A 57671-nucleotide genomic window follows, 5' to 3' on the forward strand; every position below is an offset into this window, starting at 1 on the left:
GAGTTAGCGACAGCAGCGGTTATAAACCAAAGTTTGCGCGTTGCGGGCTGTGATTTTGGCGAGCGACCAACGGAAGCTACGCCAAAACGCTAGCGCACAAGAAGCAAACGAGGTTTATTTGAGCGAATGGCGCGGCGCGCGATGCATTTCCACCGAACGTGTGCGCGCAACTTCCAAAAAATAAACATTACGACTAAAAATCTGCTACTTTTACAAAAATTGATTTTATATGGTTTTAAGCAGGTTTTGGCTCAGCATATTTATCGCCTCGATCGTTTTTATCGGTATTGCGCTCGTTACAGGAAATTTCTACACCGTTGATTTTCTGATAAATGGCAAAAAAGACGACAAAATTTTAATTGCTGAGAAATTTCCGAACGAAATTCCTGCCTTTATTGCCGATAGCCTCAGTAAAACCGACGATAAGACCTTTGTTTTAAACCGAAATACCACAGATGCCGACACCACTTTTGTGCAAGAAACCAAAACCGTAAAAATGTACAGCGGCATACAAAAAGCCGACGGTTTGCTGCCTACTTGCAAAAACACACTGCTCGATTTAATACTGCCACTCGTTGCTTACTTGGCGTTTTTTTGCGGCTTGATGCAACTGCTAATCGACTCGGGCGCAGCCGAAAAACTAGCCAAACTGCTGAGTCCGATTTTCGTAAAAGTATTTCCCGATATTCCTAAAAATCACGATTCGATTTCGTACATGACCTTGAATTTTGCCGCGAATTTTCTCGGATTAGACTCGGCCGCAACGCCTTTTGGTTTAAAAGCCATGCAAAGCTTGCAAGAATTAAACCCAGATAAAGACAAAGCCAGCAACGCCCAAATTATGTTTATGTGTTTGCATGCCGCTGGTTTAACGCTCATACCGACATCGATAATTGGTTACCGCGCCGCTGAAAACGCAGCAAATCCGGCCGACGTGATGCTTCCGTGTATCATCACCTCGTTTGTGGGAACCATTGCGGCTTTCGTTATTGTTGGCATTCGCCAGCGCATTAACTTTTGGAGTGTTACGCTACTTTCGGGCATTTTCGCGGTCATTGGCGGAATTATCGGCTTGCTTTTTTACATCAACGGATTGAATTTAGTGGAGAAAAACTTCTTTACTGCGAATTTGTCAGGTATTATGCTGCTGGTAATCATTGGTTTTACCTTGATTTTCTCATTCGTAAACGAAAAGAAATTTGCCGCTTTAGAAACCACCGTTTTCGACTCGTTTGTAGCGGGCGCCCGAAACGGATTGCAAACCGGCGTTCAGATTTTCCCATACGTTTTGGGTATGCTCGTGGCTATTTCGCTTTTCAGAAACAGCGGTTTGTTTGAACTCATTAGCAACGGAATTGCCTTTGTTTTTGCGCAAATGGGCGTGGCTAAAGAAATTACCGATTCGTTGCCTGTGGCTATATTGCGTCCGTTTTCGTCGGGCGGCTCACGCGGATTTATGATTGATGCCATGCGAAACGCCGGCCCCGATTCGTTTACGGGTCGGTTGGTATGTATTTTCCAATGCAGCGCCGAAACGACTTTTTATGTGATTGCGGTTTATTTTGGTTCGGTAAACATCAAAAACACGCGATATACTTTGGGTACCATGCTTTTGGTAGACTTAATTTGCGTACTAACCGCCATTTTTGTGGCGAGTTGGTTTTTCTAAGATGGCGTTTTTGAAATCGATAACTGCATAAGCAACTTTCGTTTCTTTTTCTACCTTTGCGGTCTTCTATTCTTAAATTGTTTATAGCATGCAACTGTACAACACCTTAAGCGCAGAAGAACGATCCAAAATGATAGACGAAGCTGGAAAGCAGCGTCTAACCATATCGTTCTATGCGTATGCCCAAATTGAAAACCCTCATGATTTTCGCGATGCACTTTTCCTAACGTGGAATCCGCTCGATGTGCTCGGACGAATTTACGTCGCCAACGAAGGGATTAATGCCCAACTTTCGGTTCCGGCCGATAACTTCTACGAGTTTAAAGACAGTATCGAAGTATATCCGTTTATGCAGAATATTCGTTTGAATATAGCTGTTGAACACGACGATCATTCGTTTTTGAAACTCACGATAAAAGTGCGCGACAAAATTGTTGCCGACGGAATTAACGATCCGGAATTTAATGCTTCGAACATTGGCGTGCATTTAAAAGCAGCCGAATTCAATAAATTGTTGGAAGACCCAAACACCATTGTGGTCGATATGCGCAATCACTACGAAAGTGAAATTGGTCATTTTGTGGGCGCCATTACACCCGATGTAGATACGTTTCGCGAATCGCTTCCAATAATCGAACAAGAACTTTCCGAACACAAACAAGATAAAAATTTACTGATGTACTGCACCGGCGGCATTCGTTGCGAAAAAGCAAGCGCGTACATGAAGTACAAAGGTTTTAAAAATGTGTACCAGCTTGAAGGCGGCATCATCGAATACACGCGCCAGGTAAAAGCCGAAGGTTTGGAAAGCAAGTTTATTGGAAAGAACTTTGTTTTCGATCATCGTTTAGGCGAACGCATTACCGACGACATCATTGCGCAATGCCACCAATGTGGTGCACCTTGCGACAATCATACCAATTGCGCCAACGAAGGCTGCCATTTGCTGTTTATACAATGCGACAGCTGTAAGGAGAAAATGCAAAACACCTGCTCCGACGAGTGTCTGGAAATCATTCAATTGCCGGAAGCCGAACAGCGAAAACTCCGCAGCGGTATTATGAACGGAAATAAGATTTTCAAAAAAGGAAAATCGGATAAATTGGTGTACAAAGCCCCGGCAAAAACACAGGTTTTAGCTAAGGCACCTATCGACGAAGGGAAAAAAGTAGCCATTCCGAAAGTGCGTCGGGTGAAAATCGGAAAAGCAACGCATTATTTCCCAAAAGCTACCATTGGGCGTTTTAAATTGGCACAAGGCGTTGTGAATGTAGGCGACACTCTTTTGATTTCCGGACCAACAACCGGCGAACAAGAAGTTAAAATTGCCGAACTTTACGTAAACGATCAACCCGCAACTGCAGCAACAGCACCAGCGGAAATCAGCGTAAAAACCGGATTCCGAATTCGCTTGTCCGACAAGTTATATAAGCTCGAAAACGTCGTTTAACACATGAATGTCTACCAATTACTACGCTTAAACAGCCGAATTAAGAGTCACCGTCTGAAATTTCTGGGATTGTGGCTGTTGTCGGTTTCGGGCAAACGACATTTGTCGATACAGCTCGACCCGGTTTTAGCTTGTAATTTGCGTTGTACCATGTGCTATTTCACCGATGCCGAATTTGTTCGCAAGAAGATGAAAGGCATTATGAAGAAAGACGATTTGGCGCGGATTTCTGAAGTGATTTTTAAATATGCATTGAAATTGCAAATTGGCTGTGCGGCCGAACCGACGCTCTTTAAAGATAATGTACGACTCGTTGAACTCGCAAAGGAAAAAAAAGTGCCCTTTATCAGCATGGTTACAAACGGAAATTTGTTAGACAAAAAGCAAATTTTTGATTTGGTTTCGGCGGGTTTAGATGAATTTATTTTATCGATGCACGGCGTTCATAAAGAAACCTACGAGAAATTCATGGGTTTGGCGCAGTTCGAAAAATTTCACGAAACACTGAGCGAGATTACCGCCGTAAAACAGCAATTTCCTCAGGTGAAACTTCGTATAAACTATACGTTTAATTCCGACAATTTTGGTGAGTTGCGTTCGTTTTTCGAGCGCTGCGGCAAGTATAAAATCGACGTAATTCAACTCCGACCTGTAGATAAAATTGGCGAGTCTGCTTACCAGAATTTTAGTTTGAAAAGCATCGAGGATCAGTATCCGGATCTGGTGGCGAACTTTCAAGAAGAAGCGATAAAACGAAACATTACTTTGTTGTTTCCGGCCTCGGTAAAACGAAACGAAAACCAAAGTTTAAAGGTAGCGGGCAATAACGACAGTTCGTACTTAATGCCGTACACCTACTGTTACGTTGGTCCCGATTTCTTTTGGAAAGACGACTTCGATTGGCGCAACGAAGGTTTTGCAAAGTGGCAAGAAAGAAACCGCTGGAACTGGCGTTTATTTAAAAACATTTTTGTTTCGAAATCGACATTAGCGTCTTTAAATCGCAACATGCTCAACTACGACGTCGAAATTCACCAAACCTAATTACCGACTCTATTTCCCGGATGTAAAACTCTCGCAGTAAAAAATCGAACCGAGTTTCAGTTTTTGTTTTTTTTGGGCGCGCCGGCAAACGAGTCGTCGCTACGCAAAAGAGGTGCCAGCCGTCACGTGTTCCGCTGTATCTTTTGGGCGAGACTGTATTGGAAAATCCATAACGCCCAAAAGTATGCCGCTGCACCCGTTCGCGCGGGAAAGCTACGCAAGGGAAAAAGCGAATTCCGATAGCTATCGGAAGAGAAAAAATAGAAAAAATAGAAAGAAGGGAAAGAAGGGAATTCCGATAGCTATCGGAAGGGAAAGGTTGGCCTTCGACAGGTTTAGGCAGCGAGGGAGCACAATGTTTCCCAAAGTTTTTCACAACGGGCACGATGTCTCACATTCGACACGCCGCCTTCAACACGCTCAAGTTCCAACAAATTGTGGGTTAGGTTGGGCAAAACGATACGTGAAGTGGTGAATTCATCAAAGTCTTAATAATTAATACTCCAATCTCAATACTTAATATTTCAAAAATTCCGCTTTGCGAACTTTGCGTAAATCTTCGCGTCCTTTGCGGTTAAGTCTTCGAGAAGCTCAGGCACCAGCTTTTATAACGCACAGAAAACACCGAAGTTCACAGATTATTTCGAAATATAGAACTGTTGCGGAAAACACAGAACGTGTCGTGCCAACAAAAAATGCACTAGCCTTCGACAAGCTCAGGCTCCGACAATCCCTGGGTCAGGTTGGGCAAAACGATACGTGAAGTGGTGAATTCATCAAATTCGGCACTCATTTTAAAGGTAACGCTTTTCGCAGCCCGGATAGAGGCGATATCCTTTTTATGGAGCTTCGCGGAATAAAAAGATAAAGCCGAAAGCCGGAAATGCTGCCCAAAAAAAAAGAAATTCAGCCTTCGACAGGCTCAGGCACCGACGAATTGTGGTTTAGTTGGCTACAACGACACGTTAAGTGGTGAATTCATCGATTCCGATAGCTATCGGAACTAGCTTCTAGTGTCTATCCCGATAGCTATCGGGACTAGCTTACGACTTTTAAAATAGAACTACAATATTTTCAAAATCATTCGTTTAAACACATAAATATCCAAAACTTTCACGTTGGTTACTTTAAGATTAATTTGACAGCACCAACACTTGTCGGATTTTGCCGATATATAGTATCTTTACCGATTGAATTATTAACGATTTCAAGTTGTTCTCGCAACAACATCTCTATAAAATATGGCTTGTGGAAATTGCTCTACCGGAGGCTCAGCGCCGGCGGGCTGCAACAATAAAGGCACATGCGGAACCGATAGTTGTAACAAACTAACGGTTTTTGACTGGCTTTCAAACATGAGTTTGCCTGCCGGACAGGAAAAATTTGATTGTGTAGAAGTGCGTTTTAAAAACGGACGCAAAGACTTTTTCAGAAATGTCGACAATCTAAGCTTAAGTATCGGCGACGTTGTTGCTACCGAAGCTTCCCCCGGACACGATATCGGAATTGTGACTCTTACGGGCGAGTTGGTTCGCGTTCAAATGAAGAAAAAAGGCGTAAAAGATCGTGCCGATGTCCCAAAAATTTACCGAAAAGCAAGTCAGCGCGACATCGACATTTGGAAAAGTGTTCGCGATCGGGAAGAAAGCATGAAAGTAAAGGCCCGCGAATTAGCTATCGCACTAAAATTGCAAATGAAAATTTCGGACATCGAATTTCAAGGCGACGGTTCAAAGGCTACTTTCTATTATACCGCAGAAGATCGTATCGATTTTAGACAACTCATCAAAGAATTTGCGAAAGAATTTAGTACGCGAATCGAAATGAAACAGGTTGGTTTCCGACAAGAAGCGGCTCGTTTAGGCGGTATTGGTTCCTGCGGAAGAGAATTATGTTGCTCTACTTGGCTTACCGATTTTCGTTCGGTAAATACTTCGGCAGCGCGGTACCAACAGCTATCGCTTAATCCACAAAAGTTGGCCGGACAGTGCGGAAAACTAAAATGCTGTTTGAATTACGAGCTCGATACATACATGGATGCTTTAAAAGGATTCCCGGATTTCGACACTAAATTGCAAACAGAGAAAGGCGTTGCTATCTGCCAAAAGCAAGATATTTTCAAAGGCTTAATGTGGTTTGCCTATCCGGATAACTTTGCCAATTGGCATACCTTACGTATCGAACAGGTCAAAGAAATCATCGAAGAAAACAAGCAAAAACGCTTGGTTTCAGCACTAGAAGACTATGCGATCGAACCGGTTGAAAGCAAAGAGAAAGACTTTACAAATGCCATGGGTCAAGAAAGTCTGACTCGTTTCGACCAACCAAAACGCCGCCGAAACAACAAGAAAAACAAACCAAAAGGCGAAAAAGTTGGTGTGGCCATAAAACCGAAAGAAAAGCAAGCGGTTGCCGCACCGCAACAAGCAAAGGAAGGTGTCGCTCCAGCTGCTGCAAAGAAGCCAAACAAGAACAAAAAGCGCTTCAACGATCGCAAAAAAGGAAATCCAAAAAACGGTCCGAACAATGAGAAAACTTCTTAATTGCCTGCTGATTTTTTGCGTTTTACTGTTAGCTTCTTGCGACAAACTTCGCGTATACGACGAATACGTACATGTGGGGTCACAATGGCATAAAGATTCGATTGCAAGCTTTGAATTAAAAGACATCGAACTTCAAAAACCGTATAACTTGTTCATCAACGTTCGTAACAACAACGACTATGAATTTAGCAATTTGTACCTAGTTGTAAAAATGGAAGAACCTAACGGATTAACCAAAGTAGACACCTTGCAATACTTGATGGCTAATCCGGACGGAACGCTCATGGGCGATGGATTTAGCGACGTGAAAGACAACAAATTAGTTTACAAATTAAATTACCGCTTCGATAAAAAAGGTCCATACAAAGTAAACATCGGACAAGCCGTTCGAAAGACGGGCAATATCGAAGGCGAAGAATATTTAAAAGGCGTAACCGACATTGGATTTAGAATCGAATCAATACCCTAATTATGTCAATTAAGGAACAATTTAATATCAATAGAGACCTTTCTTTTTACAAAAAGAAGTTTTGGCGCTACTATTTTTACCTCATGGGCGGCATTTTCGCAACTTTTTTGTTTGCATCGTGGGGATTACTGGGTTCTATGCCGTCGTTTGAAGAGCTCGAAAACCCAAATTCAAACTTGGCTACGGAAATTATTTCATCAGACGGAGTCGTTATCGGAAAGTTCTATAACGAAAACCGCACTGCAATTAAGTACAAAGATTTGCCCAAAAATCTGGTAAACGCACTCATTGCTACCGAAGACGAACGTTTCTACGAGCATTCTGGTATCGATGGTCGTCGAACACTAGGTGCTGTAATTAAAGTCGGAACCGATGGCGGTGCTTCTACCCTAACCCAACAATTAGCTAAGCAACTTTTCCACGGCGAAGGCTCGCACTTCATCTTGTTTCGGATGATCCAAAAAGTAAAAGAATGGATTATCGCCGTTCGCCTTGAGCGCCAGTATACCAAAGACGAAATCATTGCAATGTACTTCAACGTATACGATTTCAATAACTACGCTATCGGAATACGTTCTGCGGCAAAAACATATTTCGGAAAAGAACCGAAAGAACTTACCACAGACGAATCGGCGATTTTAGTTGGTATGTTTAAAAATTCAGCACTCTACAATCCGGTTCGAAATCCGCAAGGTGTAAAAAATAGACGCAACGTAGTTTTAGCACAAATGGCTAAAGCCAAGATCATTAGCCAAAACGAAAAAGAGCGTTTACAAAAATTGCCTATCAAACTGAAATTCGAGTTGCAAACACATAAATCCGGAATTGCTACGTACTTCCGCGAATACCTGCGCGAATTCATGAAACAGTGGGTTAAAGACAATAAAAAACCCGACGGCAGTGACTATGATATTTACCGCGACGGACTAAAAATTTACACTACGATCGATTCGCGCATGCAAACCTATGCTGAAGAGGCGGTACAAATGCACTTGAAAAATCTGCAAGAAGAGTTCAATACCGAGCAATCTAAAAATGAAAACGCTCCTTTCATAAAACTCACCGAAGCCGAAACGGAAAAGTTGATGATGAAAGCGCGCAAAAATTCGGAAAGATGGCGCATTCTTAAAGAAAACGGTAAATCGGATTCGGAAATTCTCGCTTCCTTTAATAAGAAAACAAAAATGAGCGTGTTTACGTGGGACGGAGAGCGCGACACGGTAATGACGCCAAACGATTCTATTCGCTACTACAAAAGCTTCTTGCAAACCGGGATGATGGCTATGGAACCGCAATCCGGACACGTAAAAGCATGGGTTGGCGGAATCAATTACAAGCACTTTCAGTACGATCACGTGGCTCAAGGCGCAAGACAAGTTGGTTCAACATTCAAGCCGTTTGTTTATGCAACTGCAATCGAACAGCTTAACATGTCGCCTTGCGATTCTATTATCGACTCGCCATTTACCATTCCAAAAGGGCGCCACAACGTTACTGAAACCTGGACGCCAAGCAACTCCAACGGCGAATACCGCGGCATGGTAACCTTAAAGAAAGCATTAGCCTTGTCGATTAACACCGTTTCTGCAAAACTAATCGACAAAGTGGGTCCGGATGCCGTAATCGAACTCACCAAAAAATTAGGTGTAAACAGCGATATTCCCTCGCAGCCATCAATTGCTTTAGGTGCCGTTGAAATCACTGTTCAAGATATGGTTGCGGCTTACAGTACTTTCGCTAATCAAGGCGTTTACGTTAAGCCACAAGTTATCGACCGTATTGAAGATAAAAACGGCGTTCTGCTGTACAAACCAGTAACCGAACAGCACGACGTTTTAAATAAAGACATTGCTTATGCAGTGATTAAACTTTTGGAAGGCGTTACGGAATCGGGTTCTGGAGCGCGATTACGTACAGAAGGTGGCGGCCACGGATACAATCGGGTAACGGGTTATCCCTACGCATTCCGAAATCCAATTGCAGGGAAAACAGGAACTACTCAGAATCAATCTGATGGTTGGTTTGTAGGCATGGTTCCCAACTTAGCCGCTGGAGTTTGGGTAGGAAATGAAGATCGTTCCGCACACTTTAAAGGAATAACCTATGGTCAAGGTGCAACGGCCGCGCTCCCCATTTGGGCCATCTTTATGAAAAAATGCTACGGCGATGAAACGCTTGAAGTATCTCGAGAACCCTTTGAAAGACCCGCGAATTTGCAAATAAAAGTTGATTGTTATCAGGCGGTTCGCGACACCACTTCTACAGACGAAAACGAGAATGTACCTGTTGAAGAAGAACAGAATACAGACGAATTTGAGATTTAAAAATCAAAAAAATCAGCATAAATGATTGTAAAGAAAGTAAACTCTGTCGCTGAAGCTCTTGCAGGTATTCAAGACGGAATGACAATTATGCTTGGCGGTTTTGGCCTTTGTGGCATTCCCGAAAACGCTATTGCGGAATTAGTTCGGTTGAACGTCACGCAACTAACTTGCATTTCCAACAACGCCGGTGTGGATGATTTTGGACTGGGACTTCTCCTCCAAAAACGACAAATTAAAAAAATGATTAGTTCGTATGTGGGAGAAAATGCCGAATTTGAACGTCAGATGCTTTCGGGCGAATTGGAAGTAGAATTAACTCCACAAGGAACCTTGGCGGAAAAATGTCGCGCGGCTCAAGCTGGAATTCCCGCCTTTTACACGCCTGCCGGTTACGGAACCGAAGTGGCTGAAGGTAAAGAAGTAAAGGAATTTAATGGCAAAATGCACATTTTAGAACACGCTTACAAAGCCGACTATTCGATAGTGAAAGCGTGGAAGGGCGATGAAGCAGGTAACTTAATTTTCAAAGGAACTGCACGCAACTTTAACGCACCTATGGCAGGCGCGGCAAAAATTACCATAGCCGAAGTTGAAGAATTAGTGCCAGCCGGAACACTCGATCCGAATGAAATTCATATTCCTGGAATTATGGTACAGCGCATTTTCCAAGGAGAAACATTCGAAAAGAGAATTGAGCAAAGAACAGTAAGACCGAAAAACAGCTAAAGATGCTAACCAAAGAACAAATCGCAAAACGAATCGCTAAAGAAGTAAAAGACGGCTTTTATGTGAATCTGGGAATTGGTATTCCGACTTTGGTAGCCAATTATGTACGCACCGATATTTCGGTCGAATTTCAAAGTGAAAACGGCGTCTTGGGCATGGGGCCTTTTCCCTTCGAAGGCGAAGAAGACGCAGATATCATAAACGCAGGAAAGCAAACCATTACTACTTTACCCGGAGCCAGCTTTTTCGACTCGGCTTTTAGTTTTGGAATGATCCGCAGCCAGAAAGTTGATTTAACCATTTTAGGAGCGATGGAAGTTGCCGAAAATGGCGACATTGCCAACTGGAAAATTCCCGGAAAAATGGTGAAAGGTATGGGCGGAGCAATGGATTTAGTTGCTTCCGCAGAAAATATTATCGTAGCCATGATGCACGTCAATAAAGCGGGAGAATCAAAAATACTTAAGCGCTGTACGCTACCACTTACAGGCGTAGGCTGTGTTAAAAAAGTAGTAACCGAATTGGCAGTTCTAGAAATAACGCCTAACGGATTTAAACTTCTCGAAAGAGCACCCGGCGTAACGGTAGAAGAAATTGTAAAAGCTACCGAAGCAAATCTGATTATTGAAGGATTTATCCCAGAAATGGCTATTTCTTAATGAATCAATCCGAACAAATGTTAAATTAATTCATACAATTCTTAAAAAGTTACGAATTAACATTTATAGTCGTCAATACCGCGCAGTTAATCGATAAAATAGCGCTACTCGTCTATAGCACAATACTTTTGCACCGAAAAAGATTTTGCTATGAGACTATTATATATCCTTGTTGTATTTCTGCAACTTACATTTACGGCTTTTGGCCAGGTTCCCGGTGGAACTTATGTAATACAGACTTCAAATGCTGACCCAAATTTTCGCACACTTACTGCTGCAATTACTCGAATAAATAATGTCGGTGTTTCCGGCCCCGTTGTCCTAGCGCTTGCGCAGAATCAAACCTTGACCAATCCTATTGTAATCAATGCATTCACAGGAGCAAGCGCTACAAACACCTTAACCATCCGACCTAACGCGGGACAAAACAACATCGTTATCTCTGGTGCATTTACCAATCGAGGCGTCATAGAATTCAATGGTGCGGATTTCGTAACCATCGACGGAAATAATACAAGCACAAATCAAACACTTACCATCTTCAACAACTTTAACGATAACAGCAATTCGTACAACAATCGAGCTGCGATTCGAATGTACGGCGGAGCCACAAATAACCGCATCCGTAACGCCATCATTCAAACAAACATTGTAGGTATTACAAATGGAACAAACTCCATCGGAATTTATGCAGGAGGTAATGCCAATTTTATTGCAAACGGCGACAATGCTACCAATACCATCGAAAACAACCAATTTGTCAATGTAAAACAAAGCATTTGGGTCACTGGAAATTCAACAGCAAATTCAGGTTGGGAAATTCGTAACAACACCATCGGAAATTCCAATAACAACGCAAAACCCTATTACGGAATTTACCTTAACAACACCACCAACGCTACAGTTACAGGCAACGTTTTAGATGGTATCCGACGACCAAACGGCTTAGGTGGAAGCCCGACTTTCGGAGGCATTTATATTTTTGGCGCCAACGCCGTAGTTTCTTCAAACACCGTAAAAAACTTAGAAAACGCCACCGGAAACGACACGAATATTGTGATATACGTGGAAGGAAACACCGCAGTTATATCAGACAACAACATTGAATCGGCACTTACAAATTCTACAACAATAGGATTAAACGCCATTCATATCAAGGGAAATAACGGAACGGTCAACGGAAACGAAATTTATACCATTGGCGCTTCCGATTCAAAACTAGCTACAGGAATTTATGTCGAAGGAAATTCGAACACCTTGTACAACAACATGATAAGCAATGTTTCGTCGGCCGGTGGTGGCGATCCAAGTAGCCAAGGTGGATACGGAATTTACCTAAAATCGGGAACCGGAAATCGTTTGTACTACAATTCTGTACTCTTGAAAACAAATCAATCCACTGGAGCCTCAGCTTGTTTGTATATCGATGCCGGTACACAATTCGACATTCGCAACAACGTCTTCGTTAACCAACAAACCAGCGGTTCTATTCGATTTGCGGTTTATTCCAACGTTACCAACCAAAGTAGCTTTACACAAATCGATTACAACGATTACGTTTCTTCGCAGCACATCGGAAGCTGGGGAAGTTATTATACGACCACAAACCGCAGAACGACTTTAGCAAATTGGCAAACCTCAAGTGGGAAAGATCAAAACTCCATTTCTGTGACGCCAGATTTTGTTTCAGACACCGATTTACGTCTAGAATCAGAAGTAACAAACTTTGATAATGAAGGCGTGGTACTTTCAGGGTTTAGTTCAGATATCGACGGACAAGAGCGCAGCACTACTACACCAGACATGGGTGCCGACGAGTTTTCGCGTTGCAGCAGCACCACAGCTTGGAGCGGTACCGCATGGTCTAATGGAACACCATCCGCAACCACTTCAGTCGTGCTGAACGGAAACTACAACACCGCCACAAACGGATCGTTCGTTTGCTGTGAATTACGTGTGAAAAACAATCGCACGCTTACCATTGCGCCAAACACCGTTGTTCAAGTTGAAAACGGCATTGATGTTGAAGGCGCCTTGGATATTGCCGACGGCGGTAGTTTAGTACAAATAAGCGATACCGCAACACACAACGGCAACATTACCGTAAAACGAAAAACAACTCCGCTTAAGCAATACGATTACATCTATTGGAGCTCACCACTCAAAAATCAGCCTGCGCACGTTTTGGTAAATAATGCGCCAACTTGGACCTTTAAGTACGATCCGATGCAGAGCGGAAACTCCGATTATGGTTGGGTATTTGTAAATGAAAACGACATCTTGGTTCCGGGCTTAGGCTATTCGGCACGAGCACCCGAAAATCTGACGTATAACCCAACTAATTCATACGAAGTTACGTTTACGGGAGTTCCAAATACGGGAGTTGTCACGATCCCAGCGGCTAAAAACGGAACTGCTACATTTAACTTAATTGGAAACCCCTACCCTTCTGCACTCGATGCCGATTTATTCCTGTCTAACGCAAACAATTTAGGCATCCTTACCGGAACCATTTATATATGGACACACAACAGCGCGATTAGTACTGCTTTTCCAGGTAATTACGCATACAACTATTCTGCAGACGACTATGCCGTTTACAATTTGACGGGCTCTGTAAAAGGCTTGCCTGCGACTTCCGGCGGTGTGGCTCCAAACGGTAAAATCGCATCCGGACAAGGCTTTTTTGTCGAAGTACAAAACAACTTATCTAATGGTGTCAGAGACCTGATCGTTAATAACAGCATGCGCGTTAAAACACCAAACAGCAATAACCAGTTTTTCCGACCAGCTTCGCAGGTGCAAGCAGCCACTTTTTCCGAACCAAACAACTCCGATAAAAGTCGCGTTTGGTTAAATTTGACGAATCCAGACGGTGCTTATACCGAAACTTTAATCGGTTACGTACCTGGCGCAACAAATGAAATCGACTATGGTTTCGACGGCGACGTCAACAACGGCGGAAACTACTTTTCATTCTACTCCCTTCTAAACGATAAAAAACTCGTAATACAAGGAAGAGACTTCAATTTTAACGACAACGATGTTATTCCGTTAGGATATACGTCTACACTGGAAACACCTGCGTCTATAGGTATCGAAAATCTAGACGGCTTTTTCGAAAACCAAGATGTGTTTTTATTGGATAAAGATTTAGATATTTTAACCAACATCAAAGAAACGCGCTACCATTTCACTACAACCGTTGGAACTTTCGATGAGCGTTTTGAATTGCGCTTTACCTCTGCGCCGCTTTCTGTCGACAATCCAGACGCTAGTTCCGACCTTCAAGTTATAAAAACCGGAAATAAGCTTGGCTTTAGAAGCAATGGCTCGAAAATAACCGCTATCGCCGTATTTGATGTAAGCGGTAAGAAAATAGGAAATTACGACACAGAAAGCGTCGATACGTTTTACGTCGACAACTTAGCTGCGCAAAACCGTCTAATAATTGCACAAATACGTTTAGAAAATGGTACAGTAGTGAGTCGTAAAATTATTCACTAAATAACGTGAGTTCGATGTAAAAATTAAAGTTAGAAATCAGTTAAATAGTTGACTACAAGGCGTATTTTCTTTGGGATACCGAGGTATCTCAAAAAAATACAACGATGTAAGCGACTGTTTAAATGATTAGCTTTTGAAATAGCTCAGCAAAAATTCCCGTAAAGTATTAAATGACTCAATTTAAGCGTTCTAACGTAGATTTTTATGTCGAACTCACGTTTAATATTATTTCTCGCTAAGAAAACGAGCAGAGACACGGTTCGACGCTAACATCGAAGCTAAAAATCCCAACGTCGTTATGGTTACAAAAACTATAACGACATTTTTTATTTCAAAAACAATCGGGTACGCTAAAGTTGGAGTAATCATCACCAAACTAAACTGCTGCTGTAAATACACCAAAACAGCACCAATTCCGATACCCATTATACCACCAACAACGCACAACAAACTGCCTTGTAACAAAAAAATACGACGCAACTGTTTTACCGACATACCCATGTTTAACAACGTTTGCAGATTGCTTTTCTTCTCGATAATCATCATAATCAATGCGCCAATGAGGTTAAACATCACGATGATTAAAACTAAAGTAAAAAACAAATACACCACTAAATTCTCGGTATTGAGCATTTTGTACAACGCATCGTTAAGCTGCGCCCGATTTTTCACTTCAACCTTCGTTCCCAAAATTTGTCCGATTGCTTGTTGGGTTTGGTCAATTTCATCCGAACTGCTCACTGCAAATTCAAGAGCGCTGTATTCGTCGGGTTGGTATTCCAACAGCTGCTGCGCCAGTCGGATGTCGCAAAAAACGTAATTGGCATCTAACTCTTCCGAAACCGAAAAAAAGCCCGAAGGATACAAAACGGTTTGGTGAAAGGCATCCGATACGGCATTCACCTCAGCGCCACCGGCACGCGGCATCAAAACTTCGAATACGTTGTTGTAATCCAGCAAACCTATCGATAAATTCTGCGCCAAGCCCGAACCCACAACTACTTGTCCGCTGTTCTGCAAAAACCATTCGCCGGCGTAAATCGATTTCTGCAAACCCGTTACCGCCGTAAAATTTCCATCAACGCCTTTCAAAACAGCCACTTGTTCTTTGCCGTTGTACGTAAATAAAGCGCGCTCTTCAACCACGCCCGACCATTTGTAAACGTTCGGAAGTTGCGTTAAGCTACGCTTTTGTTCGGGCGTAATTCGAATCGATTTTCCTTGTACAACTACCGCTTTCAAATCCGGATCGGCAGCATTAGAAAACGAAAGTGAAAAATTAATCAGACCACTAAAAACCGACAAAGCCACAAACAAAGCGGCTCCTCCGGCAACAATTCCCACGGCGGCAATCCGGTTAATGACGTTAATAGCAGTGCTTTTGCTGGCACTGCGCAAATATCTACGAGCAATGTAAAAAGAAACGTTCACTACGATTTCTTTCTGCGTGGTAATAATTCAGGGTTCTCAATCGGATTTTCTGCGCCCGACAACGCCTTGTCGATTTGTTCGATGTATTCCAACGAATCGTCGATATAGAAATTTAGCGACGGTACGCGACGCAATTGCATTTTCACGCGCTGTGCCAAATCGTGTTTAATTAACGGAGCGTTGGTTTTAATGGCGGCCAACATTTCTGCGGCACGTTCCGGTGGAAAAATGCTTAGGTGCACAGCGGCAACCGATAAATCTGTGGTAACAGAAACTTTACTCACAGAAATCACCAAATTAGCAATGTGGTTTTTACGGATTTCGCCTTGCAAAATATCAACCAAATCTTTTTGCAACAAAGCGCCTATTTTTTTCTGTCTGTTTGTTTCCATGCTGCAAATTTAGGCGAATCGTGCAAAATGTAAGGCACTAAAGCGCAGAACATCGGTGCGAAAGTTTATTTTTGAAAAAAAACGATATGCTTAAAATAGAACATATAGGAATTGCGGTCCGCGATTTGGCAGCAGCTAACGGTTTATACGAAAAATTGCTAGGAGCGGCGCCGTACAAGGAAGAAACCGTTGAAAGTGAGGGCGTAAAAACCTCTTTTTTCGAAAACGGACCCAATAAAATCGAGTTGTTAGAAGCAACCACAACCGATTCGGCTATTGCCAAGTTTATAGAGAAAAAAGGCGAAGGCATTCATCATATTGCGTTTGCTGTAGCCGATATTCACGCAGAAATGACGCGCTTGCGCGAAGCCGGATTTACCCTGCTAAACGAAACGCCTAAGCGCGGCGCCGACAATAAGTGGGTTTGTTTTGTGCACCCCAAGTCGGCAAACGGCGTTTTAGTCGAGTTGTGTCAGGATATAGTTGCAGAAAACACAAATAGTTAGTAATATTGCAGCCCTAAACGGTCCTATAGCTCATTCGGTTAGAGCAACTGACTCATAATCAGTAGGTGCTTGGTTCGATTCCAAGTGGGACCACCCGAAAGCCTTGCCACGCGCAGGGCTTTTTCGTTTTTAGGATGTTTATTTGGGCACAACCTGCCGCAAAAAGTAGTGGAAATAAGTGCCGCGGCAGGTCGGGCCATACGCTACAAGGCGCACTTCAAAAGTCGTTTCAACCAAATTTTGCGTCGGCTTCTGGGGTCGCCCCCGCAAAACTGGTTTCAACCGTCTTTTTTCAGCACGGCTTTCCGCTGCTGTCCCTTGTGCGAAATAGTGCACAACCAAACGTGTCGTTAGAATGTACTAGCACTAATTAGATAGCGCAGATGTGCAATCTGTGCCCACAAAAAAGATAAAAGCCTACGTGATAACGCTTTCGTTTTGTTAGATTTGTTGTAGCAGTGAGTGCAATCGAGGCTTTAGCGGAACAGACGAAGTAAATCCGCAATATCGAGGTTTCACAGATGTCGAAAAGGCCAATGCGGTGCAAACATTAAACCGATTAGGCATCAATGAAGTGAAAAGTATTTAAGCAAGACTTATTCACAAATAAGCAAGGTTGTCAACAGCAATGTAAAGACTTTAAAATCAATGGTTTTGTAAAAATAAGCAAGTTTTTTTCATAATTAAGCAAGGTGGATATGAGTAACGAGCAATTAAAAAAACTGATAGATGATTTAGTTAAACAGCCCAACGAAAGTGAGTGGGTTGAATTCAAATTAAATTTTCATTCTGAAGATGAAATAGGCCAACGTATCTCAGCATTGTCCAACGGAGCTTGTATCAATAATCAAGATTTTGGTTATTTGGTTTTTGGGATTGAAGATAAAACACATTTGGTTAAAGGAACAACATTCGAACCCAGACTTCACAAAAAAGGGAATGAGGAATTGGAAAACTGGTTGGCTCAACGACTTGACCCAAGAATTGATTTTAGAATTTACGAGTTTGATTATGATGCGACTCGTAAAATAGCTCTATTTGTTATTCCAGCAACACAGCATAGACCAGTTGATTTTTTCCATAAAGCCTACATTAGAATTGGTAGTATTACCAGACTGTTGAATGAATTTCCAGAGAAAGAAGCTAAAATATGGAGAAAGCAAGCAAAGCCATTCGAATCTGAATTGGCCAAAGAAAATTTATCTTCGACTGAAGTCATAAGTTTATTGAGTACAGAGACGTATTTCGATTTACTAAAACTACCATATCCCCAAACTCAAGATGCTGTTGTTCAAAAGTTAGTTGATGAGAAATTGGTTGTAAAGGCAAAAGGGCTATTAGCAATAACAAATTTAGGGGCAATCCTTTTGGCTAAAAACTTAGGTGATTTTGAAAATGTACAAAGAAAATCAGTTAGAGTAATTGTTTATAAAGGAACTAATAAAGTTGAAACGGAAAGAGAACAAGTTGGTGGGAAAGGATATGCTGTTGGATTTGAAAGATTAGTCGATTGGATAAATAGTCAGTTGCCAGCGAATGAAGAGATTGGTAAGGCATTGCGAAAAGAAACAAGGATGTATCCCGAAATAGCAATTCGGGAGCTAGTTGCCAATGCATTGATTCACCAAGATTTTATGGTTAAAGGATTTCCAATGATTGAAATATTCAAAGACAGAATTGAGATTTCAAATCCAGGAAATCCATTAATTACACCAGAACGATTTATTGATTCTTATATTTCAAGAAATGAAAAGCTAGCTGACCTGATGAGGAGAATGGGATTTTGTGAAGAAAAGGGAAGTGGACTTGATAAAGTAATATTTCACAATGAGCTATATCAATTACCTCCCATCAATGTAATTACGGATGAAACGAGAACCAGAGTCACGATCTATGCTTATAAATCATTAAACGACCTTGATAAAAAAGAAAAAATTAGAGCATGTTATCAACATGCCTGTTTGAAATGGGTTTCTAATGATAAAATGACTAACCAAAGTTTAAGAGTTCGCTTTTCGATAGATGATAAAAATTATTCTATTGCTTCACGTATAATAAGAGATGCTCTTGAGGCTGGTGTAATAAAAGAAATTGACCCTGAAAATAAATCAAGAAAATATGCTGGCTATCTACCTTTCTGGGCATAATGTTTATGTGATGGTCATGTGACAGAATAAAGAGATGTTGAAATAAAGCCTTTGATTTTCAAGGTTTTTTCATGTGACGGTCATGTGATGAAAGAATAAAAATCAAAATTAGTAAATATCAACATGTGTTGATTGAATATAAAAAAGTAACTATGAAAATACAATTTGATGGAGCATTAAACTACCAACAAGAAGCTATTGATCTCGTGCTCCACAACAGTCTCCCGACTTTGCGGTAAAATTCGATCTCACGAATTTGATAGCACGGATTTGTAATTCGTGCCGACAAAAAATATAAAAGCCTACGTGATAACGTTTTCGTTTTATTAGATTTGTTGTAGCACAGGGCAAATAAGAGGCTTTAGCTGAACAGACGAGGTAAATCGGTGCTGTCGAATCTACAAGTATTCAAATTTAAAAAAAATAAAAATGGAGAAATAATGACTGATAATGATAAGGTATGGCAGAGTAATATATATAATTCTATTCGAGATTTAGCAGACATAAACAGTCAACGTTTAAGTTGGACAGGGAAAGACAAAGAAAATATTTCATCGTTTACTGAAACATTAGGAATGCTATATGATTCTTTTGCTTTCGAAGATTACATTAGTTTTTACAGAGAAAAAAGTGGAGAAAACATTTTATATAAGTTGTTTGTTGAACTAGACTGTATGATATCTGAATACCAAATAATTGGTTATGAATTAGAACGTAAAACTGGTGTAGCAGAGCAGATTTTGAATGATGTTCGATGGATTAAGATAACCATAAAAGGACAGCAAATCATAGAAAATTGGGCGAATTAATCTGTTAAACAGACCTCGTGCTTCACACCAACTCCCGACTTTACGGCAAGTTTGAAAATTCATCGAAGACACGTCTCTCCAAACGCACTCTCTTCTAGCCCCGATTGCAGCGGCAGCCCGGAGAAAAAACAGCTCGACGGAAGCGCGGCTGTGGTGGCGACCATAGAAGCCCGCCGCAGCGCGACTGAAGCCAGCTGCTTTTTTGAGGACTACAGCGGAAAGCGGGAATAGCTACAAAATATTAATCAGCTATTCCTAAAATCTCCCAATCTCCCAATCTTGAAATTTCGAAATCTTTCAATCTTTCAATCTTTCAATTTTGAAATTTCGAAATCTTCATCGTAATATTGCGATATACAAATATAGCGATGGGAATTACTAAAGCAGCCTACTTCACCGAAACTCAAAACGAACTCGCCGATATCGCAAAAGCACTCGGAAACCCCGCAAGAATTGCCATTCTAGACCATCTTGCCAAAGTTAATAGCTGTATCTGTGGCGAACTTGTAACCGAGCTTCCGTTAGCGCAAGCCACCATTTCGCAACACCTGAAAGAGCTTAAAAACGCCAAACTTATTAAAGGAAAAATCGACGGAAATGCCGTTTGCTATTGCATAAATCACGAGGTGTTCGACAAGTTTAAGGCGTACCTAAACATACTTTCTAACGCAAACGACAGCTCAACTACCTGCTGTACTTAATTAAATTTCGTTGCCATGACTATTCAAAATTTCAAAGAAATCTTAACTCACTTACCCGAACTCGGTTTTAAAACCCCAAACGGTAACGCCATTCCCGAGCACTTTCACATCACAGAACTCGGAATAACTACAAAACATTTTATCGACTGCGGCGGAACGGTTCGCACCGAGTCGCACGCCAACTTTCAACTTTGGGTTGCTAACGATACCGAGCACCGACTCACGCCCGAAAAATTGTTGCACATAATTAACCAATCGGAGAAGCACTTTGAGCTTGCTGCGCTCGACATTGAGGTAGAATATCAAGGTGAAACGATTGGGAAATACGGAATCGATTTCACAGGAAGCGGATTTACTTTAACTCCGAAACAAACCAATTGCCTTGCGCCCGACAATTGCGGCATTCCCAAACAAAAAGTGTCTTTAAGCACTCTAAAATCGAACGAACCTTGTTGAACGCCCGACGGCAACTGTTGTATTTAAATCTTTTATTATGAAAAAAATGCTAGTTCTTTGTACCGGAAACAGCTGTAGGAGTCAGATTGCTCACGGCTATTTAAATCATTTTGCTAACGGAAACGCAATAGTGTATAGCGCTGGTGTTGAAACGCACGGCGTAAATCCGAAAGCTATTGCCATCATGGCCGAAGACGGAATCGACATTTCGCAACACACCTCGAATCACATCGATGAATACGCACAAATCGACTTTGACTTGGTTATTACTGTTTGCGATAGTGCCAAGGAACGTTGTCCGTTTTTCCCGTCGCGTGCACAAAAATTTCACCACAACTTCCCCGATCCGGCAAAAGCTACGGGCACCGACGAAGAAATTATGCAGGAGTTTCGAAGTGTTCGCGATCAGATAAAAGACTACTGTCGGAATTTTGTTACCGCACATGTCAGCCACTAATTGCACTCCAGCAGCAGCACGTAAGCGTTTAAGCTTCTTGGATCGCTATCTAACTCTTTGGATTTTTCTGGCGATGCTTATTGGAGTTGTACTCGGAAAGTTTGCGCCAGAAATCCCGCAACTCGTCGAATCGTATAGTGTGGGAACTACAAACATTCCGTTGGCAATCGGTCTGATTTTAATGATGTATCCGCCACTGGCCAAGGTTGAATACGCGAAAATGAAGAGCGTTTTCAGCAATGTTAAGGTGCTGAGTATTTCGCTATTTCTAAACTGGATCGTTGGTCCGTTATTGATGTTTACACTCGCCTATTTCTTTTTACGGGACGAACCCGAATACATGAACGGACTGATACTTATTGGTTTAGCGCGTTGTATTGCGATGGTTGTGGTTTGGAATGATTTGGCAGAAGGAAATCGGGAGTACGGCGCCGGACTAATTGCCTTAAACAGTTTGTTCCAAATATTTACGTACAGCTTTTACGCATACTTTTTCTTGACCATTTTTCCGAGTTGGCTCGGACTGCCCACAGTTTCTGTGAATATCTCGGTTGCCGAAATTGCCGAAAGTATTGGTATTTATTTGGGAATTCCGTTTGTGCTTGGCGTTGTTTCGCAAAAAGTGCTGCAACAAGTTAAAGGTCGCGACTGGTTTTTTGGAAAATTCATTCCGGCAGTTTCTCCAATCACGTTAATTGCTTTACTTTTCACCATTGTTTTAATGTTTAGCCTTAAAGGCGAAACGATAGTTGCTATTCCGTTTGATGTGCTGAAAATTGCCGTTCCGTTAGTTGTATACTTCGCACTGATGTTCTTGCTGAGCTTTATTGTTGGTTTGCTGATGAAAGTTGATTATTCGCGCAATACAGCTATAGCCTTTACCGCAACAGGAAATAATTTTGAATTAGCGATAGCGGTAGCGGTGGCTATTTTTGGCATCGGAAGTAAACAAGCGTTTGCCGGCGTTATTGGTCCGCTGGTTGAAGTACCCGCCTTAATTGCATTGGTTAACGTAGCGTTTTTCTTTAGGAAGAAATACTACTCGAAGGAAATTACGGCTTGAGAATTTTCTCCTGAGCATCAAATTTGCAATTTCGACACTCGAAAGCGAGGTGAGCAAACATTTGCGGAGCAGGTGGCGTTTCAATTTCTAGCAAATTTGAAAACTATTGGTTTAAACTGTCTATTAATCTCATACCTTTGATTCTTAACTTAAATCAATAATTATGAAATTACAAAGAGGTGTATTTTTGGTTGTATTTTGTCTGCTGTTCTGCTGCGCTTTTTCGCAAAAAAAGAAGGTGGCTGTTGTAACCTTTTATGCCAACAAAATGGTTGGTATTGAAGAGTTGGGTATTGGAAGTGAGGAATTGCTTAAGAATGTACTTGATTTAAGAAATAATCCCAATTTTAATCTGGCACCTATTTTAGAGCAGTATCACTCAAAATTTTTTAATGAGTATGCCAAATCTTTTCCGTTTGATTTACTGCCAGAGTCGGCCGTTGTTGATTCTGAGAAATACCAAAAATTTGAAGCAAGGTTTGAAAAGAATAAATACGATGCTAATAACTATTTAAACTACGGAAAATATCGAAATATCTACGAAGGCTTTTTAGGAAAAACAAACGAAGAAGGCATGGCCAAGCTTTTTGCTAATGAAGCTGATGGTGTTCTTTTTGTAAGTATTGATTTTGGCTTTGAGAAAGGTTTTGGAATTGGGAAAACGATGTCAATTAAAATGAGAGCTTTTACGCGTATTGTGCTTTACAATAAGAAAGGTGAAAAAGTTTGGGCAATAAATGAAAGTGAGCGTTCTAAAAAAACAGGCGTTATGGTGGGTGGTATTCCGGTAATAAATCCGGAGAAAATTTTGCCGATGTGTGAAAGTTCTCTTACCGAATTAATGGGCGATTTACAAAAACGTATTGACAAGATTGTTTCAAAATCAAACGCAAAACTATAAGCTCCCAGCAAAGCCAAGCGAATACATACGTGAAGAACATTAGCAAGATTATTTCAGCTGCTTTTTTATTTTCTTCTCTTTCTGTTGCTTGTACGTAAGATAATGAATTAACCCGCTCAGAACCTTTTCAACGGGAAATTCAACAGTTCGTGCTGCGAGTAAACTGGCTCTTATATTTAATTTGATTTGAAGAGGTAAGTTCAACCGCTACAATACTACTGAGCAGATGATCTTACCGTACAAGATAGTTTTTTAATTGGTTCATTTCAAATGAGCAGCTAATTATGTATTTTCGAAAATTAAAAAATACAACATGCGTAAATATATTTACATACTCCTTTTTGGTGCCGCTTTAACTTCTTGTAAGAAAGAATTGCAACCGCAAGACAGCTCACCTTCAACTGATACAACAAAAGTAGCTACGGCTGCTCCAGGCACTGTTACGCCTGTGCCCGTAGGAACACCTGTTACAGGAGTACAACCTGCGGCAGTTCAATCAACTTCCGCACAACCACAGCAAATTGTAGTTAACCAACCGGTTGCAAAAACTCCAAAAGGAATGAATCCACCACACGGACAACCGGGACATCGTTGCGATATCGCCGTCGGTGCGCCGCTTAACAGCAAGCCAAAGCCAACACCAACCGCGGTAACTCAAATGGCTCCACAGCAGTCGGTTGTAGTTCCACAGCCCGTTGCGACACCGCAGCCTGCATCAACACCTACAGAAACGCCTGCTGCAACTACTGAGAAAAAAGAAGGTGAGTAAATACCCCTATTTTTCGAAAATTATTGGGCTCATCGGATTTTTTCTGATGAGCCTTAGTTTTTATGGGCAGCGCGTATCGGGCAGCGTTTTCGATGAAAAGGACAATTCGGCTCTTTCTTATGTAAATATTGGTATTCCTGGGAAAAATATCGGTACAGTATCCAACAACCAAGGAAGCTTTTCGATTGATCTTACGCAAGCCAACGATACAGATGTACTTGTTTTTTCTACGATTGGATACAAAAGTAAATCTGTACGTGTTGCAAACCTTCGCACAGACAGCAAAACCCTAGAAAATGTACGTTTAGAACGCGAAATTTATGAACTAAATGAAGTTATCGTAAAACCCGGAGCGTTTCGAACGGTTAATTTGGGACGGAGTTTCGGCCGAACGCGACTCAGCGCTGGCTTTGCGAACAATAAACTCGGCAATGAATTAGCTATGGAATTTAATGCGGGAAAGGCTGCCTTTTTCCCGGAGCGTTTTGAAGCAGTTATCAGCACCAACACGTACGGAAAAATTAAGCTACGTGTTAATGTTTACGAAGCTGCCAACGGTATTCCTGCTAAAAACATCCTTTCGGAGAACATCTTTGTAGAAAAAAAAAAAAAAAAAGGGATTTTAAGTGTGGATTTAACACCTTACGACCTTCGTGTAACAGGTATTTTTTTTATCAGCCTCGAATTAATCGAAGACATGGGTGAAGGTCGACTGCATTTTGTTGCGGATTACAAAGGGAAGCCCATTTTAACACGAGCGGTTAGTCAAGGAAACTGGCGTTCGCAAGACGACGTATCGCTTAACTTTTCGGTCATTGGGAAACAAGAAGTAAGCAAAAAACGTTAGCCAATAAAAAAACCACCCATTGCTGAGTGGTTTTGTGGAGAATACCGGATTCGAACCGGTCACCTCTTGCCTGCCAGGCAAGCGCTCTAGCCAAATGAGCTAATCCCCCGATTGGTTGGCAAATATAACAGAATTTGTCTGAACTTTACAACCTGAATGTTTTTGTATGACTATAGACTCTGCTTTTGTAAAAACGGATATCGCTAGCCGTGTTGCTACGATTACCTTCTACCACCCACAAGGAAATTCATTTCCGAGCACACAGCTTGCCGATTTAACGCAAGCGCTCAACGAACTTTCGAACCGATCCGAAATTGCTGTTATTGTACTACAAAGCCATGGAAACTCGACGTTTTGTGGCGGCGCTTCATTCGACGAGCTTTTGCAAGTACACGATGAAACAACGGGAAAAGTATTTTTTAGCGGCTTTGCCAACGTGATAAACGCCATGCGCAAATGTAAACAGCCTATTGTAGGTCGGGCGCAAGGTAAAGCCGTTGGCGGCGGCGTTGGATTGTTAGCTGCCTGCGATTTTGTTTTTGCCAGCGAAAAAGCTTCCATTAAACTTTCTGAATTGGCAATTGGTATTGGTCCGTTTGTAATTGAACCTGCCGTTTCCCGAAAAATAGGTTTAAACGGCTTTAGCGCCATGACTTTGCAACCTAATCGGTGGTTTGATGCACCATGGGCCTTGCATGCTGGCTTGTTTCAAGCAATATATGCCGACAACAACGAGCTAGATTTGGCAGTACAAGAATTTGCTTCAAGCTTATCGAATTACAGCCCCGAAGCTTTACAAGATATTAAAAGAGTACTTTGGCAAAATACCGAACATTGGGATACGTTGTTGTACGAGCGCGCTGCTATTTCGGGGCGCTTGGTGTTGTCGGAATTTACAAAGAAAAAATTGGGGGAGTTGCGAGGGTAGCATTTGAAGTCTTCGGACTTGGAAAACCACACGTCCATCCTGCACCTAAAGCTGCGACTATTTTTCCGCGTTAAGGATGGAAACGAAAATCCTGTTTTGCGCTGCCGCTTAAGGCGCAAAACACCCCGATAGCTATCGGGGGAAGTGAACAGCCTGACGGCGGCCGTACGGATATTGCGTTTGCGAAGCGTTACGAATTTAGCCGCCGGAACGCCCTAAAAAATTACATATTATATAACCAATTCGCCGGATTGGCGTACGTCGCGTTTTGCGAGATCATGAACTTTAGAGTGGTTTTGCCCGTATCGCCGTTGGTGCGAATTTTCCCGATGCTTTGCTTGGTGCTTACTTTGTCGCCTTTGCTTACACTAACGCTACTGAGGTTTTGATAAACCGTAAAGAAATCTCCGTGTTGAATCATGACCGCTTTGTTCACTGGCGAGATTACAATCACGCTATACACCGTTCCGCCGAAGACAGCTCGAGCATTTGCACCCGAATCGGTTGTAATTTCAACGCCGCTGCAGTGTACGGTTAACCCTTTGTAGATTGGGTGTGGCTGATCACCGTAGCGTAAAGTTACCGTTCCCCGTTCTACAGGCCAAGGAAGTTTTCCTTTGTTAGCTTTAAAGTTATCGGATACGAGTTTTGCTTCGGGCGTAAGTACAATTTTTGTAGCCGTTTCCGTTTTGCGTGTCTCGGCTGCGGTAACTTTTGTTGGGTTCGCTTTTTTGTTTGCGGCAGCAGCTTTTTTGTTTGCTTCAGCAATTGCGGCTTTGATTAAATTGTCGATTTTACGGTCGATTGCACGCGATTCCTGCTGCTTTTTCTTGATTTCGGCAATGATTTTCTTTTTGTCTTTTTTAATGGAATTCACCAAACGCTCTTGTTCGAGGCGTTCTTTTTCCAAATTTTCGCGTTCTTTTTGCTGTTCGGCGAGAAGTACTTGTTTTTGCTTTTTCTGATCGTCGAGAACGGTATTGAACTGCTGTAGTTTAGCAGTTTTTTCTTTTATTTCTTCGGCTTGCATTTTTCGGTATGAAGCGTACTGTTTCATGTACTGCGCGCGTTTGTAGGCTTGAAGAAAATTTTCGGACGAAAGTAAAAACATGGCGCGACTCTGTTCAGATCGACTTTTATACGACTTGCGAATCATTTCGGCGTAATCGGCTTTTAAATCGTCGAGATCGCGGTTGAGCTTATTGATTGCCAACTGATTGATATACATGTCGTTCTTCAAAATCTTGGCTTGCTTTTCCGTGGTATTTATGAGTTTTTCGCGCAGCTTTATTTTCTCGGTTTGTTGTGCGATAAGTGTGGCAACCGACTTCTGCTTTTTGTTTTGCGAATTCAACAACTCTTCTTGTTCTTGAATTTCGCGCTGCAATTGTTCTTTACGGCGTTGCAACTCCTCTTGTGTTGGCTGCGCGAATGCCTGAAAAGAGAGCAAGAGTAAAAGAAAGGTACACCACTTAAGTCCCATAAGATGCTTTTTTATTCGAGTACAATACGTTCGTAACCGCTTGGCACTTCATAAGGAAATGACACGTTTTCGTTGATTTTTACGTCTTTGTACTCGATTTCAATTTTAGAAAATTTGTCTGCTTCTTTAGCCAATATCTTAACCGATAGCGGAAAAGGCACGTTGTCGTAATTTCCGTAGCCGTTATAATCAACAGTAACGCTTTGGTTCTTTTCGGCGCGTACAATTTGTGTCTTCTTCAAAAAGAAGTTCCCTGCTTCAAACGCGTAGGCGCTAGCTTGCGGTTTTGTTGCTAGGGTACGGAGTTCGTAATTCGAACCCGATAAGGCTGCAATAAAATCGCTTGCCGTTAAATCGTCGAGTGGTTTTCCGAGCAGTAAATTTTGAACTTTCTCGTAGTTGAGCGGTGTTCCAGCAAGCCGACTCAAAGTTGTGTAGTCGCCGTCAAAATATTTATCACCTGTTTTTTGATAGTACTGTACACGGTCGGGTGTGATGAGTGCTTTTGCCAAAGTGTAACCAAGCACTTTAACGCTTACAAGTATCTTCTCGTCTTTTTTGATTCGAATGTCGGCGCCCGCATTTACTCCCGTATCCTCCGATTCGTATCCAACACCCGCACGAATAACTGCCGTTTTAAAATCGATTTTATTAGCTTGAATGCCGTTAATAATCGCTTGTACGTCGAGCGCATCGGTTGCTTTAGCTTCGGCAATTTTAGCTGTCGATTTGCACGAAACGATGGTTAATACGAGCAACAAGCAGGCGATTTTCTTCATTTTACTTCAGTTTTTCCGCTTTTTTGAGGTATTTGTCTTTGTTTTTCAGATCACCTAACGATTGATAAACGTCTACCAGCAATTTGTAAAAAGCTGCTTCAAAGGTAGGGTTATCCAATACAAAATCTACGCCGCTTTCTAATTCCGAAACCGCTTCTTTTAATTTTCCGGTTTTGAATAGCGCAAGACCTTTGTAATAGAAGGGTTCGGGTTGGTTTGGAAATAAATCTGCGTAATCTTGGGCTTGTTTCAGTAAAGCATCGTACTCCTGATTCTGCGAAAGCGATTGGAAAAGGAGTCGCGCCGCTTCAAAATCGTCGGGTTTGATCGAAATGCCTTTCTGAAGATACTTTGCAGCTTTGGAATAATCTTTTTTATTGAAGAAGTACTTACCCACTTCGGTTGCCACTACTATGTTTTTATCTTCGGGCAGCAAGGCAATTGCTTCTTCAAAAACTTGTTCGAATTGTTGATTTTTAGTAATGAAAATGAGAAACTCATTAATCATTCGATGCTTGATTTTTGCATCAACACGTGAACTTTTCAATGCTTGTTTTAAAGCTGCACCCGCTTTTGTGCCGTCGTTGTTGGTGATATGGAGCTTGAATAAACTCACCTGTGCCCAATCAGAAGTTGGAATTTCCTTTTCCAACATTTTGGCAACTTCTAAAGCTTTTTCTTCTTGATTGCTGTTGCTGTAAATGGTTATCAGCTCTACGTAATTCGATTCTTCTTTCGGATTTTTCTTGATCTTACTCAATAAATCGTCTTTTTCAGCGCCTTGATATTTGGCATCCGATAAAATCTGGGCCTTGTATAAGCGTCGTTTATCCGACTCGCCAACCGTTTCGTTAAGCTGATTGATTAGCGCTAAAGCTTTGTCGTACTGAAAAGTGTTCATGTATAACGAGACCAAATCTTCTTGGTATGAAGCTTCGAAAGGAACCAGCTGCTGCACCAAAACAATGGCTTGTTGCCAATCTTGTTTGGCATAGCACACTTCGTACATACCATCGAGATACCATCTGTTTTTTGGATCTATGTCGTGGGCTTTTTGAAAACTGCTGTACGCATCGGCATATTTTTTTAACTTCAAATAGCTTTTCCCCAATTCGTTGTAAACGGCCGGATTTTCCTTCTGGATTTCAGCACACTTTTCAAGAGCCGTAATGGCCTTGTCGTAATTTTCGATACTTTTTTGTTTGAGTGCTTCGAAATACGAATTCTGAAAATCGTCGGTAGTAGCGGCAATCTGTTCGGGTTCAACCTGAGCAAACGCTGAACTTGCGGCCAAAAAACCACAAACGAAATGGAACGCTATGTTACGAAGTTTATGCATTATTCTAAAACGCTGTAATCGCCAATGCTGATTTTAGTGAAACTACCGTCGAATTTCGCATGATTACCAATCATCGCTTCGTCTAAATTGGCGTTAGAAATGGTAGATTGCGTTTGAATCAGACTATTCTTAACGTTTGAATTGCTAATCTTAGTGTGTGTGCCAACGGATACGTTTGGTCCGACGGTACTGTTTTCGATCACAACATGATCGCCAATAAAGCAGGGCGGAATGATGGTGGCGTTTGTTAACACAGCCGAACTACTTACTAAATCTTTTCCTTCGTCGTGTAAAAATTGCAGCATACGGCTGTTGGTTTCTACCGTTACGGCTTTGTTTCCGCAATCCATCCATTCGTCGACCGTTCCAGGCACAAAACGCATCCCTTTTTGCTTCATGTTTTCCAAAGCATCTGTGAGCTGATATTCGCCGCCTTTAACCACATTGTTGTCGAGTAAAAACTGCAGTTCTTCACGCAGCGTTTCGCCCGATTTAAAATAGTAAATGCCGATAATCGCTAAATCCGAAACAAAGTCTTTTGGCTTTTCAACGAAATCTATAATCTCATTTTTATCATTGAGTTGCACAACACCAAAAGCCGATGGGTCGTCGACCTTCTTAACCCAAATCACGCTGTCGGCAGTTTGATCGAGCGTAAAATCAGCACGGAACAATGTATCTGCGTAAGCAACTACAAGTGGTCCCGACATCGATTCTTTCGCACATAAAATAGCGTGCGCAGTTCCCAAGGCTTCATTTTGGTAGTAAATGCTTCCGCTAGCGCCTAATTTTTCAGCTATAGCCACAAGCTCCGTTTCCACAGCTTTACCAAAATCTTTATGAATAATGAAGGCAATTTCGCTAATAGGTTGGTTAATCACTGCAGCTATGTCCTCCACCAAGCGGTGCACTATGGGCTTACCTGCAATTGGGATAAGAGGTTTCGGTACAGTTAACGTATGCGGGCGCAGTCGAGATCCGCGTCCAGCCATCGGAACAATGATTTTCATATTTTGATTTTAATTTTTTCCAGTACTTCCAAATCCACCCGCACCACGTGTGGTTGCTGTTAGTTCATTTACTTCTTCAAAAACAGCTTGTTCGTATCGAGCAAAAACCAATTGTGCAACGCGATCGCCCGGCGAAATCACCGCTGTTTCTGCTCCTAAATTTATTAAAATTACGCCTACTTCACCGCGATAATCGGCGTCGATGGTTCCCGGCGCATTTAAAACCGTTATTCCTTGCTTGAGTGCCAAACCACTACGCGGACGCACCTGCGCCTCGGTTCCGGCAGGCAACTCCAAAAACAAGCCCGTTTTTACTAAGGTGCGTTGTAAAGGTTGCAAAGTAATCGACTCGGAAATAGCCGCGCGAAGATCGATTCCAGCAGCTAAATCGCTCTCATAAGCAGGTAATGGGAAAGCAGACGTATTGATGATTTTTACAGCAAGCATACAAGCATTTTTGATGCCGCAAGATAGTAGTTTTAGTTCGAGAAGTAAAGGCGAACGTCAAGTATTGCGCTAGGTATTTCTCTTCAAAAACACCTTCCGCTCACTCCAAAGCACCACAGCCGTAAAGCTCACAAATGCCAAAATGGCAACGATTAAATTTCCGCGAAAGCGGTAAAAACTTATAAAACTTAAACCTATGGCTAATCCTAAATACAATCCAATTTTTCGATAATCGTACGGAATCGGGTAGTACTTTTGGCCTAAAGCATACGACACCAACATCATACTTCCGTACGCGCCTAAAGTTGCAATTGCCGAGCCCGTGTAGCTGTACAGCGGAATTAACCAAAAGTTAAGCGCCAGCGTCACTGCAGCACCAATTAGCGAAATGTATGCGGCAAAGATGGTTTTGTCGGTAAGCTTATACCAAATCGATAGGTTGGTGTAAATCCCCAAACAAAAGTTAGCAAGTACAATCAGTGGAACAATCTTCATGGCTTCCCAGTACTTTGCGTTTGGAATCATAACCAATTTCAAAACATCGGCAAAAACAATCACGCCAACTAAGATAATGGCTCCTGCCGCCACGAAAAAGCGGGTAATTTCGGCGTAAGTTTGTGGCGCATTTTCATTTTGCGCATGGTTAAAGAAAAACGGTTCAATACCTAAAGTATAAGCCGTTCGAAACAACACCATGAACAGCCCCAGCTTGTAACAAGCCGAATACACGCCGAGCTCTCGATCGGCAATCGCCTCGGGAAGCATTTTACTGAGCAAAATCTTGTCGAACTGATCGTTAATCGCAAACGCAATTCCTGAAATTAAAATTGGCCAACTGTAGCGCAGCATTTTTTTCCATAGCTGGGTATCAAATTGGTATTTCGTCTTCCAATAGTCGGTTGATAGCACTATAAACGTGGCCGCGCTTGCAATTAAATTCGACACAAAAATGTAAAATACTTCGCTGTTTGGCATATACAAAGCAGCAAAGAAACTATGGTGCGCCAGTGCAGGTAACAGCAATAAAAAGAACAAATTAAGCAGTAAATTTAGAACAACGTTTCCGATTTTCACCACAGCAAAAAAGCCCGGGCGTTGCGAAGCGCGTAAACTGCTAAAAGGAACTAACACTAAAGCATCGAATACCATTATGGCAATCGCTAAGTACACTTGCGTGAGCGAAACTTCCATAAAACTCGATAAAAACGATGCTTGTAAGGCGGCGAAAACAGCGAATAAGGTAGTCGAGAAAAGTATTGAGTAAAGCGCTGTCGATTTTACACGTTCCGGATCGGGTTCGCGGTTTATAAAACGAAAATACGCAGTTTCAAAGCCGTACGAGAGTACCACATTAAAGAAAATCATGTACGCAAAAAGCTTGGTAACCACGCCATATTCGGCTTCATCCAGCAAATCGATGTATAGCGGTACCAAAAAAAAGCTAAGCATACGCGGCACAACGGCGGTTAGGCCATAAATTGCCGTTTGCTTAAATAGTTTGCGGTATAAACTCACTTTTTTTGTTTTTGGGCAAATGCCGCTCCGTTCCTACGCGCCACCGCGCTTTCGGCTTTACTCCTCACGTACTGCGTTTCACTTCGTACGTTGCGGGGTACCGCCTCTATCGCTTTTGCGGCAATCGTTACCAAACGAGCAAACCAGAACGTATCTACGCTTATTCTACCGTAACCGACTTCGCTAAATTTCGAGGCTGATCTACGTTACAACCGCGCAATACCGCAATGTGGTACGACAACAACTGCAACGGAATGGTAGTAATTAGCGGAGATAAAGCATCTGAGGTATCCGGAACTTCAATCACGTAATCGGCTAACTCGCGAACTTGAACATCACCTTTGGTAACAATTGCAATGATTTTTCCGCTACGCGATTTAATTTCTTGAATATTCGAAACCACTTTATCGTAATGTCCTTGTTTGGGAGCAATTACAATTACAGGCATGTGCTCATCGATCAATGCAATCGGACCGTGTTTCATTTCTGCAGCCGGATATCCTTCTGCGTGTATGTAACTGATTTCTTTTAACTTCAATGCTCCTTCTAGCGCTACCGGGAAGTTGTATCCACGTCCTAAATACAAGCAATTCGCTGATTTTTGGAAAACTTTACCAATAGCTTCGGCGGCATCGTTGGTTAGTAAAGCTTCTTGCACTTTCTCTGGAATGAGCTCCAACTCTTGTAAATAGCGGTGGTAATCTGAGTTTGATAAGGTTCCTTTTGCTTTCGCTAAACGTAAAGCAATCATGGTAAGAACCGTAATTTGGGTGGTAAATGCTTTTGTCGAAGCCACTCCAATTTCGGGTCCGGCATGCGTATAAGCGCCGGCATGTGTTTCTCTCGAAATAGACGAACCAACCACATTACAAACACCAAACACAAAAGCGCCGCGTTCTTTAGCCAACTTTATAGCCGCTAAAGTATCGGCAGTTTCACCCGACTGCGAAATAGCAATAAGCACATCATTTTTATTGATGATCGGATTTCGATATCTGAACTCCGAAGCGTATTCAACCTCAACAGGAATTCGTGCAAACTCTTCAATAATATATTCGGCAACCAAACCGGCGTGCCAGCTGGTTCCACAAGCAACAATTAAAATACGCTCGGCGTTAAGAAAACGCTCTAAGTTATCTTCAATTCCTGCCATTTTAATTAGCCCTTGATTGGCCAATAAACGTCCGCGGTACGTGTCTTTAATTACCGATGGCTGCTCATAGATCTCTTTCAACATAAAGTGATCGTAACCACCTTTTTCAATCTGCTCCAAATTCATTTGAAGTTCTTGTACGTAAGGGTCTACCAACGCATCATCTTTAATTTTACGAATGCGCAAAGGTTTGTGTAAACGCACAATCGCCATTTCTTCATCTTCCAAATAAATGGCATTTGAGGTATACTCTATAAACGGAGAAGCATCGGAAGCGATAAAAAATTCGTCGGTTCCAATACCAATTGCCAAAGGTGATCCTAAACGCGCTGCGATAATTTCATCCGGCTTTTTTCGGTCGAAAACGCAAATGGCATACGCTCCAACAACTTGGTTTAGTGCTATTTGCACCGCTTTTCCAAGCTTACACTTTTCGTTTTTCTGTACTTCTTCAATTAAATTTACCAATACTTCGGTATCGGTATCTGAAGAAAAAGTATATCCGCGTTTAATTAACTCCTTTTTTAACGGCTCGTAATTTTCGATAATTCCGTTGTGGATGATTGCAAGTTCGCCACTATTTGATAAATGTGGGTGTGAATTCACATCGTTTGGTACACCGTGTGTTGCCCAACGTGTATGCCCCATTCCTATGGTTCCGGTTTGCGACATTGATTTGGATTTTTCTTCCAAATCGCTCACCTTCCCTTTTGTTTTGCTCACCTTTAAATCAAAGCCATCGAAGAGCATTACCCCGGCACTATCGTATCCGCGGTATTCTAGTCTTTTAAGTCCTTTAATTACAACAGGAAATGCTTCTCTTTGTCCGATATAACCTACAATTCCACACATAATTTATTCTTTTGGTTTGGTGTAATAGATTTCAAGTTTTAATCTTCTCGTCGCGTCTACTGCGGGATTGGAACCATACAAAACAGTTCCAAACGGATTTAGTACTGATGCGACGGGCAGGCACGAAAATACGGCAGTACTAGGCTGACCCGGTTTTACGCGTGCAAAGCGAATATCGTTAATTGCTTCGGTAACTACAAGCCCAAGTCGAACATTCGTACTATCGCGATTTTTCAACAAGTTCGAAATGTGCCTAGTAATTCTAATTTTATAGCGAACTCCCTTTCCATTCGTTTCCTCTAAAAGTCCACCGAAAATTGGCTTATTAAATTTCGGAAAACCGCTTGGCCCTTCATCTCGAGCTGAATAATCTGCGAGCACCTTGCGATTTGTTAAATCATAAAGAAATATTCTTCGAGGCTCAACACTACCCGCCATCGCATCTTGATCGATAAAGAACGTCAGATTTGCCTCGTTTATTAACCAATTGTTTGCTTCAAAGTCGTTGCGCAATGCTTCTAATTCTGCTGAATTTCCACCATTGGCAGCTGTTCTTCCAAATAAGTCGATTACTGCAACCGAGCCTTCGCCTCCTTTGATGTAAAGACGTTCATCACCTTCGGTAGTATTCACATTGGCCGGATTAATGGCGGCAGCATAGTTAGGCGTATAGGTTTGTTCCAATAAATTAGCTCTATTTCCAGCCAAATTGAGAACGAGCTCTTTTTGAACTCTTGTAATTGTCGTCGTCCCGTTGGTAGTAGTCGATTTATCCTCGGTATAATACAACGTTACCGTTCCTCCGGTAAAATTTAAATTTGCTAGACAATTACCCGACTGCTGTTCCACTTGAAAATAGAGACCTCGGAAGTAGTTTTTAAAAGAAGTATTACCTTCTAACGACACTGCTGGCGCATCAATAATTTTCTTTTTGAAAAAGTTCTTATTCAGGGATACGCGCAATCTTGGAGCCTTACGAGTTACGGTCTCATCGCCGTCCGCATCAACTTTAGTAAGAATTATTTCGGCTGGATTGAAGAAAAACTGATCATTTTCTTGCGGATTAGTCGAATTGTTCAATCGCGGTCCGTTGAAAACAGCCGTGCCATCTTCTAGTGCACCTTTTTTGTAGCTTTCAAATGTCTGTCTTTGGTCGTTATATAAACTTATTCGCTCTTGCAAATTCGACTCAGGTGAAGGATCTAAATCGGGAATAAAATATCCCGATTCATAAATACTTAGTTTAATCCGCGCATTTTGATCAGTTGTTACACTATCTAGCTCGTAGGTTGAATCGCCATCGACAACATTTATCCTTCTATTAAAATACGGAATTTCCATAAAAACACTGTCCATCACAACATTAGTTGAAAACTCCGGCGAAACAGATGCCAATTCCAGCTGAGATACAAAATGTGCTGTTGTGCTGCCGAATGCAGGATTGTTGTAATACCCTAAGGAGTTAACAGTAATATCGGTTGCTAAATTTGGCAAGTTATTCGATTGCACAACCCCTGTTGCCTGATTGAAGGCAACCACCGAGAGCTGACCTGTATAGGGAATCAAATCGAAGTGACTGTCGCCTATAACATCACTTTCTAAGTCAATAAAATCTTTATCGCAGGCATACAGACACAAAACAACTACTGCTGCTGCTAAAAACGCTCTTACGTTTTTTAAATTCATAAAATTTTTCTTTAGAGAACTTGATTTTTGTAGAAGTTCGTATAAGCTTCTGCAAATTTTTCTTTTCCTGCGAAAGGTAGAAAGGGTTTTTGAGCAGCGTGTATATATTTTGTTAATTCATCAGAAAGATTTTCTGAACCGATAACTACCGCATCAGAATGGTCGATTGCGGATTGCATAATATTATTAAAAGACGGCGTTTTAAGAACACTTACTGCAGCCTCCGGAATTTGATCAAACTGCATTTTTGCAGATAAATCGGCAGCTAAACTGCCGTCAAACGATTGGCTATATATCGAGGTAACCACTTTTGTGTCGGCAAACAAAGCATCATTCTTATAATAATGCTTCATATATACGGGGAGCAACGACGCCAACCAGCCGTGTACGTGTATAATATCGGGGACCCAGTTGAGTTTTTTCACCGTTTCGATTACGCCTTTGGCAAAGAAAATAGCGCGCTCGTCGTTGTCTGGAAATAAATTTCCATCTTCGTCGGCAAACGTTGCTTTTCTTTTAAAATACTCGTCGTTATCAATAAAATATACTTGAATCCGCTCCTTGGGAATCGATGCTACTTTTATGATTAGAGGCATGTCTAAATCATTGACAACCAAATTCATTCCCGACAATCGGATGACTTCGTGCAATTGATGCCTACGCTCGTTAATATTTCCATACCGCGGCATGAAAATTCTAATCTGCCCGCCCTGGTCGTTGATCATTTTCGGAAGGTCATATGAAGTCGAAGACACCTCATTTTCTGCCAAATAAGGCACTACTTCTGACGACACAAATAAGATTCGTTTATCTTCCATAAAGGTCAAACTTCTGCTATTTAGAATAAAAAACATGCAAAAGTACAAATAACCAATGAGATATTGCCTAAAATCTTAAGTTTGCACCCAATTTCAGAAACAGCGGTATGCAGGTTTTTACCACTAAATCGGCCTTACAACCCGTACTTGAGAAGCTTCATGAGACTCAAAAATCAATTGGTTTTGTGCCTACCATGGGCGCTTTGCACGACGGACATCTTTCTTTGGTGCAGCAAAGTTTGAAGCAAACCGATTTTACCGTGGTGAGTATATTTGTTAATCCAACGCAATTCAATAATGCTGCCGACCTCACCAACTACCCACGAACACTCGAACGCGATCTGCAAAAGCTCTCAAGTTTAAATGCCGATAACATTCTTGTTTACGCACCCGAGACCAATGATGTTTACGGCTCAGCCATCACTTCAGTTGATTTCGAATTCGGCGGTTTGGAACACCAAATGGAAGGAAAGTTTAGACCCGGTCACTTTAATGGTGTGGGAACTATCGTTAAATTTCTATTCGAATTAATTCAACCACAAATTGCTTTTTTTGGAGAGAAAGATTTTCAACAAGCTCTTATCGTATCGAAATTGGCTGAAATGCTCGAAACAGGACCAACGATAGAAATTGTACCCATTTTTCGAGAAGCAAACGGATTAGCCATGAGCAGCCGAAACGAGCGACTAACCGCCGAACAGCGCGAAAAAGCTGGTCTGATTTTTGAAAGTCTATCTCAGGCAAAAGTTCTCTTTAAAACCGAGTCGTTTGATAAAATTAAAGAAACCGTACAAAGCATTTTTTCTAACCATCCGCTTTTTCAACTCGAGTATTTTGAGATCGCCGATGCCCAAACTCTCGAACCAACAGCAGTTCTTGAGCCAGACAGAAAATACCGCGCTTTTATTGCGGTCTTCGCCGATGAAGTTCGACTTATTGATACTATTTCCTTAAATTAATTACCTTTGCGCCATGCAAATTCAAGTTGTAAAAAGTAAAATTCACCGCGTTTCTGTTACCGGTGCCGATTTGAACTACATTGGTAGTATAACCATAGACGAAGCGTTGATGGACGCCGCAAACATCATTGAGGGTGAGAAAGTCTCCATTGTAAACATCAATAATGGGGAACGTTTGGAAACTTATGCTATAAAAGGCATTCGAAACAGTGGGGAAATCACGCTTAACGGTCCTGCCGCTCGCAAGGTTCAAAAAGGAGATATTATCATTATTATTTCATACGGAATCTTAACCATCGAGGAGGCAAAAGCTTTTAAGCCAGCGCTCGTTTTCCCAGACGAAACAAACAATTCACTTCGTTGATATTTTGAAATTTCCGATTAAAAAATTCCTGTCAATCACCCTTCCAATAGCGCTTGGAGTTTTTTTAATCATCTACAAATACAATGAGTTTTCGGCAGCCCAAATAGCCGAAATGAAAGGGTATTTTCAACAAGCCGACTATCTTTATATTTACTTATCGTTGTTCATTGCTTTGTTTGGTTACATTTCACGAGCTTATCGATGGAAGTATCCACTACAACATTTGGGCTATAACCCCAGTTTTTGGAACAAGCTTTTTGCGGTTTGTATCGCTTATATGGTAAATTTAAGTGTTCCGCGAAGTGGTGAAATTTCACGGGCAGTAGTTCTAAAAAAGTACGAAAACATTCCGTTTGATCAAGGTTTTGGAACTATAGTCGCAGAACGAATTGTCGACCTTTTCATCTTTGCAGGCTTTTTCTTTGTTGCCCTGATTTTTCAAATAAATGTAGTAAGCGATTTCCTAACCAAACACATTCCGGTTGATCAATTATTGATTTTAGCGGCAGTTGGAATTATACTCGCTGCAATTTTTATGCTGGTATGGATCTATTCCAAACTCGGAATCATATTAAAAGCTAAAGAAAAACTGGCTGGATTAACCGCCGGAATGAAAAGCATTTATACCATGCCTCATAAATGGGCGTTTTTAGCGCATTCTATTTTTATCTGGTTTACGTATTTGGCCATGTTTTACGTCACAATTTTTGCGCTACCCGAAACGGCAAATATTAGTTTTGGCGCAGTAGTAACGGCCTTTGTTGTAGGAAGTATTGCCATTGGATTTACCAACAGTGGTTTCGGTGCTTATCCGATTCTTATTGCAGAAATTCTGCTCTTATATAACGTTCCCGAAACTGCGGGATTAGCTTTTGGATGGATTGTGTGGATTTCTCAAACTATTCTAATGATAGCTTTAGGTGGAATCTCATTTTTGCTATTACCTTTATTTAATCGACGTTAACGAACCTTTCGTCTGATTATTAACTTGTAAAATCGCTTTATTTTCAACGGGCATTCCTTTTTTAGTATTTTAGTCGGATTATTGTGAACTTTAGGTAAATAGTGTGCGTATGAGGTCACTCGTTTTTTTAATAGCTCTTTTTTGCTGCCTTTCTGCGACAGCACAGCGTCCGCGTGACACCATTTTTTCAGCTAAACTAAATGCTGATCGAACGTTTACAGTATCGTTACCGCTTTCATACGGTCAGACAAAAGATAAAAAGTATCCTTTGTTATTGCTGCTCGACGGCGAATACCTATTTGATATATTCGACGGAAATTTTTCGTACGGAAATTATTGGGATGATCTTCCCGAAGTCATAATTGTCGGAATAGATCAGAATAAAGAAAATCAGCGTGAAGCTGACTGTATGATGAATCAAGAAGGTTTACCCGAAGAAACGGGTGCCGCATTTTTTGAATTTATAGGTGCCGAGCTCCTTCCTGCGCTCGAAAAGCAATACCGCCTATCGCCATTTAGAATCATTGCAGGGCACAATATTACTGCCGGTTTTATGAACCTTTTTCTCTATAAAGAAGATCCGTTGTTTAGCGGATATATTTCGATGGGAGCCGAATTTGGCGAACAAATGATGGAGCGAATTCCGGTTATGCTAAAAACAGCTAAAAAACCCATATTCTACTACCACTCAAGTGCCGATGGTGACCTGAAGCACAACCTGAAAGGTATTCAAACACTCGATGGCAACATAAAAACTATTCTAAATTCTAATATCAATTACCGATACGACGAATTTAAAGGCGCGTCGCATTACAGTTTGGTTGCCTATTCTGTACCAAATGCCATCTATCACATCTTTTCAAGTTATCAACCTATTAGCAAAACCGAGTTCGATGAAAAACTCGTAAAGCTCGAAAGCGGCTATGTTGATTACCTGGTGAAAAAATACGAAACCATAAATAAAGCATATGGCGCTAAAATGGCCATTCGAATTACCGATTTCAAAGCTGTAGAAGCTGCTATTTTAAAGAATAAAGCTTACGCAGAATTTGAAAAGCTGGCCGCCTTATCTCGAAAAGCTTACCCAAAATCGATGTTAAGCGCGTATCATATGGGTATGTTTTACGAAAAAACAGGCGATTTTAAAAAAGCACTTAAAGCCTACCAAGCTGGTTTTTCTCTCGATGCCATCGGTGACCTGACCAAAGATTTTATTGTTGAGAAGGTTGAGGAAATGAAGCAAGGCGCAAGTGCTAAAAAAGCTGCCGCTGCCGAACCACAACCACAACCAACACCAACCGAAACCACTGAACCAGCAAAAGAAGAGCAACCTGCAACCGAAAAACCCTAATGGCAAAGACAAAAACAGCTTTTTTTTGTCAGAATTGTGGTGCGCAATATGTAAAATGGCAAGGACAGTGCACCGCTTGTAAGTCGTGGAATACATTGGTCGAAGAACGCATAGCCACTCCCGAAGCACCTGCTTGGAAACCTGCGGCAGACAAGAAAGTAACCGTTGATAAACCGGTGCTCGTTTCCGAAGTTATTGCGCAAGATGTTTACCGCTTAAATACCGGCGATCAAGAGCTTAATCGGGTTTTAGGCGGAGGCTTAGTACCTGGATCATTAACTCTGTTAGGCGGTGAACCCGGAATTGGGAAAAGTACCTTACTCTTACAAATAGCCTTGCGTTTACCTTACAAAACGCTTTACGTTTCGGGCGAAGAAAGCAAACAACAAATAAAAATGCGCGCCGAACGTATTGGTACGGATTATCAAAATTGTTACCTGCTTTCGCAAACGCAAACCCAGGAAATCTTTGAGCAAATCAAAGTACTGCAACCCGATATCGTTATCATCGACTCGATTCAAACGCTACAAACCGAAGTACTCGATTCGGCGCCAGGAAGTGTCGGACAAATTCGGGAAACTACCGCAGAACTGATTCGATTTGCCAAAGAATCGAACACACCAGTACTTTTAATCGGACATATCACTAAAGACGGAACCATAGCTGGGCCAAAAATCTTGGAACACATGGTTGATACGGTTTTGCAATTCGAAGGCGACAGGCATCATATTTACCGAATTCTACGCGCCTTGAAAAATCGTTTTGGCTCGACCGCAGAGTTGGGCATTTACGAAATGATTGGCAGTGGCATGCGCGAAGTTACCAACCCAAGCGAACTTTTGCTTTCGCACCGCGACGACGCTCTGTCTGGCACTGCTGTTGCATGTGCTTTAGAAGGTATGCGACCAATAATGATCGAGGTACAAAGTTTAGTAAGTACCGCGGTTTACGGAACGCCACAACGCAGCACAACCGGCTATAACGCTAAACGTTTGAACATGATTTTAGCGGTATTGGAAAAACGATCGGGCTTTAAACTGGGTGCAAAAGATGTGTTCTTAAACATAACCGGCGGCTTAACGCTCGAAGATCCTGCGATCGATTTGGCGGTGGTTGCCGCTGTTTTATCGTCTAACGACGACATTCCGCTACCAAAAAACGTTTGTTTTGCAGGCGAGGTTGGCCTTTCAGGAGAAATCAGACCGGTGAGTAGGTTGGAACAACGCGTTCAAGAAGCTTCCAAACTTGGATTTAGTACAATATTTGTATCTTCACACAGCAAGATCAGCGCAACACACGCCGGAATAGAAATTGTTCGGGTCGGAAAAATTGAAGACCTGGCAACGGCATTATTTGGCTGATAGCGTTATTGTTATGAAAATCTCGAAAAAATTTATATACCGATCGCTTTTGGCGTTTTTAGCCGTATGTCTCATTATTGTAGGCTGTATTTTCGCGTTCCGACAGCAAATTCTCGATAAAGTTATTGCGAAAGCCAAACAGAAATGCCAGACCGAATACCAAGCCGAGCTTCATTTAAAAGCGGCGACATTCACGGGCTTGACAACCGTTGAAGTTTCCGAATTTTCGATTGTTCCGATGGGAAAGGACACCTTGATTTCGGTAGATCGTGTGGAGGCAAAAGCCGCACTATTTCCCTTATTCTTAGGAAATTTACAACTCGATTTTTTGCATTTAAAGAAAGGAAAGCTGCAACTAATTACTACGGCAACGGGCAGCAATTTCGAAACGTTTTTAAAAAGCAAAAACGAGGTTTCCAGCGTTGAAACTAGCTCGGAAACCGATGTGAATTATGCGCGTAAGCTCGACAAACTCAGTACGGTTTTTTTAAATCTCATTCCTACGCAATTAAACCTGTCGAATTTTCAAGTAATTGTAAACGATAAAGGAAAACAAGCCTTAATTAATGTACGCACTCTTGCGATCGACGATGAAGAATTGCAGTCGGAAATTGCCGTAAAAACCAATACATTCGAGCAAATCTGGACGATTAGTGGCGAAGCTGATCCGCGCGACCGAAAAGCCGACCTAGTTTTTACAACTTCCGATCCTGCCGGTGTGAAACTTCCGTATTTCGATGAGCGATTTCAGTTGCAGTCGTCGTTTAAAAGTGCACGACTACAAATCGAAGACATCGACACGGAAGACGGTAACTTTTACATTCAAGGCTATTCGGAATTGGTGGGTTTACGGGTAAATCAGCCAAAAATTGCAGTCGATACGGTGTACATTCCGAAATTAAACAGTTCGTACAAATTTGTGGTAGGACCTAAGTTTGTAGCGATCGACAGCAGTACAACAGCCAAGATAAACAACATTAGTCTTAAACCGTATGTGAAATTAGATTTTGAAACGGATACAATTTTCGACATGAAAGTTTCGATCCCGAAAATGCAGGCACAAGCGTTCTTGAATTCGCTGCCTGTAGCGCTGTTTCCGAATACGGTGGGCATGAAAGCCAGTGGAAGTTTCGCGTATAAACTCAATTTCCACTTCAATAAAAACAATTTAAAAGACGTGGTTTTTGAGAGCAATCTCGACCGCGAGAACCTAAAAATCATCAGTTATGGCAAAGCGGATATTCCGAAGATTAACGGCGTTTTTGCTTACAGTGCTATAGAAAACGGGAAGCGCCAACGCGAGATTATTGTTGGTCCGGAAAATCCGAATTTTACGCCTTTAGCTGAAATTGCGCCGGAATTGAAAAGCGCGGTCTTAACCTCCGAAGATCCTTCGTTTTTCTCGCACAAAGGATTTGTTACTGAGGCCTTTAAACAATCGATTGTAAAGAACTTTAAGACCAAGAAGTTTTCTCGAGGCGGCAGCACCATAAGTATGCAATTGGTTAAAAATGTGTTTCTTACACGTCAGAAAACGCTTGCGCGGAAGTTGGAAGAGATTTTGCTGGTTTATATTTTAGAGAACAACCGCATTGTTTCGAAAAGCAGAATGTTGGAAGTGTATTTTAATATAATTGAATGGGGACCGAATGTGTACGGAATTGGCGAAGCGAGTAGGTTTTACTTTCAGAAATCTCCTGCGAATTTGACGATCGATGAATGTATCTTTTTGGCGGGAATTATTCCGAGTCCGAAAAAGTTTAATTGGCAATTTAATAGCCAAGGCGTATTGAAACCGTACGTTCGAAAACAACACGAGTTTATTAAATCGCTTATGATTCGTCGTGGTTTGTACCGCAGTGCCGACAGTTTAGGCGGTTACGGCGGCATTCGAATTAGCGGTCCGGCTTCGGGTTATATAAAGATTGCCAAAGAAGTTGATTCGACGGCAGTTGACAGTTTAGAAATAGAAGAATTTGAATTTTAGTATCGATACGTTTAGCACGTTGCCGCGTTAGGTGGTGCAGCGAAAAGCCCGTAAAAAACCAAAACCAAGCAAATAAAAAAAGCCGCAGCGACCTAAGAAGCTGCGGCTTTTTTTGGATAGCTGTTTTAGATTTGAAACGTTAACTGAAACGCTTGTGGTTTAAAACAACTTGATTTGCTGGTTTTGGTTTTGCGGACTTGCAGCGAAAACACCGACCGCCGCCTATTCCTCTCGTCTAGTGGCGAATGTTCGCTGCGGCGGTAACGCCCAAAAAATCAAAAACAATTAAAACTCGTTTAGCGCCTTACTGATTTCGTCGAGTTTTGGCGTTAAAATAATTTCTATACGGCGGTTTTTCGACTTACCTTCGGCCGTTTCGTTGCTGGCAATCGGCGCATATTCACCACGTCCTGCCGCGGTAAGGTTTTGTTTGTTGATGTTCTTGTTTTCGCCGAGAATATTCACAATAGCCGTTGCGCGCTTGGTAGATAAATCCCAGTTGTTTTCGATTTGTCCGACAGCGCCGGCAAATTTATCGGTATCGGTATGACCTTCGATAAGCACGCTGATATCGGGATTGGCGGCCAAAACTTTGCCAAGTTCGACAACTGCCTTTTTACCTTCGGCGTTTACGGTCCAGCTTCCGGTTTGGAAAAGCAGTTTGTTTTCCATGGAAACGTACACTTTTCCGTCGCGTTGTTCCACAGTTAAACCCTTGCCTTCGAAGGCGTTTAAGGCTTTTGAAAGCGATTCGCGCAGGCGTTTCATGTTGTTTTCTTTAGCCGAGATCAGTTGTTCGAGTTCGGCAACGCGAGCCGAGCGTTCTTCGAAATCGGCTTTCAGTTTATTTAATCGTTCTTGTTCGGCAGCTAGTGCCTTTTCTTTGGCTTCTAACTTAGCCAACAGAGCTCGGTTTTGCTCAAGATTCGACTTCAAAACCTCGTCGCTATTTTTTTCAAGAGCGGAATAAGAGGCTTGTAAGTTTTTGAGATTGGCATTAGCCGCGCTTAAATCGGCCGCAAGTTTGTCGCGCTCGGCTTTCAATTTCTCCAATTCGGTTTGCTTTGAAGCTAAATCCTGATCGGCTTTATTTTTAGCTTCGGTAAGCTTTTCAAGATCGTCTTGAGTTTTGCGTTGTTCTTTTTTGAGTTCGGCATACTTGTTTTCGAGGTCGGTGTACACTTTTTTAGACACGCAGCTCGAGCAGAGTGCAAGAATTAGAAATCCGGTTAAAATGGGTCTTTTCATAAATCGTGTTTGTGAAATAGTAGAATCGCTTTCGCGGAAATTAATTTAAGATTTGTAAAGATACGGGACAGTGGTCGCTGTGCACGGCGTCGGGATGAATTTGTGCTCCGAGCAGTTTGTTTTCGAGATTCTCGGTTGCGAGTAAATAATCGATACGCCAACCTTTGTTATTTACCCGGGCGTTGGCGCGGTAGCTCCACCACGAGTAGTTGTGTGGTTCTTTCACGAAATGTCGGAAGGTGTCGATGAAGCCTGTTTTGAGAAATCCGTCGAGCCAGGCACGTTCTTCGGGCAAGAATCCGGAAACCGTTGCATTTCGGATGGGATCGTGAATATCGATTGCTTGATGGCAGATATTGTAATCGCCGCCAATAATTAAGTTCGGGATTTCGTTTCGCAAATTGCTAATGTAGTTTTGAAACAAACGCATGTATTCGAACTTATGATCGAGACGATCGGTGTTGGTTCCCGAAGGTAAATACAGGCTCATCACGGAAAAGCCGTTGAAATCGGCACGAATATTTCGCCCTTCGTTGTCCATGTGTGCAATTCCAGTTCCTTTAACGACTTGTACAGGTTCGTGTTTGCTGATAATTCCTACGCCGCTGTAGCCTTTTTTTTGAGCGGGAAAGAAATAGCAGTATTTATAGCCAATTTGTTGTAAGGCTTCGATGGGAATTTGGTCTTCGGTGGCTTTTATTTCTTGGAAACACACAATATCGGCTTCAGACTGCTGTAACCAATCGAGCAAACCTTTGGTTATTGCGGCGCGAATGCCGTTTACATTGTAGGAAACTATTTTCATTTTATCCTGTTAACGTTTCAAATGTATTAAATTCGAATGAGTCGGCACGATATTCTTAAATGGGTTCCTGTTAAACTTCTCAAAAAAAAGCTGCTAGATAAAAATAGGTGTAATTATAGCGCTTGATCGTGAGTTTGTTGGCAGAATATGCGTTTGAAGTAGCTTATAAAAGTACCTGCCTAATCATTATTTTCTATATTTGTTCGGAACAAATGAAACTAAAATGGGGCTGGTTACTGCCAAAGAAGTTGCAAAAGCTATAAAGACGGATAAGTACGGTATTTTGGGTACTTTTTCGGGCTGGTTGCTTATGAAAACACTGCAAATCAGCAGGCTTAATACAATTTACGATCGCAACAAACATTTAAAAGATGTTGCTTTTTTGAACGCCATTTTAGATCAGTTAGAAATAAAATTCGACATTCCCGACGAAGATTTGAAGCGCATACCTAAAGAAGGAGCGTACGTTACGATAAGTAATCATCCGCTTGGTGGTGTTGATGGTATTTTGTTGTTGAAGCTCATGTTAGAGCGCGAGCCGAATTTTAAAATTATAGCCAATTTTTTATTACACCGCATCGAGCCGCTGAAGCCTTTCATTATGCCGGTTAATCCGTTTGAAAATCATAAAGACGCGAAATCGAGTGTGGTTGGTTTGAAGGAAACGCTCCGTCATTTAAGCGATGGCAAACCTTTGGGTATGTTCCCAGCGGGAGAAGTGTCGACCTACAGAGACGGTAAGTTAATGGTAGATAAAGCCTGGGAAGAAGGAGCGATTAAGGTAATCCGAAAAGCGCAAGTACCCGTAGTTCCGATTTATTTCCATGCGAAGAACAGTAGGTTTTTCTATATGCTATCTAAGTTAGGCGATACTTTACGTACTGCGAAACTACCTTCGGAGCTGTTTTCGCAGAAAGATCGCGTGATTAAGGTTCGCATTGGCAAGCCCATTTCGGTTGCGGAACAAAATGAGTACAAATCGTTAGAAGAGTACTCCGAATTTTTACGCAAGAAAACGTATATGCTAGCAAATCCGTTTGAAAAAGAAAACAGCGGAATTGCGCCAGCACAGTTAAAAATCGCGCCAAAACCTAAACAAATTACCAAGGCGGCCAGCAGTGAGAAAATGGCTGCTGAAGTAGAAATGCTACGGCAAACCAACTGCCGCTATCTGCAAAGTAAGAATTACGAAGTTTTTTTTACCAAGGCAGACAAGATTCCGAATTTGTTACATGAGATTGGGCGTTTGCGAGAAATAACTTTCCGTGAGGTTGGTGAAGGGACAAATCAATCGACAGATTTAGACAAGTACGATAAATATTACTACCACATGTTTTTGTGGGATGCCGATACGCAGCAAATTGCTGGTGCATACCGCATGGGCTTGGGTTCGGAGATTTTTCCTAAGTACGGTTTTGAGGGTTTTTATTTGCACGAACTGTTTCGCTTTGAATCAGAATTAAACGAAATGCTCGGAAAGTCGATTGAAATGGGACGCGCATTTATAGTTAAAGAGTACCAGCAGAAACCGATGCCGTTGTTTTTGCTTTGGAAAGGAATTATACATACAACCTTGCATTATCCGGAGCACAATTATCTGATTGGAGGAGTGAGCATCAGCAATCAGTTTTCGAGTTTTTCGAAGTCGTTAATGATTGAGTTCATGAAATCGAATTACTACGACCCGTATGTGGCGCAGTACGTTCGCGCGAAAAAAGAATATAAGGTTAAGCTTAAGGATGCGGATAAAGATTTTATTTTCGATGAAGCGGAATCTGACTTAAATAAGTTTGATAAAATCATCGATGAGTTAGAGCCGGGTAATTTACGTTTACCGGTTTTGATCAAGAAATACATTAAGCAAAATGCGAAAGTTGTGGCGTTTAACGTAGATCCACAATTTAATAATGCGATCGACGGATTGATGTACATTCGCATAGCCGACATTCCCGAGAGCACTATGCGCCCCGTTATTGAAGAATTTCAGGCGGAGTTGGAACGAAAACTTCACGAGAAAGGCAATTACTAACGGGTAGTCTACCGCAAAAAAGAGCAAATCTCCTATTTTTTGAAATAAAATTCGTAATTGACTGTTTATTAGGACTTCTAATATTTCAAGTAGAAACAAGCGTACTTCTTTAAATTTTTATCAAAAACGCGATTTTTAGACTCTTAAAATGTTAAAATATTGAGAAAACTACGATAAATTTTAGCCAAACAAGTCTTTTGATTACATAAAATAAATTTTCAAGTGAATTAATTTGTTGTATGTTTGTGGAGAAATTTAAAACTTAAACTTTTTATGAAAAAAAATCTACTAACCATAGCGCTTATTGCAGCAGTTTCTTCGGGATTTGCGCAAGAAGGTAAGGAAGATAAAGCTGAGGGGAGCAGTTTTAATCGTTGGTCTATTGAATTTGCGGGAGGCGTAAATAAACCTTCAAACCCTTTTATGCCAGGAGCTTATGCAGCTACTCCAAGCCCTTGGAATGCTGATTTGGGGGTACGATATATGTTATCAAGCAATTTTGGTTTGAAATGGGACATAGGTTATTACACCTTTTCAAACAACGACGCAAGTTTAATTGAGTTCGATACACATTACTATAGAACATCCGTTCAAGGTGTAGCCAATGTTGGAAAAATATTTGGTTTCCCTGAATTTACTAAAAGAATTGGAATTTTAGCACACCTAGGTGGTGGTTATTCTCAAATGAAGTCAGACGATCAATCATACACAGATCGTATGGGTCACTTCATCGTAGGTCTTACCGCACAGCTTAAATTATCTAACCGAATTGCATTAACAGGAGATTTTACAAGCTTAACAGGTGTTGGGCAAAACAGAACCTTTGATGGCACTGGTAACGCAGAAGCACAAGACAATAAATTCCGCGGTTTCGGAGGTGGTATTTTCTCTGGATCAATCGGTCTTACTTTCTATTTAGGCAGCAATGATACACATGCAGATTGGTATTATGAAGGCGATAAGACAAAAGACGAAGTTGCTGAATTGCAAAAAAGAATTGGCGACCTAGAAACTATGCTAAGCGATGCTGATAAAGATGGTGTGCCGGATTATTTAGACGCAGAACCAAACTCAACAACAGGAGTTGCTGTAGACACTAAAGGACGTGCTATTGATAAAAACGGTAACGGAGTTCCTGACGAATTGGAAAGCTACATGTCTAAAACATACGGTGATAACGTGAAAAGTAGCGCAATCACTAACAACAGCATGACAAACAACGAGATGATTCGTTCTTTACTCAACGGTGGTTATATGTGCGTGTACTTCGCATACAACAAATCGGTTCCAACTAACGAATCTACTGAAGGTATTGATTTTGTATTGACTTACTTAAGAAATAATCCTACAGCACAAATCGAAATAACTGGTCATGCAGATGAAATCGGAAACACCGAATACAACAACAAACTTTCTGCAGCTCGTGCTAACGCAGTTAAAGATGTTCTTGTAAAAGCTAAAATTGATCCATCTAGATTGACAGTTGTTCCTGCTGGTGAAGATAAGTCGGTAGACAAATCTTCTGAAGGAGCTCGTAAACTAGTTCGTAGAGTTACTTTCCGCGTGAAATAATTCTCAAAATCACATATGTAAAGCCGGATTGTTCGAAACAGTCCGGCTTTTTTATTTCACAGCTTCGGGAAATATGTAGGGTTTAATAGTCCTAGTTTTTTGATGGATTAAAAAGTTTAACCCTCGAATCTCGAAAGCTCCCCAAAATCCAAGTAACAGCTAAAGATTTTTCCTCGTACTCACGTAAAATACTGCTATTAGCTTATTTTTGCAGTCCAATTTATATCCCATGCAAAATCCAGCCAGATATACCATTACAGCGGCACTTCCCTATACTAACGGTCCCATTCATATTGGCCATTTAGCAGGTGTTTACGTTCCCGCAGATATTTATGCTCGCTTCCTTCGCTTACAGAATAAAGACGTCGTTTATATCTGCGGAAGCGACGAACACGGTGTTGCCATCTCTATGAAAGCTCGTAAAGAAGGCATCACACCGCAGCAAGTAATCGATAAATACCACCACATCATCAAGAAATCTTTCGAAGATTTTGGTATTTCATTCGATCATTATTCACGAACATCGGCAAATATTCACCACCAAACAGCATCCGACTTTTTTAAGAAATTGTACGAGGCGGGAAAGTTCGAAGAAGAAACAACCGAACAATTGTTCGATCCTGAAGCAAACCAGTTTTTAGCAGATCGGTTCGTGATCGGAACCTGTCCGAAATGCGGAAATGAAGAAGCGTATGGCGACCAATGCGAAAAATGCGGTTCGACATTAAGTCCGACCGATTTAATAAACCCAAAATCGACGATCAGCGGTGCTACACCTGTGCTCAAGCAAACGAAACACTGGTTTTTGCCTTTGAACGAATACAGCGATTTTCTAAAGGAATGGATCTTAAAAGGACATGCCAAAGATTGGAAAACCAACGTACTCGGTCAGGTAAAATCATGGATTGACGACGGACTAAAACCAAGAGCCGTAACACGAGATCTAGATTGGGGAATAGACGTTCCGGTTGAAGGAGCGACTGGAAAAAAACTTTACGTTTGGTTTGACGCACCTATCGGTTACATTTCGGCAACCAAAGAATGGGCACAGCTGAACGGCAAAAATTGGGAACCGTATTGGAAAGATCAAGATACGAAGTTGGTTCATTTCATCGGAAAAGATAACATCGTTTTCCACTGCGTTATATTTCCAGCCATGCTCAAGGCAGAAGGAAGCTATATTTTACCCGATAACGTACCTGCAAATGAGTTTTTGAATTTAGAAGGTCAGAAGCTATCTACCTCGAAAAACTGGGCCGTTTGGTTACATGAATATTTGGAAGATTTTCCAGGAAAGCAAGACTCGTTGCGTTACGCACTTACCGCTGCAGCTCCAGAAACGAAGGATAACGACTTTACGTGGAAGGATTTTCAAGCGCGAAACAACAACGAATTGGCTGCCATTTTTGGCAATTTCATAAATCGTGTCGTGGTTTTAACCCATAAATACTACAACGGGCTGGTTCCAACGCCAAACGCATTTACAACCGAAGATCTCGCGGTCTTGGAGGAACTGAAAGCATATCCGGATGTAATCGCCAGCACAATTGAACGCTACAGGTTTCGCGAGGCCTCGCAAGAAATGATGAATGTAGCGCGATTAGGAAACAAATATCTCGCCGACCAAGAACCGTGGAAGGCCGTAAAAACAGACCCAGAGCGCGTCAAAACGCAGCTATTTGTGGCATTACAAGTGGCCAGTGCGCTTGCCGTTCTAGCTGAGCCGTTCTTGCCGCATGCTGCACAAAAATTAAATGACATGCTGCAACTCGGTCAGAAAGATTGGAATTTCCTTAAGAGCGATGTGCTTTTAGAACCCGGTCACCAAATCAATGCGGCGGCGATTTTGTTCGAGCAAATAGACGACGCACAAATCGAAAGACAAATGGAAAAATTGGATGCGAGCAAAGTTTCGGATGCCGCTGCTGCAGAAGTAGCCGAACTAAAACCCGAAACTACTTTCGAGAAATTCTCAGAAATGGACCTTAGAGTAGGGACCATCTTAGCCGCTGAAAAAATGCCAAAAGCAAAAAAACTGCTTGTCTTACAAGTAGATACAGGCTTAGATGTAAGAACAATCGTTTCTGGAATTGCAGAACACTTCGAACCTGAAGCTATAGTGGGAAAACAAGTAATGGTGTTAGCGAACTTAGCTCCAAGAGCCATTCGCGGCGTAGAAAGCCAAGGAATGCTTTTGCTTAGCTCCGATGCGGAAGGAAAATTACATTTTATGGTTCCTGAAAACGCTGTCCCTAACGGCAGTACTATTTCTTAAATATGAAAATCCCAAGCAACATTAAGGTCATAGCTTTTGATGCCGACGACACCCTGTGGGTCAATGAGCCGTATTTTCAAGAAGTGGAAACACATTTCTGCGAACTTATGGCGCCGTATTTATCGCGTCATCAGCTTTCAGCCGAACTTTTCAAAACAGAAATCGACAATTTAAAATACTACGGATACGGAATTAAAGGCTATATCTTGTCGATGATCGAAGCCGCTTTGTTGATTTCCAACAATACGATTAGCAATGAAGTCACCGCGCGTATACTTGCTCTTGGTAAAGAATTAATCGAGAAACCTATCGAAATACTCGACGGAGTGCCCGATGTTTTAAAGGCATTTTCGGGCAGATACAAACTCGTTGTCGCAACTAAAGGCGATTTATTAGACCAGCATCGGAAATTACATAAGAGCGGTCTTGGACATTATTTCCACCATATAGAGGTCATGTCTGACAAACAAGCGAGTGATTACAGAAAACTATTAAATCGTCTCGAAATTAGTGCAGATGATTTTCTAATGATCGGAAATTCACTAAAATCAGATGTACTTCCCGTAATTGAAGTTGGCGGATATGCCGTACATATTCCGTTTCATACTACCTGGGCGCACGAGAAAATCGACCATCAAGTAGTTCACGAACGTTTTACAACCTGCGAGAATATCCATGAAGTAACCGCCTTATTCAGCGATGAAACAACAAATTGATCTCGAAAATTGGAATCGTAAAGCGCACTTTCACTTTTTTAAAACCTTTGAAGAGCCATTTTTTGGCGTCACCGCTGTAGTCGACATACAGAATGCTCTTCGATTCGCGAAAGAACAAAATCAGAGTTTGTTTTGTACCTATTTGTATTGTTGTTTGAAAGCGGTTTCTGAAGTTCCGGCGCTGAACCTGCGTATCGAAGATTCCGAAGTATATCGATATCCCTATAGCCACGCATCGGCAACTATTTTGCGACCTGATGGCACGTTTGGATTTAGTTATATCCCATTTAATCCCGATTTTTTAACATTTACAGCCGCTGCAAAGCAGGAAATCGTTCGCGTACAAAACACTTCCGGTTTGTTTACACGCACATTTGACGAAGCAAATTTGATACATGTGTCAACGTTTCCAAACTTGCACTTTACGGCGCTGTCGCACGCCCGAAAATTTAGCATTTCGGATAGTTGTCCGAAGATTACGTTTGGTAAATTTGAGAGGACAGACAATGAAATTGCGATGCCCGTTGCTGTTCACGTTCATCACGCGCTTGCCGACGGCCGTGATGTAGAGCATTTTTTTGTTGCATTTCAGAAAAATCTAAATGAACTATGAAATTTCTTTTACGAGTATTTCTATTATTTACAGCCCTTTCAACTTCTGCCCAGCAAATAGATGCCTTACCAATAAATTGGAGCAAGCGCACTCAAAATGCAAAAGTTGCACTATTTGCCGATAGTGAACAAAAGAATTTATACGTTTTAGCCAATAACCAAGGTCGTTTAAAGGTGTTGCGATACAACTCCGCCCTATTTCTCAGAGATTCGGTAAGTTATCGCGTGAATGAAACTTTTCAGAAGGACATGGTGATGACTTTTGAGAACGATAGCGTTTTCATACACGCTATAAACGAAACAGAAAATCGAGTTCTGACTGTAAAAACCGATACAAATTTCGAAACGTATCGTATGGGCTCAAATAAACTATTTGATGAAGACGAAATAAGCCTTGTACGATTTCAAGATGGCGATCGAATGCATTTTTTAGTAGTAAACAAAAAAAGTAAATCTTGCTTTGTTTACACCTTACAAGGAAATAACCTAACAAAAAAACTGCTCAACACAGCTGTCTTCGACAATTTTAACGGGAAAGAACTTTTTACAGACTTCCTTCGTAAAGGAGATTTCGCTGAAATAAACGATCAGTTTACTCCTTTTATGGAAACTATTCCTGCCGACAAGTGTTTCTTCAAATCAGGAAAAGCTCGTTTTCTTCGAACTAGAAACGGCAAAGCAAGCATTCAGGAAATCGACTTCAATGAATACAGTGCTCGAGTGGAAAGCTTTGATTCGAAAATACAAGAGCCTGCAAACTACGCTGCTTTTCTAGGAAAAAAAGAACTATTTGAAACCTCGGTAAATAAAGATAGTTTAGTTTTAATTGTAACCGATCTTCAAACGAAAAAGCAAATAAAACGCTTTCAAATTGAGGCAAAAACAGAAGCGAAGAATTCCGATTTCATGCTTTATGAACAGCGAAATGAAGGAAATCCACGACCAGAATACCAAGCTAAGAGGTTTTTAAGAAGACTTTCGCAATCGCAATTAGGAATTAGTGTTTACGAATCCTTACACGGAAAGTTAATTACTATAGGTGGTGTCGACTCGTCTATATCCGCCGGAGGAATTATACTTTCCGCTGCAGCCGCAGTAACAGAATTCGACACGGGTGCCGACTTCTACGAAAACAGTATACTGTTCATTTCCGAATTAGCAACCGATGTCTTTTTGCAACCAAAAAAATATAAACGCTGCATTCCTGCCATCGACGAAATACTTCAATTCAATACAGAAAACAAGGTAGAAATAAGCGCAATCGCCAAATTTCGAAATATATACATTCAAGCAGCTTTTATCCCCGCAGATCAAACGTTGAATGTGTCTAAATTTCAAGATCGCGACTAAGCAAACGCGTATTCTTGCTAACTTTACTAAAAAAAATATTATGTTATCAAAATCGGTTGAACAGGCACTCAATAACCAAATTCGTATCGAAGCAGAAAGCTCGCAGATTTACTTGTCGATGGCATGTTGGGCAGAAATTCAAGGTTTAGAAGGTGTTGCACGCTTTATGTATACGCAATCTGATGAAGAGCGTGTACACATGTTGAAACTCATCAAGTTTGTAAACGAACGCGGTGGGCACGCACACATCACCGAACTCAATGCCCCAAAAACCACCTTTAATACATTTCAGCAACTTTTTAGCGAATTATATAAACACGAACTTTTCGTGTCGCAATCTATTAACGAGCTGGTGCACATCACGCTAAGCGAAAAAGATTACGCAACACATAACTTTTTACAATGGTACGTTGCCGAACAAATTGAAGAAGAAGCACAAGCAAAAACCATACTCGATAAAATCAACTTAATCGGCGATGATAAAGGCGGCTTGTACTTGTTTGATCGCGACATCCAACAAATTACCGTAACAAGCCAAATTCTGCCTGGCGCAAATTAATTCTTTGCTTAAATTTATTTAGAATGTATTAAAATAAGTTTTATTTTTGCTCAAATGTTTGCAGATGAGCAAGAAGGAAGCGGAAAAGAAAACCGACAAAAAGAAGAAGCAAAAAGAATTGGTCAAGAAATTGAAAATTGCCTCGAATTGCAAAGCTTCTTGTTGCGAGAAATACAAAAAAGGTAAAGACAAGCGTTGCAAACGATGTCCGATGTTCGATTTATTGAAGAAAATCGCATAAATCTGTCCTTCGAGGCAGATTTTTTTTTGGGGGTTCCGGCGGCTAAATTCGTCACGCTTCGCAAACGCAATATCCGTACGGCCGCCGTCAGGCTGTTCGCTCCCCCCGATATCTATCGAGGTTGTGGCATAAGCGCCACCACAAAAAAGGCTTTCTCCTGCCATCCTTAACGCGAAAAATCGTTACCGGCCTAAGTGCTAGGCGAAACGACAATTTTCAAAACCTAAAAATTCGCCACGAACGTTTTGAAATCTACAGAACTTAAAACAAAAAACCCCAACAAGACAGCATTGGCTCATTGGGGTTTCTCAAATCGGAGTTGTTCTTAGCAAAATTGCGTATACGCGTCTTGCAAGTTCTCGGCAATCATCTCTGCCGGTCTGCCTTCAATATGATGACGTTCTAACATGTGAACCAACTCTCCGTCTTTAAACAAAGCGATGCTCGGCGACGAAGGTGGGAACGGAAACATGTGCTGGCGTGCCGCATCTACTGCCTCACGATCAACACCAGCGAAAACAGTAACCAACTGGTCGGGCTTTTTAGCAGCACCAAGGCTGTGCTTTGCGCCCGGACGTGCATTACGAGCCGCGCAACCACAAACCGAATTAACTACTACCAAAGTAGTTCCCGGAGCAGCAAGAGCGCTATTTACTTCATCTGCGGTATATAATTCGCGAAAACCAGCGTCGGCCAGCTCTTTTCGCATAGGTAAAACCATTTCTTCAGGATACATAGTACTTGTTTTTAGACTGCAAATTTACCGCTAAACAAGCGGATTAAAAACTCTACAATCATAAACTTTTCTTATGGTTACAGCGGTCTTGGCGATAGTCCGACCATTCGGCGCAACAAAGCGGCAACAAAGGGCAGCTTCGGACATGCCCAAAAAATGCGCAATTCTTCCGTAAAACGCGTTTCTTCATCCAAAAATTTCAAAATCAGAGCCGCAGGCAACTTTTTAAAAAGCGATGCAAACACCGCGCTTCCCAATTCGTTATTGCGGTAAAGAACATCCACAAAAAGCAAATCATAAAACCAAAATCGGTTAAAATAGCGGAGCTTTCGAAAATCGAAGTTACTGTGCAAGTTCCCTACAAGCGATTTCGCCTTCTTTCGAGACGAGCTAAAAGTAAATCCAGTACTCGCTTTGGTCCAACCACCCGCCGATCCAATGTAGGCCACGTGTTTTGAATTTTTATTCCAAAACGGATAACAACTCATCGGAATGGCTCCTTGCTCCGTTTCGTAAACCTCGTAATCAAAAATACGTCGCTGATTCAAATACGCTTTTATCGCATCGGTGTAAACATGATCAGCAACAATTTCCGGAGAGAAGTACGTAAATTCAAAAAGTGCTTCGGTGTTCGAAAAAGGCAAGACGTACATAAAACGTGTATTTCCGTCTTGCGGTAAATCGAAATCCATAAACGTGAGCGCGTTCGGATCGATTAACGGGTCTTTCGTTCGAATCTTCCAACCAATAAAATGCTGCCAGAGCATCGGGTATTTGGTTTGGTGCGCTGTTTCCTCATTGTGAAAAACCGAAACAAACAACTTTTTGCAATTGTAAACTGAGGTTTCCGTTCGCACAACTACCCCATATGCCGACTCGTTATGGTTTTCGTATCGTTCGAGTTTATAAGTTACTATTCCCGATTTCTCGAACTTCTGCTTGAGCGAAGTGTAAAAAGCTGCCGACTCAACCGTTTTGTATTTATACGGATGCAGCGCTACGGTAGTTTTAAAATCTGCGGCAGCGAAAATGGCATGATCCCAATACTGAGCCGCAATTTTGTCAAACTTGCCTTTTCCACTTTCCCAGAAACTCCAGGTCCGATCGTTCGAATTTTTGGAAACGGCTTCCAGTATTAAGATTCGTTGCTGATCAAACCGTTTAGACTTGAGCATTTCGTCGACGGTGAGTAAAGTCGATAAACCGCCGCCGATAAAGATATAATCGTAATAACTAACTGTTTCCATCAATCGAGAATATAGCGCATACCGACAAAAAACCGACGGCCTTGATTTTGAGCATAAATGTAAGAAGGATCGAACGAAAGCGCGTACGGATTATCGGGTGTTGGCAAAATATTTCCTTGCGGATCGGTTTGTACGTTCGTATCGAACGGATCATTGGCACGAGCAATTAAAAAAGGCGTGTGTTTATCCGGTCGGAAATCGAACATGTTTTTTACGCCGCCAATCACGGTAAAGTGCTTCGCGAAGGTAAACGCCAATTGAATGTTCTGTAGCGAGTAAACCGGCGAATATTCAGGCCGCGGATCGAGTGGGCCAAGTAACGGCAAACGCATCGGGCCAACAAGCGTTGCTGTGTAGTCTAGGTTTAGTTTTGATGTCACCGGAAAACTAACCGTTGCTACGCCCGACCACGATT

The 57671-nt window shown here is 41.7% G+C and carries 50 protein-coding genes and 2 tRNA genes (1 of these 52 running past the window's edge); 35 read left to right on the forward strand and 17 right to left on the reverse strand.

The genetic code is table 11. The features are described from left to right. Window positions 1-229: 229 nt before the first annotated feature. The 9 genes from Q0064_RS10445 (at window position 230) to Q0064_RS10485 (ending at window position 14391) form a co-directional block, all read left to right on the forward strand. The gene (locus tag Q0064_RS10445) at window positions 230-1669 is read left to right on the forward strand and encodes a nucleoside recognition domain-containing protein (protein ID WP_298148130.1); all 1440 of its coding nucleotides are present in this window, start codon (window positions 230-232) and stop codon (window positions 1667-1669) included. 88 nt (window positions 1670-1757) lie between these two features. Next, window positions 1758-3119 (forward strand): rhodanese-related sulfurtransferase, encoded by a 1362-nt coding sequence (locus tag Q0064_RS10450; RefSeq protein WP_298148132.1) that lies wholly within the window; start codon window positions 1758-1760, stop codon window positions 3117-3119. A gap of 3 nt (window positions 3120-3122) precedes the next feature. Beyond that, window positions 3123-4163 (forward strand): radical SAM protein, encoded by a 1041-nt coding sequence (locus Q0064_RS10455; RefSeq protein ID WP_298148134.1) that lies wholly within the window; start codon window positions 3123-3125, stop codon window positions 4161-4163. Window positions 4164-5404: 1241 nt separating this feature from the next. Further along, window positions 5405-6706 (forward strand): regulatory iron-sulfur-containing complex subunit RicT, encoded by a 1302-nt coding sequence (gene ricT / locus Q0064_RS10460; protein WP_298148136.1) that lies wholly within the window; start codon window positions 5405-5407, stop codon window positions 6704-6706. Then, window positions 6690-7175 carry a gliding motility lipoprotein GldH gene (locus Q0064_RS10465; RefSeq protein ID WP_094485483.1) on the forward strand — a complete coding sequence of 162 codons (486 nt, stop codon included), beginning with the start codon at window positions 6690-6692 and terminating at the stop codon, window positions 7173-7175. The genes ricT and Q0064_RS10465 overlap by 17 nt, the downstream gene beginning before the upstream one ends. A 2-nt stretch (window positions 7176-7177) precedes the next feature. Then, entirely contained in the window at window positions 7178-9499 is a 2322-nt protein-coding gene (locus Q0064_RS10470; RefSeq protein WP_298148138.1) for a transglycosylase domain-containing protein, read from the forward strand. A 21-nt stretch (window positions 9500-9520) separates the two neighbouring features. Next, on the forward strand, window positions 9521-10225 hold the full coding sequence (locus Q0064_RS10475; RefSeq protein ID WP_094485481.1) for a CoA transferase subunit A: 705 nt from the start codon (window positions 9521-9523) through the stop codon (window positions 10223-10225). 2 nt (window positions 10226-10227) lie between these two features. After that, window positions 10228-10884, forward strand: a complete 657-nt coding sequence (locus Q0064_RS10480; protein ID WP_298148141.1) for a CoA transferase subunit B — start codon at window positions 10228-10230, stop codon at window positions 10882-10884. A 150-nt stretch (window positions 10885-11034) separates the two neighbouring features. Continuing rightward, window positions 11035-14391, forward strand: coding sequence for a hypothetical protein (locus Q0064_RS10485; protein WP_298148143.1), 3357 nt, complete (start codon window positions 11035-11037; stop codon window positions 14389-14391). 225 nt (window positions 14392-14616) lie between these two features. On the opposite strand, the gene Q0064_RS10490 is transcribed toward Q0064_RS10485, so the two are convergent. Continuing rightward, window positions 14617-15822 carry an FtsX-like permease family protein gene (locus Q0064_RS10490; protein ID WP_298148145.1) on the reverse strand — a complete coding sequence of 402 codons (1206 nt, stop codon included), beginning with the start codon at window positions 15820-15822 and terminating at the stop codon, window positions 14617-14619. Further along, the gene (rbfA, locus tag Q0064_RS10495) at window positions 15822-16214 is read right to left on the reverse strand and encodes a 30S ribosome-binding factor RbfA (RefSeq protein ID WP_094485477.1); all 393 of its coding nucleotides are present in this window, start codon (window positions 16212-16214) and stop codon (window positions 15822-15824) included. The genes Q0064_RS10490 and rbfA overlap by 1 nt, the downstream gene beginning before the upstream one ends. Before the next feature lie 86 nt (window positions 16215-16300). On the opposite strand from rbfA, the gene mce reads away from it, so the two are divergent. From mce to Q0064_RS10550, 11 genes are all read left to right on the forward strand, one after another. Beyond that, window positions 16301-16720, forward strand: coding sequence for a methylmalonyl-CoA epimerase (mce, locus tag Q0064_RS10500; protein ID WP_298148148.1), 420 nt, complete (start codon window positions 16301-16303; stop codon window positions 16718-16720). 19 nt (window positions 16721-16739) lie between these two features. Further along, window positions 16740-16813: transfer RNA gene (locus Q0064_RS10505), tRNA-Ile, on the forward strand. Between the two features lie 605 nt (window positions 16814-17418). Next, entirely contained in the window at window positions 17419-18867 is a 1449-nt protein-coding gene (locus Q0064_RS10510; protein WP_298148150.1) for an RNA-binding domain-containing protein, read from the forward strand. Window positions 18868-19307: 440 nt separating this feature from the next. Beyond that, window positions 19308-19676 (forward strand): hypothetical protein, encoded by a 369-nt coding sequence (locus Q0064_RS10515; protein ID WP_298148151.1) that lies wholly within the window; start codon window positions 19308-19310, stop codon window positions 19674-19676. Between the two features lie 368 nt (window positions 19677-20044). Continuing rightward, window positions 20045-20377, forward strand: coding sequence for a metalloregulator ArsR/SmtB family transcription factor (locus Q0064_RS10520; RefSeq protein WP_298148153.1), 333 nt, complete (start codon window positions 20045-20047; stop codon window positions 20375-20377). A 15-nt stretch (window positions 20378-20392) separates the two neighbouring features. After that, entirely contained in the window at window positions 20393-20833 is a 441-nt protein-coding gene (locus Q0064_RS10525) for a DUF6428 family protein (RefSeq protein WP_298148155.1), read from the forward strand. A 37-nt stretch (window positions 20834-20870) separates the two neighbouring features. Then, window positions 20871-21290, forward strand: a complete 420-nt coding sequence (locus Q0064_RS10530) for an arsenate reductase ArsC (RefSeq protein WP_298148157.1) — start codon at window positions 20871-20873, stop codon at window positions 21288-21290. After that, a complete protein-coding gene (gene arsB / locus Q0064_RS10535) occupies window positions 21277-22353 on the forward strand; it encodes an ACR3 family arsenite efflux transporter (RefSeq protein WP_298148159.1) in 1077 nt (358 codons plus the stop codon). Before Q0064_RS10530 ends, arsB begins: the two co-directional genes overlap by 14 nt. A 163-nt stretch (window positions 22354-22516) precedes the next feature. After that, window positions 22517-23254, forward strand: coding sequence for a hypothetical protein (locus tag Q0064_RS10540; protein WP_298148161.1), 738 nt, complete (start codon window positions 22517-22519; stop codon window positions 23252-23254). Window positions 23255-23567: 313 nt separating this feature from the next. Further along, window positions 23568-24023, forward strand: coding sequence for a hypothetical protein (locus Q0064_RS10545; protein WP_298148163.1), 456 nt, complete (start codon window positions 23568-23570; stop codon window positions 24021-24023). 46 nt (window positions 24024-24069) lie between these two features. After that, on the forward strand, window positions 24070-24870 hold the full coding sequence (locus Q0064_RS10550; RefSeq protein WP_298148165.1) for a carboxypeptidase-like regulatory domain-containing protein: 801 nt from the start codon (window positions 24070-24072) through the stop codon (window positions 24868-24870). 35 nt (window positions 24871-24905) lie between these two features. Here the strand turns inward: Q0064_RS10550 and Q0064_RS10555 are convergent. Continuing rightward, window positions 24906-24979: transfer RNA gene (locus Q0064_RS10555), tRNA-Ala, on the reverse strand. Between the two features lie 57 nt (window positions 24980-25036). Here Q0064_RS10555 and Q0064_RS10560 point away from each other — a divergent pair. Further along, entirely contained in the window at window positions 25037-25798 is a 762-nt protein-coding gene (locus Q0064_RS10560; protein WP_298148167.1) for an enoyl-CoA hydratase/isomerase family protein, read from the forward strand. A gap of 223 nt (window positions 25799-26021) precedes the next feature. On the opposite strand, the gene Q0064_RS10565 is transcribed toward Q0064_RS10560, so the two are convergent. The 9 genes from Q0064_RS10565 to Q0064_RS10605 form a co-directional block, all read right to left on the reverse strand. After that, window positions 26022-27281 carry a peptidoglycan DD-metalloendopeptidase family protein gene (locus tag Q0064_RS10565; RefSeq protein WP_298148169.1) on the reverse strand — a complete coding sequence of 420 codons (1260 nt, stop codon included), beginning with the start codon at window positions 27279-27281 and terminating at the stop codon, window positions 26022-26024. Window positions 27282-27292: 11 nt separating this feature from the next. After that, window positions 27293-28060: a DUF4292 domain-containing protein gene (locus tag Q0064_RS10570; RefSeq protein ID WP_298148171.1), complete on the reverse strand. Its 768-nt coding sequence runs from the start codon at window positions 28058-28060 to the stop codon at window positions 27293-27295. Window position 28061: 1 nt separating this feature from the next. Then, complete coding sequence (locus Q0064_RS10575; protein WP_298148173.1) at window positions 28062-29399, reverse strand: tetratricopeptide repeat protein; 1338 nt, start codon at window positions 29397-29399, stop codon at window positions 28062-28064. After that, the gene (locus tag Q0064_RS10580) at window positions 29399-30409 is read right to left on the reverse strand and encodes a sugar phosphate nucleotidyltransferase (RefSeq protein WP_298148175.1); all 1011 of its coding nucleotides are present in this window, start codon (window positions 30407-30409) and stop codon (window positions 29399-29401) included. Before Q0064_RS10580 ends, Q0064_RS10575 begins: the two co-directional genes overlap by 1 nt. 9 nt (window positions 30410-30418) lie before the next feature. Beyond that, window positions 30419-30856, reverse strand: a complete 438-nt coding sequence (gene dut, locus Q0064_RS10585; protein ID WP_298148177.1) for a dUTP diphosphatase — start codon at window positions 30854-30856, stop codon at window positions 30419-30421. 69 nt (window positions 30857-30925) lie between these two features. Beyond that, the gene (locus Q0064_RS10590; protein WP_298148179.1) at window positions 30926-32371 is read right to left on the reverse strand and encodes an oligosaccharide flippase family protein; all 1446 of its coding nucleotides are present in this window, start codon (window positions 32369-32371) and stop codon (window positions 30926-30928) included. Between the two features lie 160 nt (window positions 32372-32531). After that, window positions 32532-34376: a glutamine--fructose-6-phosphate transaminase (isomerizing) gene (glmS, locus tag Q0064_RS10595; protein WP_298148181.1), complete on the reverse strand. Its 1845-nt coding sequence runs from the start codon at window positions 34374-34376 to the stop codon at window positions 32532-32534. Between the two features lie 3 nt (window positions 34377-34379). Next, the gene (locus Q0064_RS10600; RefSeq protein WP_298148183.1) at window positions 34380-36062 is read right to left on the reverse strand and encodes a DUF4270 domain-containing protein; all 1683 of its coding nucleotides are present in this window, start codon (window positions 36060-36062) and stop codon (window positions 34380-34382) included. An 11-nt stretch (window positions 36063-36073) separates the two neighbouring features. After that, window positions 36074-36880: a glycogen/starch synthase gene (locus Q0064_RS10605; protein ID WP_298148185.1), complete on the reverse strand. Its 807-nt coding sequence runs from the start codon at window positions 36878-36880 to the stop codon at window positions 36074-36076. A 107-nt stretch (window positions 36881-36987) separates the two neighbouring features. Between Q0064_RS10605 and panC the strand changes: the two genes are divergently transcribed. The 6 genes from panC (at window position 36988) to Q0064_RS10635 (ending at window position 43866) form a co-directional block, all read left to right on the forward strand. After that, a complete protein-coding gene (panC, locus tag Q0064_RS10610; protein ID WP_298148187.1) occupies window positions 36988-37839 on the forward strand; it encodes a pantoate--beta-alanine ligase in 852 nt (283 codons plus the stop codon). 13 nt (window positions 37840-37852) lie between these two features. Continuing rightward, window positions 37853-38203 (forward strand): aspartate 1-decarboxylase, encoded by a 351-nt coding sequence (panD, locus tag Q0064_RS10615; protein WP_298148189.1) that lies wholly within the window; start codon window positions 37853-37855, stop codon window positions 38201-38203. Window positions 38204-38207: 4 nt separating this feature from the next. Next, the gene (locus tag Q0064_RS10620) at window positions 38208-39167 is read left to right on the forward strand and encodes a lysylphosphatidylglycerol synthase transmembrane domain-containing protein (RefSeq protein ID WP_298148191.1); all 960 of its coding nucleotides are present in this window, start codon (window positions 38208-38210) and stop codon (window positions 39165-39167) included. A gap of 109 nt (window positions 39168-39276) precedes the next feature. Continuing rightward, on the forward strand, window positions 39277-40518 hold the full coding sequence (locus tag Q0064_RS10625) for an alpha/beta hydrolase-fold protein (protein WP_298148193.1): 1242 nt from the start codon (window positions 39277-39279) through the stop codon (window positions 40516-40518). Beyond that, window positions 40518-41879, forward strand: a complete 1362-nt coding sequence (gene radA / locus Q0064_RS10630; RefSeq protein ID WP_298148196.1) for a DNA repair protein RadA — start codon at window positions 40518-40520, stop codon at window positions 41877-41879. The genes Q0064_RS10625 and radA overlap by 1 nt, the downstream gene beginning before the upstream one ends. Before the next feature lie 13 nt (window positions 41880-41892). Next, window positions 41893-43866, forward strand: a complete 1974-nt coding sequence (locus tag Q0064_RS10635; protein ID WP_298148198.1) for a transglycosylase domain-containing protein — start codon at window positions 41893-41895, stop codon at window positions 43864-43866. Between the two features lie 285 nt (window positions 43867-44151). Here the strand turns inward: Q0064_RS10635 and Q0064_RS10640 are convergent, their stop codons facing one another. Continuing rightward, on the reverse strand, window positions 44152-45114 hold the full coding sequence (locus tag Q0064_RS10640) for an OmpA family protein (RefSeq protein ID WP_298148200.1): 963 nt from the start codon (window positions 45112-45114) through the stop codon (window positions 44152-44154). A 40-nt stretch (window positions 45115-45154) separates the two neighbouring features. After that, window positions 45155-45919: an exodeoxyribonuclease III gene (locus Q0064_RS10645; protein WP_298148202.1), complete on the reverse strand. Its 765-nt coding sequence runs from the start codon at window positions 45917-45919 to the stop codon at window positions 45155-45157. Window positions 45920-46142: 223 nt separating this feature from the next. Between Q0064_RS10645 and Q0064_RS10650 the strand changes: the two genes are divergently transcribed. The 8 genes from Q0064_RS10650 to Q0064_RS10685 all read left to right on the forward strand — a co-directional run bounded on the left by Q0064_RS10650 (window position 46143) and on the right by Q0064_RS10685 (window position 55273). After that, a complete protein-coding gene (locus Q0064_RS10650) occupies window positions 46143-47948 on the forward strand; it encodes a lysophospholipid acyltransferase family protein (protein ID WP_298148204.1) in 1806 nt (601 codons plus the stop codon). Between the two features lie 273 nt (window positions 47949-48221). Continuing rightward, complete coding sequence (locus tag Q0064_RS10655) at window positions 48222-49520, forward strand: OmpA family protein (RefSeq protein ID WP_298148206.1); 1299 nt, start codon at window positions 48222-48224, stop codon at window positions 49518-49520. A gap of 229 nt (window positions 49521-49749) precedes the next feature. Next, entirely contained in the window at window positions 49750-51795 is a 2046-nt protein-coding gene (gene metG, locus Q0064_RS10660) for a methionine--tRNA ligase (RefSeq protein WP_298148208.1), read from the forward strand. Window positions 51796-51797: 2 nt separating this feature from the next. Beyond that, window positions 51798-52511: an HAD family hydrolase gene (locus Q0064_RS10665; protein ID WP_298148210.1), complete on the forward strand. Its 714-nt coding sequence runs from the start codon at window positions 51798-51800 to the stop codon at window positions 52509-52511. Further along, complete coding sequence (locus Q0064_RS10670) at window positions 52495-53124, forward strand: CatA-like O-acetyltransferase (protein ID WP_298148212.1); 630 nt, start codon at window positions 52495-52497, stop codon at window positions 53122-53124. The genes Q0064_RS10665 and Q0064_RS10670 overlap by 17 nt, the downstream gene beginning before the upstream one ends. Next, window positions 53121-54473, forward strand: coding sequence for a hypothetical protein (locus Q0064_RS10675; RefSeq protein WP_298148214.1), 1353 nt, complete (start codon window positions 53121-53123; stop codon window positions 54471-54473). The genes Q0064_RS10670 and Q0064_RS10675 overlap by 4 nt, the downstream gene beginning before the upstream one ends. 40 nt (window positions 54474-54513) lie before the next feature. Continuing rightward, entirely contained in the window at window positions 54514-55032 is a 519-nt protein-coding gene (locus Q0064_RS10680) for a ferritin (protein ID WP_298148215.1), read from the forward strand. Window positions 55033-55096: 64 nt separating this feature from the next. Next, complete coding sequence (locus Q0064_RS10685; protein ID WP_298148217.1) at window positions 55097-55273, forward strand: hypothetical protein; 177 nt, start codon at window positions 55097-55099, stop codon at window positions 55271-55273. A gap of 325 nt (window positions 55274-55598) precedes the next feature. On the opposite strand, the gene Q0064_RS10690 is transcribed toward Q0064_RS10685, so the two are convergent. The 3 genes from Q0064_RS10690 to Q0064_RS10700 all read right to left on the reverse strand — a co-directional run. Further along, window positions 55599-56009 (reverse strand): BrxA/BrxB family bacilliredoxin, encoded by a 411-nt coding sequence (locus Q0064_RS10690; protein WP_298148219.1) that lies wholly within the window; start codon window positions 56007-56009, stop codon window positions 55599-55601. 77 nt (window positions 56010-56086) lie between these two features. Beyond that, window positions 56087-57256, reverse strand: coding sequence for a lycopene cyclase family protein (locus Q0064_RS10695; RefSeq protein WP_298148221.1), 1170 nt, complete (start codon window positions 57254-57256; stop codon window positions 56087-56089). Next, window positions 57256-57671, reverse strand: partial view of a TonB-dependent receptor plug domain-containing protein gene (locus Q0064_RS10700; protein WP_298148223.1) — the end only. 1810 nt of this gene lie beyond the right edge of the window; only the last 416 of its 2226 coding nucleotides appear in the window; the start codon falls outside the window, past its right edge — the gene reads right to left on this strand; the stop codon is at window positions 57256-57258. The genes Q0064_RS10695 and Q0064_RS10700 overlap by 1 nt, the downstream gene beginning before the upstream one ends.

Source organism: Flavobacterium sp. (assembly GCF_027490375.1).
Classification (GTDB): Bacteria; Bacteroidota; Bacteroidia; order Flavobacteriales; family Flavobacteriaceae; genus Flavobacterium.

Bases quoted from the DNA above. Each gene is read 5' to 3' on its own strand.
- Q0064_RS10465 (WP_094485483.1), top strand. From the start codon at position 6,690: ATGAGAAAACTTCTTAATTGCCTGCTGATTTTTTGCGTTTTACTGTTA.
- Q0064_RS10605 (WP_298148185.1), bottom strand. From the start codon at position 36,880: ATGGAAGATAAACGAATCTTATTTGTGTCGTCAGAAGTAGTGCCTTAT.
- Q0064_RS10565 (WP_298148169.1), bottom strand. From the start codon at position 27,281: ATGGGACTTAAGTGGTGTACCTTTCTTTTACTCTTGCTCTCTTTTCAG.
- radA (WP_298148196.1), top strand. From the start codon at position 40,518: ATGGCAAAGACAAAAACAGCTTTTTTTTGTCAGAATTGTGGTGCGCAA.
- Q0064_RS10455 (WP_298148134.1), top strand. From the start codon at position 3,123: ATGAATGTCTACCAATTACTACGCTTAAACAGCCGAATTAAGAGTCAC.
- Q0064_RS10575 (WP_298148173.1), bottom strand. From the start codon at position 29,399: ATGCATAAACTTCGTAACATAGCGTTCCATTTCGTTTGTGGTTTTTTG.
- panD (WP_298148189.1), top strand. From the start codon at position 37,853: ATGCAAATTCAAGTTGTAAAAAGTAAAATTCACCGCGTTTCTGTTACC.
- Q0064_RS10525 (WP_298148155.1), top strand. From the start codon at position 20,393: ATGACTATTCAAAATTTCAAAGAAATCTTAACTCACTTACCCGAACTC.
- panC (WP_298148187.1), top strand. From the start codon at position 36,988: ATGCAGGTTTTTACCACTAAATCGGCCTTACAACCCGTACTTGAGAAG.
- Q0064_RS10665 (WP_298148210.1), top strand. From the start codon at position 51,798: ATGAAAATCCCAAGCAACATTAAGGTCATAGCTTTTGATGCCGACGAC.
- Q0064_RS10625 (WP_298148193.1), top strand. From the start codon at position 39,277: ATGAGGTCACTCGTTTTTTTAATAGCTCTTTTTTGCTGCCTTTCTGCG.
- Q0064_RS10635 (WP_298148198.1), top strand. From the start codon at position 41,893: ATGAAAATCTCGAAAAAATTTATATACCGATCGCTTTTGGCGTTTTTA.
- Q0064_RS10520 (WP_298148153.1), top strand. From the start codon at position 20,045: ATGGGAATTACTAAAGCAGCCTACTTCACCGAAACTCAAAACGAACTC.
- Q0064_RS10650 (WP_298148204.1), top strand. From the start codon at position 46,143: ATGGGGCTGGTTACTGCCAAAGAAGTTGCAAAAGCTATAAAGACGGAT.
- Q0064_RS10545 (WP_298148163.1), top strand. From the start codon at position 23,568: ATGCGTAAATATATTTACATACTCCTTTTTGGTGCCGCTTTAACTTCT.
- Q0064_RS10485 (WP_298148143.1), top strand. From the start codon at position 11,035: ATGAGACTATTATATATCCTTGTTGTATTTCTGCAACTTACATTTACG.
- Q0064_RS10540 (WP_298148161.1), top strand. From the start codon at position 22,517: ATGAAATTACAAAGAGGTGTATTTTTGGTTGTATTTTGTCTGCTGTTC.
- Q0064_RS10480 (WP_298148141.1), top strand. From the start codon at position 10,228: ATGCTAACCAAAGAACAAATCGCAAAACGAATCGCTAAAGAAGTAAAA.
- Q0064_RS10695 (WP_298148221.1), bottom strand. From the start codon at position 57,256: ATGGAAACAGTTAGTTATTACGATTATATCTTTATCGGCGGCGGTTTA.
- Q0064_RS10570 (WP_298148171.1), bottom strand. From the start codon at position 28,060: ATGAAGAAAATCGCCTGCTTGTTGCTCGTATTAACCATCGTTTCGTGC.
- mce (WP_298148148.1), top strand. From the start codon at position 16,301: ATGCTTAAAATAGAACATATAGGAATTGCGGTCCGCGATTTGGCAGCA.
- dut (WP_298148177.1), bottom strand. From the start codon at position 30,856: ATGCTTGCTGTAAAAATCATCAATACGTCTGCTTTCCCATTACCTGCT.
- Q0064_RS10675 (WP_298148214.1), top strand. From the start codon at position 53,121: ATGAAATTTCTTTTACGAGTATTTCTATTATTTACAGCCCTTTCAACT.
- Q0064_RS10690 (WP_298148219.1), bottom strand. From the start codon at position 56,009: ATGTATCCTGAAGAAATGGTTTTACCTATGCGAAAAGAGCTGGCCGAC.
- Q0064_RS10475 (WP_094485481.1), top strand. From the start codon at position 9,521: ATGATTGTAAAGAAAGTAAACTCTGTCGCTGAAGCTCTTGCAGGTATT.
- Q0064_RS10655 (WP_298148206.1), top strand. From the start codon at position 48,222: ATGAAAAAAAATCTACTAACCATAGCGCTTATTGCAGCAGTTTCTTCG.
- Q0064_RS10580 (WP_298148175.1), bottom strand. From the start codon at position 30,409: ATGAAAATCATTGTTCCGATGGCTGGACGCGGATCTCGACTGCGCCCG.
- Q0064_RS10645 (WP_298148202.1), bottom strand. From the start codon at position 45,919: ATGAAAATAGTTTCCTACAATGTAAACGGCATTCGCGCCGCAATAACC.
- Q0064_RS10640 (WP_298148200.1), bottom strand. From the start codon at position 45,114: ATGAAAAGACCCATTTTAACCGGATTTCTAATTCTTGCACTCTGCTCG.
- arsB (WP_298148159.1), top strand. From the start codon at position 21,277: ATGTCAGCCACTAATTGCACTCCAGCAGCAGCACGTAAGCGTTTAAGC.
- Q0064_RS10470 (WP_298148138.1), top strand. From the start codon at position 7,178: ATGTCAATTAAGGAACAATTTAATATCAATAGAGACCTTTCTTTTTAC.
- glmS (WP_298148181.1), bottom strand. From the start codon at position 34,376: ATGTGTGGAATTGTAGGTTATATCGGACAAAGAGAAGCATTTCCTGTT.
- ricT (WP_298148136.1), top strand. From the start codon at position 5,405: ATGGCTTGTGGAAATTGCTCTACCGGAGGCTCAGCGCCGGCGGGCTGC.
- Q0064_RS10530 (WP_298148157.1), top strand. From the start codon at position 20,871: ATGAAAAAAATGCTAGTTCTTTGTACCGGAAACAGCTGTAGGAGTCAG.
- Q0064_RS10515 (WP_298148151.1), top strand. From the start codon at position 19,308: ATGACTGATAATGATAAGGTATGGCAGAGTAATATATATAATTCTATT.
- Q0064_RS10670 (WP_298148212.1), top strand. From the start codon at position 52,495: ATGAAACAACAAATTGATCTCGAAAATTGGAATCGTAAAGCGCACTTT.
- Q0064_RS10450 (WP_298148132.1), top strand. From the start codon at position 1,758: ATGCAACTGTACAACACCTTAAGCGCAGAAGAACGATCCAAAATGATA.
- Q0064_RS10560 (WP_298148167.1), top strand. From the start codon at position 25,037: ATGACTATAGACTCTGCTTTTGTAAAAACGGATATCGCTAGCCGTGTT.
- Q0064_RS10685 (WP_298148217.1), top strand. From the start codon at position 55,097: ATGAGCAAGAAGGAAGCGGAAAAGAAAACCGACAAAAAGAAGAAGCAA.
- metG (WP_298148208.1), top strand. From the start codon at position 49,750: ATGCAAAATCCAGCCAGATATACCATTACAGCGGCACTTCCCTATACT.
- Q0064_RS10600 (WP_298148183.1), bottom strand. From the start codon at position 36,062: ATGAATTTAAAAAACGTAAGAGCGTTTTTAGCAGCAGCAGTAGTTGTT.
- Q0064_RS10445 (WP_298148130.1), top strand. From the start codon at position 230: ATGGTTTTAAGCAGGTTTTGGCTCAGCATATTTATCGCCTCGATCGTT.
- Q0064_RS10510 (WP_298148150.1), top strand. From the start codon at position 17,419: ATGAGTAACGAGCAATTAAAAAAACTGATAGATGATTTAGTTAAACAG.
- Q0064_RS10550 (WP_298148165.1), top strand. From the start codon at position 24,070: ATGAGCCTTAGTTTTTATGGGCAGCGCGTATCGGGCAGCGTTTTCGAT.
- Q0064_RS10680 (WP_298148215.1), top strand. From the start codon at position 54,514: ATGTTATCAAAATCGGTTGAACAGGCACTCAATAACCAAATTCGTATC.
- rbfA (WP_094485477.1), bottom strand. From the start codon at position 16,214: ATGGAAACAAACAGACAGAAAAAAATAGGCGCTTTGTTGCAAAAAGAT.